Annotated in this window: 57 protein-coding genes, 4 tRNA genes and 3 pseudogenes (1 of these 64 only partly in view); 33 read left to right on the top strand and 31 right to left on the bottom strand. The window is 69.5% G+C overall.

Features of this window, described 5'->3' with window-relative positions:
• Window positions 1–1,458, top strand: partial view of an elongation factor G-like protein EF-G2 gene (locus AB0M30_RS41990; RefSeq protein WP_364596516.1) — the 3' portion only. The gene continues 651 nt to the left of window position 1, outside the view; 1,458 of the gene's 2,109 nt are visible here — the last part of the coding sequence; its start codon lies off the left edge, out of view; it ends in the stop codon at window positions 1,456–1,458.
• A gap of 150 nt (window positions 1,459–1,608) precedes the next feature.
• On the opposite strand, the gene AB0M30_RS41985 is transcribed toward AB0M30_RS41990, so the two are convergent.
• From AB0M30_RS41985 to AB0M30_RS41920, 14 genes are all read right to left on the bottom strand, one after another.
• Complete coding sequence (locus AB0M30_RS41985) at window positions 1,609–2,118, bottom strand: XdhC family protein (RefSeq protein WP_364596513.1); 510 nt, start codon at window positions 2,116–2,118, stop codon at window positions 1,609–1,611.
• Window positions 2,119–2,131: 13 nt separating this feature from the next.
• A complete protein-coding gene (locus tag AB0M30_RS41980) occupies window positions 2,132–2,401 on the bottom strand; it encodes a hypothetical protein (protein WP_364596510.1) in 270 nt (89 codons plus the stop codon).
• A 32-nt stretch (window positions 2,402–2,433) separates the two neighbouring features.
• Entirely contained in the window at window positions 2,434–2,691 is a 258-nt protein-coding gene (locus AB0M30_RS41975; protein WP_364596507.1) for a hypothetical protein, read from the bottom strand.
• Complete coding sequence (locus tag AB0M30_RS41970; protein WP_364596506.1) at window positions 2,688–2,957, bottom strand: hypothetical protein; 270 nt, start codon at window positions 2,955–2,957, stop codon at window positions 2,688–2,690. Before AB0M30_RS41970 ends, AB0M30_RS41975 begins: the two co-directional genes overlap by 4 nt.
• 1 nt (window position 2,958) lies before the next feature.
• Window positions 2,959–3,441: an NUDIX hydrolase gene (locus AB0M30_RS41965; protein ID WP_364596504.1), complete on the bottom strand. Its 483-nt coding sequence runs from the start codon at window positions 3,439–3,441 to the stop codon at window positions 2,959–2,961.
• Window positions 3,438–4,583, bottom strand: a complete 1,146-nt coding sequence (locus tag AB0M30_RS41960) for a glycosyltransferase family 4 protein (protein ID WP_364596552.1) — start codon at window positions 4,581–4,583, stop codon at window positions 3,438–3,440. Before AB0M30_RS41960 ends, AB0M30_RS41965 begins: the two co-directional genes overlap by 4 nt.
• Before the next feature lie 18 nt (window positions 4,584–4,601).
• A complete protein-coding gene (locus AB0M30_RS41955) occupies window positions 4,602–5,519 on the bottom strand; it encodes a phosphatidylinositol mannoside acyltransferase (RefSeq protein ID WP_364596501.1) in 918 nt (305 codons plus the stop codon).
• Window positions 5,516–6,142 (bottom strand): phosphatidylinositol phosphate synthase, encoded by a 627-nt coding sequence (gene pgsA, locus AB0M30_RS41950; protein ID WP_364596499.1) that lies wholly within the window; start codon window positions 6,140–6,142, stop codon window positions 5,516–5,518. The genes AB0M30_RS41955 and pgsA overlap by 4 nt, the downstream gene beginning before the upstream one ends.
• 88 nt (window positions 6,143–6,230) lie before the next feature.
• Window positions 6,231–6,752 carry a MarR family transcriptional regulator gene (locus tag AB0M30_RS41945; RefSeq protein WP_364596496.1) on the bottom strand — a complete coding sequence of 174 codons (522 nt, stop codon included), beginning with the start codon at window positions 6,750–6,752 and terminating at the stop codon, window positions 6,231–6,233.
• Window positions 6,753–6,838: 86 nt separating this feature from the next.
• Complete coding sequence (locus AB0M30_RS41940) at window positions 6,839–7,381, bottom strand: HIT domain-containing protein (protein ID WP_364596494.1); 543 nt, start codon at window positions 7,379–7,381, stop codon at window positions 6,839–6,841.
• The gene (gene thrS / locus AB0M30_RS41935; RefSeq protein WP_364596491.1) at window positions 7,378–9,405 is read right to left on the bottom strand and encodes a threonine--tRNA ligase; all 2,028 of its coding nucleotides are present in this window, start codon (window positions 9,403–9,405) and stop codon (window positions 7,378–7,380) included. The genes AB0M30_RS41940 and thrS overlap by 4 nt, the downstream gene beginning before the upstream one ends.
• A gap of 133 nt (window positions 9,406–9,538) precedes the next feature.
• Window positions 9,539–10,153 (bottom strand): malonic semialdehyde reductase, encoded by a 615-nt coding sequence (locus tag AB0M30_RS41930; RefSeq protein ID WP_103341482.1) that lies wholly within the window; start codon window positions 10,151–10,153, stop codon window positions 9,539–9,541.
• Between the two features lie 417 nt (window positions 10,154–10,570).
• Window positions 10,571–12,094 carry a sugar transferase gene (locus AB0M30_RS41925; RefSeq protein ID WP_364596487.1) on the bottom strand — a complete coding sequence of 508 codons (1,524 nt, stop codon included), beginning with the start codon at window positions 12,092–12,094 and terminating at the stop codon, window positions 10,571–10,573.
• A gap of 769 nt (window positions 12,095–12,863) precedes the next feature.
• Window positions 12,864–12,935 (bottom strand) — tRNA-Val (locus AB0M30_RS41920).
• A gap of 390 nt (window positions 12,936–13,325) precedes the next feature.
• Between AB0M30_RS41920 and AB0M30_RS41915 the strand changes: the two genes are divergently transcribed.
• The 4 genes from AB0M30_RS41915 (at window position 13,326) to AB0M30_RS41900 (ending at window position 14,106) form a co-directional block, all read left to right on the top strand.
• Window positions 13,326–13,751, top strand: coding sequence for an SsgA family sporulation/cell division regulator (locus tag AB0M30_RS41915; protein WP_013227152.1), 426 nt, complete (start codon window positions 13,326–13,328; stop codon window positions 13,749–13,751).
• 112 nt (window positions 13,752–13,863) lie between these two features.
• A tRNA-Gly gene (locus AB0M30_RS41910) sits at window positions 13,864–13,936 on the top strand.
• A 23-nt stretch (window positions 13,937–13,959) separates the two neighbouring features.
• Window positions 13,960–14,030: transfer RNA gene (locus tag AB0M30_RS41905), tRNA-Cys, on the top strand.
• A 1-nt stretch (window position 14,031) separates the two neighbouring features.
• Window positions 14,032–14,106 (top strand) — tRNA-Val (locus AB0M30_RS41900).
• 57 nt (window positions 14,107–14,163) lie between these two features.
• Here the strand turns inward: AB0M30_RS41900 and AB0M30_RS41895 are convergent.
• Window positions 14,164–15,317: pseudogene (locus tag AB0M30_RS41895) on the bottom strand (integrase).
• Window positions 15,318–15,469: 152 nt separating this feature from the next.
• Complete coding sequence (locus AB0M30_RS41890; protein WP_364596484.1) at window positions 15,470–15,712, bottom strand: helix-turn-helix domain-containing protein; 243 nt, start codon at window positions 15,710–15,712, stop codon at window positions 15,470–15,472.
• Here AB0M30_RS41890 and AB0M30_RS41885 point away from each other — a divergent pair.
• From AB0M30_RS41885 to AB0M30_RS41865, 5 genes are all read left to right on the top strand, one after another.
• Window positions 15,687–15,980: a hypothetical protein gene (locus AB0M30_RS41885; RefSeq protein WP_364596555.1), complete on the top strand. Its 294-nt coding sequence runs from the start codon at window positions 15,687–15,689 to the stop codon at window positions 15,978–15,980. The genes AB0M30_RS41890 and AB0M30_RS41885 overlap by 26 nt on opposite strands.
• 74 nt (window positions 15,981–16,054) lie before the next feature.
• The gene (locus AB0M30_RS41880) at window positions 16,055–16,567 is read left to right on the top strand and encodes a hypothetical protein (protein ID WP_364596481.1); all 513 of its coding nucleotides are present in this window, start codon (window positions 16,055–16,057) and stop codon (window positions 16,565–16,567) included.
• 931 nt (window positions 16,568–17,498) lie between these two features.
• Window positions 17,499–17,918: a hypothetical protein gene (locus AB0M30_RS41875; RefSeq protein ID WP_364596478.1), complete on the top strand. Its 420-nt coding sequence runs from the start codon at window positions 17,499–17,501 to the stop codon at window positions 17,916–17,918.
• A 1-nt stretch (window position 17,919) separates the two neighbouring features.
• Entirely contained in the window at window positions 17,920–18,180 is a 261-nt protein-coding gene (locus AB0M30_RS41870) for a hypothetical protein (protein WP_364596475.1), read from the top strand.
• Between the two features lie 39 nt (window positions 18,181–18,219).
• Window positions 18,220–18,567 (top strand): hypothetical protein, encoded by a 348-nt coding sequence (locus tag AB0M30_RS41865; RefSeq protein ID WP_364596472.1) that lies wholly within the window; start codon window positions 18,220–18,222, stop codon window positions 18,565–18,567.
• Between the two features lie 836 nt (window positions 18,568–19,403).
• Here AB0M30_RS41865 and AB0M30_RS41860 read toward each other — a convergent pair.
• A complete protein-coding gene (locus AB0M30_RS41860) occupies window positions 19,404–19,622 on the bottom strand; it encodes a hypothetical protein (RefSeq protein WP_364596469.1) in 219 nt (72 codons plus the stop codon).
• Between the two features lie 284 nt (window positions 19,623–19,906).
• Here AB0M30_RS41860 and AB0M30_RS41855 point away from each other — a divergent pair, with 284 nt between their 5' ends.
• From AB0M30_RS41855 to AB0M30_RS41825, 7 genes and pseudogenes are all read left to right on the top strand, one after another.
• Window positions 19,907–20,947 carry a hypothetical protein gene (locus tag AB0M30_RS41855; RefSeq protein ID WP_364596467.1) on the top strand — a complete coding sequence of 347 codons (1,041 nt, stop codon included), beginning with the start codon at window positions 19,907–19,909 and terminating at the stop codon, window positions 20,945–20,947.
• Window positions 20,948–21,004: 57 nt separating this feature from the next.
• Window positions 21,005–21,314 (top strand): annotated as a pseudogene (locus AB0M30_RS41850) (TetR/AcrR family transcriptional regulator); the annotation flags it as partial.
• Between the two features lie 136 nt (window positions 21,315–21,450).
• On the top strand, window positions 21,451–22,965 hold the full coding sequence (locus AB0M30_RS41845) for a carboxylesterase family protein (RefSeq protein ID WP_364596464.1): 1,515 nt from the start codon (window positions 21,451–21,453) through the stop codon (window positions 22,963–22,965).
• A gap of 21 nt (window positions 22,966–22,986) precedes the next feature.
• Window positions 22,987–23,730: pseudogene (locus AB0M30_RS41840) on the top strand (alcohol dehydrogenase catalytic domain-containing protein); the annotation flags it as partial.
• Between the two features lie 52 nt (window positions 23,731–23,782).
• The gene (locus AB0M30_RS41835) at window positions 23,783–23,998 is read left to right on the top strand and encodes a zinc-binding dehydrogenase (RefSeq protein ID WP_364596461.1); all 216 of its coding nucleotides are present in this window, start codon (window positions 23,783–23,785) and stop codon (window positions 23,996–23,998) included.
• 18 nt (window positions 23,999–24,016) lie between these two features.
• Window positions 24,017–24,349, top strand: coding sequence for a hypothetical protein (locus AB0M30_RS41830; protein WP_364596550.1), 333 nt, complete (start codon window positions 24,017–24,019; stop codon window positions 24,347–24,349).
• Between the two features lie 561 nt (window positions 24,350–24,910).
• Entirely contained in the window at window positions 24,911–26,080 is a 1,170-nt protein-coding gene (locus AB0M30_RS41825) for a hypothetical protein (RefSeq protein ID WP_364596458.1), read from the top strand.
• Here the strand turns inward: AB0M30_RS41825 and AB0M30_RS41820 are convergent.
• Window positions 25,968–26,351: a hypothetical protein gene (locus tag AB0M30_RS41820; RefSeq protein ID WP_364596455.1), complete on the bottom strand. Its 384-nt coding sequence runs from the start codon at window positions 26,349–26,351 to the stop codon at window positions 25,968–25,970. The genes AB0M30_RS41825 and AB0M30_RS41820 overlap by 113 nt on opposite strands.
• Window positions 26,302–26,670: a hypothetical protein gene (locus AB0M30_RS41815; RefSeq protein ID WP_364596452.1), complete on the bottom strand. Its 369-nt coding sequence runs from the start codon at window positions 26,668–26,670 to the stop codon at window positions 26,302–26,304. Before AB0M30_RS41815 ends, AB0M30_RS41820 begins: the two co-directional genes overlap by 50 nt.
• A 113-nt stretch (window positions 26,671–26,783) precedes the next feature.
• Between AB0M30_RS41815 and AB0M30_RS41810 the strand changes: the two genes are divergently transcribed.
• A complete protein-coding gene (locus tag AB0M30_RS41810) occupies window positions 26,784–27,080 on the top strand; it encodes a hypothetical protein (protein ID WP_364596449.1) in 297 nt (98 codons plus the stop codon).
• 389 nt (window positions 27,081–27,469) lie between these two features.
• A complete protein-coding gene (locus AB0M30_RS41805; protein WP_364596446.1) occupies window positions 27,470–27,841 on the top strand; it encodes a DUF742 domain-containing protein in 372 nt (123 codons plus the stop codon).
• 129 nt (window positions 27,842–27,970) lie between these two features.
• Here the strand turns inward: AB0M30_RS41805 and AB0M30_RS41800 are convergent, their stop codons facing one another.
• The gene (locus AB0M30_RS41800; RefSeq protein ID WP_364596443.1) at window positions 27,971–29,371 is read right to left on the bottom strand and encodes an MFS transporter; all 1,401 of its coding nucleotides are present in this window, start codon (window positions 29,369–29,371) and stop codon (window positions 27,971–27,973) included.
• A gap of 121 nt (window positions 29,372–29,492) precedes the next feature.
• Between AB0M30_RS41800 and AB0M30_RS41795 the strand changes: the two genes are divergently transcribed.
• On the top strand, window positions 29,493–30,059 hold the full coding sequence (locus AB0M30_RS41795) for a helix-turn-helix domain-containing protein (RefSeq protein ID WP_364596440.1): 567 nt from the start codon (window positions 29,493–29,495) through the stop codon (window positions 30,057–30,059).
• Between the two features lie 388 nt (window positions 30,060–30,447).
• Here the strand turns inward: AB0M30_RS41795 and AB0M30_RS41790 are convergent, their stop codons facing one another.
• From AB0M30_RS41790 to AB0M30_RS41780, 3 genes are all read right to left on the bottom strand, one after another.
• Window positions 30,448–30,597 (bottom strand): hypothetical protein, encoded by a 150-nt coding sequence (locus tag AB0M30_RS41790; protein WP_364596438.1) that lies wholly within the window; start codon window positions 30,595–30,597, stop codon window positions 30,448–30,450.
• Between the two features lie 19 nt (window positions 30,598–30,616).
• Window positions 30,617–32,431, bottom strand: a complete 1,815-nt coding sequence (locus tag AB0M30_RS41785; RefSeq protein ID WP_364596435.1) for an FAD-dependent oxidoreductase — start codon at window positions 32,429–32,431, stop codon at window positions 30,617–30,619.
• 151 nt (window positions 32,432–32,582) lie between these two features.
• Window positions 32,583–33,374, bottom strand: coding sequence for a hypothetical protein (locus AB0M30_RS41780; RefSeq protein WP_364596432.1), 792 nt, complete (start codon window positions 33,372–33,374; stop codon window positions 32,583–32,585).
• Between the two features lie 225 nt (window positions 33,375–33,599).
• Between AB0M30_RS41780 and AB0M30_RS41775 the strand changes: the two genes are divergently transcribed.
• A complete protein-coding gene (locus AB0M30_RS41775; RefSeq protein WP_364596429.1) occupies window positions 33,600–35,555 on the top strand; it encodes an NPCBM/NEW2 domain-containing protein in 1,956 nt (651 codons plus the stop codon).
• 209 nt (window positions 35,556–35,764) lie between these two features.
• Here AB0M30_RS41775 and AB0M30_RS41770 read toward each other — a convergent pair whose 3' ends face one another.
• From AB0M30_RS41770 to AB0M30_RS41755, 4 genes are all read right to left on the bottom strand, one after another.
• Entirely contained in the window at window positions 35,765–35,890 is a 126-nt protein-coding gene (locus tag AB0M30_RS41770; RefSeq protein ID WP_364596426.1) for a hypothetical protein, read from the bottom strand.
• Window positions 35,891–35,951: 61 nt separating this feature from the next.
• On the bottom strand, window positions 35,952–36,782 hold the full coding sequence (locus tag AB0M30_RS41765) for an undecaprenyl-diphosphate phosphatase (RefSeq protein WP_364596547.1): 831 nt from the start codon (window positions 36,780–36,782) through the stop codon (window positions 35,952–35,954).
• A gap of 146 nt (window positions 36,783–36,928) precedes the next feature.
• Complete coding sequence (locus tag AB0M30_RS41760) at window positions 36,929–37,657, bottom strand: hypothetical protein (RefSeq protein ID WP_364596423.1); 729 nt, start codon at window positions 37,655–37,657, stop codon at window positions 36,929–36,931.
• Window positions 37,654–37,965 carry a helix-turn-helix transcriptional regulator gene (locus AB0M30_RS41755; RefSeq protein ID WP_364596420.1) on the bottom strand — a complete coding sequence of 104 codons (312 nt, stop codon included), beginning with the start codon at window positions 37,963–37,965 and terminating at the stop codon, window positions 37,654–37,656. The genes AB0M30_RS41760 and AB0M30_RS41755 overlap by 4 nt, the downstream gene beginning before the upstream one ends.
• A 78-nt stretch (window positions 37,966–38,043) precedes the next feature.
• Here AB0M30_RS41755 and AB0M30_RS41750 point away from each other — a divergent pair, with 78 nt between their 5' ends.
• From AB0M30_RS41750 to AB0M30_RS41715, 8 genes are all read left to right on the top strand, one after another.
• Complete coding sequence (locus tag AB0M30_RS41750) at window positions 38,044–39,273, top strand: alpha/beta hydrolase (protein ID WP_364596417.1); 1,230 nt, start codon at window positions 38,044–38,046, stop codon at window positions 39,271–39,273.
• Between the two features lie 73 nt (window positions 39,274–39,346).
• Window positions 39,347–40,039: a response regulator transcription factor gene (locus AB0M30_RS41745; protein WP_364596415.1), complete on the top strand. Its 693-nt coding sequence runs from the start codon at window positions 39,347–39,349 to the stop codon at window positions 40,037–40,039.
• Window positions 40,036–41,415 carry an ATP-binding protein gene (locus AB0M30_RS41740; protein ID WP_364596412.1) on the top strand — a complete coding sequence of 460 codons (1,380 nt, stop codon included), beginning with the start codon at window positions 40,036–40,038 and terminating at the stop codon, window positions 41,413–41,415. The genes AB0M30_RS41745 and AB0M30_RS41740 overlap by 4 nt, the downstream gene beginning before the upstream one ends.
• 48 nt (window positions 41,416–41,463) lie before the next feature.
• Window positions 41,464–42,846, top strand: a complete 1,383-nt coding sequence (locus AB0M30_RS41735) for a ferredoxin reductase family protein (protein WP_364596410.1) — start codon at window positions 41,464–41,466, stop codon at window positions 42,844–42,846.
• 15 nt (window positions 42,847–42,861) lie between these two features.
• Entirely contained in the window at window positions 42,862–43,299 is a 438-nt protein-coding gene (locus AB0M30_RS41730; protein WP_364596408.1) for an FMN-binding protein, read from the top strand.
• Window positions 43,296–43,829: an FAD:protein FMN transferase gene (locus AB0M30_RS41725; protein ID WP_364596405.1), complete on the top strand. Its 534-nt coding sequence runs from the start codon at window positions 43,296–43,298 to the stop codon at window positions 43,827–43,829. Before AB0M30_RS41730 ends, AB0M30_RS41725 begins: the two co-directional genes overlap by 4 nt.
• Window positions 43,826–43,966: a hypothetical protein gene (locus tag AB0M30_RS41720; RefSeq protein WP_364596403.1), complete on the top strand. Its 141-nt coding sequence runs from the start codon at window positions 43,826–43,828 to the stop codon at window positions 43,964–43,966. Before AB0M30_RS41725 ends, AB0M30_RS41720 begins: the two co-directional genes overlap by 4 nt.
• Window positions 43,967–44,008: 42 nt before the next feature.
• Window positions 44,009–44,533 (top strand): DUF2231 domain-containing protein, encoded by a 525-nt coding sequence (locus AB0M30_RS41715; protein ID WP_364596400.1) that lies wholly within the window; start codon window positions 44,009–44,011, stop codon window positions 44,531–44,533.
• Window positions 44,534–44,747: 214 nt separating this feature from the next.
• Here AB0M30_RS41715 and AB0M30_RS41710 read toward each other — a convergent pair whose 3' ends face one another.
• Complete coding sequence (locus tag AB0M30_RS41710; protein WP_364596397.1) at window positions 44,748–45,617, bottom strand: hypothetical protein; 870 nt, start codon at window positions 45,615–45,617, stop codon at window positions 44,748–44,750.
• A gap of 289 nt (window positions 45,618–45,906) precedes the next feature.
• Here AB0M30_RS41710 and AB0M30_RS41705 point away from each other — a divergent pair, with 289 nt between their 5' ends.
• Complete coding sequence (locus AB0M30_RS41705) at window positions 45,907–47,871, top strand: right-handed parallel beta-helix repeat-containing protein (protein ID WP_364596394.1); 1,965 nt, start codon at window positions 45,907–45,909, stop codon at window positions 47,869–47,871.
• A gap of 134 nt (window positions 47,872–48,005) precedes the next feature.
• Here the strand turns inward: AB0M30_RS41705 and AB0M30_RS41700 are convergent, their stop codons facing one another.
• Together AB0M30_RS41700 and AB0M30_RS41695 are read right to left on the bottom strand one after the other, a co-directional pair.
• Window positions 48,006–49,427 (bottom strand): hypothetical protein, encoded by a 1,422-nt coding sequence (locus AB0M30_RS41700; RefSeq protein ID WP_364596391.1) that lies wholly within the window; start codon window positions 49,425–49,427, stop codon window positions 48,006–48,008.
• A 49-nt stretch (window positions 49,428–49,476) separates the two neighbouring features.
• Window positions 49,477–50,304: a hypothetical protein gene (locus AB0M30_RS41695; protein WP_364596388.1), complete on the bottom strand. Its 828-nt coding sequence runs from the start codon at window positions 50,302–50,304 to the stop codon at window positions 49,477–49,479.
• Between the two features lie 1,236 nt (window positions 50,305–51,540).
• Between AB0M30_RS41695 and AB0M30_RS41690 the strand changes: the two genes are divergently transcribed.
• Both AB0M30_RS41690 and AB0M30_RS41685 read left to right on the top strand, forming a co-directional pair.
• Window positions 51,541–52,536, top strand: a complete 996-nt coding sequence (locus AB0M30_RS41690; RefSeq protein WP_364596385.1) for a hypothetical protein — start codon at window positions 51,541–51,543, stop codon at window positions 52,534–52,536.
• Between the two features lie 465 nt (window positions 52,537–53,001).
• A complete protein-coding gene (locus AB0M30_RS41685; RefSeq protein ID WP_364596382.1) occupies window positions 53,002–53,472 on the top strand; it encodes a YdeI/OmpD-associated family protein in 471 nt (156 codons plus the stop codon).
• A gap of 53 nt (window positions 53,473–53,525) precedes the next feature.
• On the opposite strand, the gene AB0M30_RS41680 is transcribed toward AB0M30_RS41685, so the two are convergent.
• A complete protein-coding gene (locus AB0M30_RS41680; protein WP_364596380.1) occupies window positions 53,526–54,803 on the bottom strand; it encodes an MFS transporter in 1,278 nt (425 codons plus the stop codon).
• A 79-nt stretch (window positions 54,804–54,882) separates the two neighbouring features.
• Between AB0M30_RS41680 and AB0M30_RS41675 the strand changes: the two genes are divergently transcribed.
• Window positions 54,883–55,875 (top strand): DUF5937 family protein, encoded by a 993-nt coding sequence (locus AB0M30_RS41675; protein WP_364596378.1) that lies wholly within the window; start codon window positions 54,883–54,885, stop codon window positions 55,873–55,875.
• Window positions 55,876–56,082: the final 207 nt, after the last annotated feature.

Genomic DNA, 56,082 nt, shown 5'->3' with positions numbered 1-56,082 from the left:
AACGAACTGATCGAAGGGATCATCGCCGAGAGCGAGGACGAGTCCCTCATGGACCGCTACCTCGCCGGCGAGGAGATCGCGGAGGCCATCCTCATCGCCGACCTGGAGACCGCGGTCGCCCGCGGGTCCTTCCACCCCGTCATCCCGGTGTGCGCGACCAGCGGCGTCGGCCTGGCCGAGGTGCTCGACGGCATCGTCCGCGCGTTCCCCTCCCCGCTGGAGCACCGGCCCCCCGACGTCACCACGCCGGACGGCGGCGAGCACGCCGCGATCACCGCCGACCCCGCGGGCCCCCTCGCCGCGGAGGTCGTCCGGACGGCCGTGGACTCCTACGTCGGCCGGGTTTCCCTCGTCCGGGTGTTTTCCGGGACGCTCCGCCCCGAACGCCCGGTGCACGTGTCCGGGCACGGCCTCGCCGAACGCGGCCACGAAGACCACGACGCGGACGAGCGCGTCGCCCACCTGTATTCGCCGCTCGGCTCTTCCCTGCGGGAAGTGCCCTACTGCGTCGCGGGCGACCTCTGCGCGCTGACGAAGGTCGGCTCGGCCGAGACCGGTGACACCGTCTCCTCCCCCGAAGACCCGCTGCTGATGGAGCCGTGGGCGATGCCGGAACCGCTGCTGCCGGTGGCGGTCGTCGCGAAGACCCGCAGCGACGAGGACACCCTGGCCCGCAACCTTTCCCGGCTCGTCGCCGGCGACCCGACGCTGCGGCTGGACCGCAACGCCGAGACCGCCCAGCTGGTGCTGTGGTGCATGGGCGAGGCCCACGCCGACGTCGTGCTCTCGCGGCTGCGCGCGGGCGGCGCGGACGTCGACACCGAGCCGGTGAAGATCAGCCTGCGTTCGACGTTCGCCAAGCCGGCCAAGGGCCACGGGCGGCACGTGAAGCAGTCCGGCGGGCACGGCCAGTTCGCCGTCTGCGACATCGAGGTCGAGCCGCTGCCGCGCGGCGGCGGCTTCCAGTTCGTGGACAAGGTCGTCGGCGGCTCGGTGCCGCACCAGTTCATCCCGAGCGTGGAGAAGGGCGTGCGCGCCCAGCTGCAGCGCGGGCTGGCGGACGGCCACCCGGTGGTCGACGTCAAGGTCACCCTGGTCGACGGCAAGGCGCACAGCGTGGATTCCTCGGACGCGGCGTTCCAGACGGCGGGCGCGCTGGCCCTGCGCGAGGCCGCGGCGAACGGGCACATCACGATGCTCGAGCCCCTGGAGGAGGTGGCGATCCGGCTGCCGGACGAGCACCTCGGCACGGTGCTCGGCGACCTGTCGTCCCGGCGTGGCCGGGTGCTCGGCACCGAAGCGGGTGAAGGCGGCCGGACGGTGATCCGCGCGGAGGTCCCGGCGACGGAACTCCTCCGCTACCTGATCGACCTGCGCTCGATGACCTCGGGCACGGCGACGTTCACCCGCCGCCACGCCAGGTTCGAGCCCATGCCGGAGGGAATGGCGGTCCACTGACCCGTCCCGGAAGGGTCGGTCCGCGTACCCGGAGAGCCGGTTCGCGTACCTGGAGGGTCGGCCCGCGTACCTGGAGGGTCGGTTGGCGAACCGACCGTCCGAGTACGCAAACCGACCGTCCGGGTACGCGAACCGACCGTCCGGGTACGGCTACGAGGTGAAGTCGAAGCCGCCGGGGCGGTTGTTGCGGTCGGCCAGGAGGCCGGCCAGCGTGGCCAGCGCGATTTCCGGCGGGGTGCGGGAGCCGATGTTCAGCCCGACCGGGCGGTGTACCCGGGCGATGTCCGCTTCGGCGACGCCCAGCCCCTGCAAGGCGGCCACGTGCGGGCCCGGGTGACGCGGGTTGCCGAGCACGCCCACCCACCGCGGCTCCCCGGCGAGCGCCGCCTTCAGCACCGCCCCCAGCTCGGGCCGGTGGTGGTCGGTGACGACCACGTCCGCGGACGCGTCGAGCGGCGGCAGGGTCGTCTCCGCCTCGAACCCCTCGGGCACGTCCGTGCCGCGCGCGGCGTCGGGCTCGAACAGCGCCACGCGGTACCCGAGGTCCTTCGCGAACTTCAGCAGGTACCGGGACACCGGCGACGCGAACACCGCCACCAGGGTCCGCAAACCCGGATCGGCCGGAGCCGTGCCGTGGGCGACGTCGCAGGTCTCGCTCATGCCGCCCAGTGTGTCAGCCGCCGGCCTGCTCGCCCACCGTCACGCGGAACTGCCACAGGTCGGTCTTGCCCTTCACGAGCACCAGGTACCCGTCGCTCACGCGCAGCACCAGCCGGTTCTGCGGCGACGACGGCCGCGGCGGCCGGTGCTGCTTGGCGAGCAGGGCGGCGTCGCCCTCGGCGCTTTCGCGGTCGGGGTACGGCGTCGCCTCCGCGACACCCCAGCCCCGGCCGTCGCCCGCGCCGCCCTGCTCTTCGATGACCACCCACCACGTGGAACCCATGCCGGTCCGACGCGCCGGGGGCCGCCGTGGTTTCAGAGCTCTTCGAGCACGCTCAGCCGGAAGTGGAACGTCGACGTCCGGCCGTCGACGATCACCAGGTACCCGCCCGGCCCGCGCAGCACCTTCCGCGACTTCGGTGACCACGGGTAGGCGGGCTGGTACTCCCGCGCGAGCCGCAGCGCCTCGGCCTCGGCGGTCTGCTGGTCGGGGTGCGGGAACGTCTCCGACAGCGACCAGTTCCGGTTCTCGCCCATGCCGCGCTGCTCCTCGACGACCACCCACCAGCTCATGCCGGCTCCGCCACGGTCTCGCCGAGCGTCACGCGGAAGTGGAACGTCGCCGTGCGGCCGGTCGCGATCACCAGGTAGCCGTCGCCGACGCGCAGCACCTTCCGTTCCTTCACCGACGACGGGTGCACGGGCTGGTGCTCGAACGCGAGCCGCCGCGCCACCGCGTCGGCGTGCTCGCGGTCCGCACCCGCCGGCTTCGTCTTCGTGACGTTCCAAGCACGCGCGTCACCGCCGCCGCGCTGCTCCTCGACGACCACCCACCACATCTCAGACCTCCGGCTCCGCGAATTCGAAGTACTCCGGCAGCGGCGCGGTCCCGGCGAGGCGGAAATACCGCACCTTCCGCCGCCGCCGCAGGCGCAGCGTGTCGCGGACGGCGTCGTTGTGGACGCGGCGGGCGATCACCACCCGGTGCTCGGCGTCGGTGAGTTCCTCGGCCAGCTCGGCCGGCAGGCCCGTCCGGTCGACGCGGCCCAGCTGCAGCGTCAGCTCGTTCTCCGCGGCTTCGCGCTCGGGCCGGGGCGCGGCTTCGGCGCGTTCGGCCGACGTCCGCAGGCCCGTGTCGCCCAGCACCAGAGCGACCGCCCGCGCCACCACCGCCCGGCGCGCCAGCGCCGAGTCCAGCGCGGCCCAGCCGGCGTCCGTGCGGACGTGCAGGCGGTCGAGCCGGTTCGCCGTCGCCACCAGGAAGAGCCCACCGAGCACGACGATCGCCGCCAGCACCGGGAGCAGCCAGCCGAGCACGCTCACCGGGCGAGCTCCCGCTCCGGCGCCGCGACCCGCCGGGGGTCGGCGGCGACGGCCGTCTCGTAGACCCGCAGCACCTGCGTGGCCACCACCGACCAGTCGTACATCGTGACGCGCTCCCCCGCCGCCGCGGCCAGCGACGCCCGGCGCGCCGGGTCGCCGAGCAGCTCGCGCAGCCCGTCCGCGAGCGCGGCCGGGTCACCGGTCTCGACGAGTTGGCCGGCGCGGCCGTCGTCGAGCACCCGCCGGAACGAGTCGAGCCCGCTGGCCAGCACCGGGGTCCCGGCCGCCATCGCCTCGGTGAGGATCATCCCGAAGCTCTCGCCGCCGGTGTTGGGCGCGCAGTAGACGTCGACGCTGCGCAGCGCCTGGGCCTTCACGTGGTCGTCGGCCTGGCCCAGCAGCTCCAGGTGCGGGGCCAGCTCCGGCCCGGCGTCGCGGCGCAGCTGGTCTTCGTCGCCGCGGCCGACCACGACCAGCCGCAGGTCCTCGAACTCCGGAAGGAGCCGCCGCAGCGCCTCCAGCAGCACGCCCATGCCCTTGCGCGGCTCGCCGAACCGGCCGACGAACCCGACCGTGCCGCCGGCCCGCGGGTAGCCCGGCAGCGGCAGCGCCGAGGAGAAGAACTCGACGTCGACGCCGTTGGGGATCTCCACGGCGTCACCGCCAGCGTGCTCGACCTGGACCCGGCGGGCCAGCGCGGACACCGCGATCCGGGCGGTGATCTTCTCCAGCAGCGGCCGCAGCACGGGCTGGAACGCCGACAACGTGCGCGAGCGGGTCGTCGCGGTGTGGAACGTCGCCACGATCGGCCCGTCCGCGATGAGCAACGCCAGCAGGGACAGACTCGGCGCGGCGGGCTCGTGCAGGTGCAGGACGTCGAAGTCGCCGTCACGGATCCAGCGCCGGACCCGCGCGTAGGACACCGGGCCGAACTGCAGCCGCGCGACCGAGCCGTTGTACCGGATGCCCAGCGCCTTGCCCGCCGGGTGCACGAACTCCGGGAGTTCGGCGTCTTCGTCGGCCGGTGCCAGCACCGAGACCTGGTGCCCGCGGGCGAGCAGTGCCTTCGTCAGGTCGATCACGTGCCCCTGGACCCCGCCGGGCACGTCGAACGAGTAGGGGCACACGATCCCGACCCGCATCGGCCGCGTGGCCACCGCTCAGCTCGCTTCTTCGAGGCTGACCCGCTCGGCGGCCTCGAGGTCGGCGGGCCAGAACTTCTGCACCATGTGCCAGTCGGCCGGGTGCGCGGCGATGTCGCCGGCGAAGATGTCGGCCAGTGCCTGGGTGGCCGCCGGCACCTCGGCCCGCGCGGTGACGCGGATGCGCGGGTGCAGCCGGATCTGCCAGCCGTCCTCGGTGAACCAGCAGCCGGCCGGGATCAGCGCCGCGCCGGTCGTCGCGGCCAGCCGGGCCGGGCCGCCGGGCAGCCGGGCGGGCTCGCCGAAGAACTTCACCGGGATGCCGCTGGTGGTGAGGTCGCGGTCGCCGACCAGGCAGACGGCCTTGTTCTCGCGCAGGCGTTTCAGCAGCACGCGCATCGCCGAGCTGTCGCCGGTGAGCGGCACGATCTCGAAGCCGAGCGACTCCCGGTACTCGACGAACCGGCGGTAGAGCGACTCGGGCTTGAGGCGTTCGGCGACGGTCGTGAAGCCACCGAGGTAGTCGGCCAGCCACACGCCGGCGACGTCCCAGTTGCCGCTATGCGGCAGGGCCATCACCGCGCCGTTGCCCTCGGCCAGCGCCGCGTCGAGGTTCTCCACGCCGGTGATCGAGGCCGCGACCTTGGCGCTGACCTCCTTGTGGTCCATCGACGGCAGCCGGAACGTCTCGTGCCAGTACCGCGCGTACGAGCGCATCGCGCGCCGCGTCAGCTCGTCGAGCTCGGCCGGATCGGCCTGGGGCACCACCCGGGCGAGGTTCGCGCGCAGCTGCCGCACGCCCCCGCCGTCCCGGCGGACGGCCAGGTCGGCGCCGAGCGAGAAGACCGTGCCGCCGAACCCGGGGGGCAGCCAGCCGGCCAGCCGCCAGCCCGCCGCGTAGCCGAACACGCTCAGCCGCTCGGTCACGCCGCTCATGCCCGTGGCTCCCCGGCGGCGGCCTCGCGGGCCGCCTTCGCCACGGCCGCGAAGCGCTGCAGCAGCGTGACGACCGATCCGGCGGCGAGCAGCCAGAGCGTCACGTCCACGGTGTACGGGATGCCGAAGCCGTGCAGGCCGGTGCCGACCAGCGCGATGATCAGCCGCTCGGCGCGCTCGACGAGCCCGCCGTCGACCGGCAGGCCGGAGGCGTCGGCCCGGGCCTTGACGTAGGAGATGACCTGGGCGAGGACCAGGCACAGCAGCGCCGCGGCGGCGGCCGGGTGGTTGTCGTCGACGACGAAGCACCACCAGGCGATGGCGGCGAACAGCGCGCCGTCCACCAGCCTGTCGCAGGTCGCGTCGAGCACCGCGCCGAACGGGGTGCCGTAGCCCCGGGCGCGAGCCATGGCGCCGTCGAGGATGTCGAGCATCGCGAAGCCCCACACCGTGAAGGTGCCCCACAAGAGGTGGTCGTTCGGGAAGAAGACCAGCGCGCAGACCACCGCGCCGGCGGTGCCGAACACGGTCATGGCGTTCGGGGTCAGCCCGGCGCGGACCAGCGCCTGGCCGATCGGATCGGTGACGCGGGAGACGGAGGCACGCGCGAAGATATTGAGCATCGGTTCGTCGAGGCACCTGGCTACGAGGGTCGGGTGGGCGAATGCAGCCTATCCACCCACCTCGGCCGTCCTGACGCGCCGCCCCGGGTCAGCCCGATTTCGTGAGCTCGCCCTCGTGCTCCCGCGCCTCTTCGGCGGCCGCCGCCGCGGCGCACTTCGGCGACAGCTGACGCCGGATGGCCGCGCTGATCTCGCCGAGCGCCGTGACCTGCTCCGTCGTCAGCGGGTCGAACAGGCTCTCCCGGACGGCTTCGACGTGCCCGGGCGCGGCCGCTTCGAGCGCTGCGAAACCGTCGTCGGTCAGCACCGCCCAGGCCCCGCGCTTGTCGGTCGGGCAGGCCTCGCGCCGGACCCACCCGGTCGCCTCCAGCCGCGCGACAGCGTGCGAAAGGCGGCTGCGGGACGCTTGCCGGGCGTCGGCGAGCTCGCTCATCCGCAGCCGGCGGCCGGGCGCTTCGGAGAGGGCGACGAGGACTTCGTAATAGGTGTGCGGCATGCCCGAGTCGTGCTGCAGCTGAGCCTCGAGGTGCGCGCTGAGCATGCGGGTGGCCGCGTTGAACTCACGCCAGACGCGCTGTTCGTCGTCGCTGAGCCATCGGGTTCCGGACATAACCCCATCATACTCTCGGTTGAACACTCAATCAGGAGTTTTCGCCGGTCGGAGCCACGATGGTCCGGACGAGTGCGGGCCGGGTGTCACCAAGCGTCGGCGAGCAGGTCCCTCGTCTCCCCCAGCAGCTGCGGGAGCACCTTCGTCTGGCCGATGATCGGCATGAAGTTGGCGTCCCCGCCCCACCGCGGCACCAGGTGCTGGTGCAGGTGCGCGGCGATGCCCGCCCCCGCGATGACGCCCTGGTTCAGGCCGATGTTGAAGCCGTGCGCACCGGAGGCCGCGCGGATCACCTTCATCGCGTGCTGCGTGAACTCCGCGACCTCGCGCGTCTCCTCGACGGTGAGGTCGGTGTAGTCCGCGACGTGCCGGTACGGCACCACCATCAGGTGCCCCGGGTTGTACGGGTACAGGTTCAGCACCGCGAACACTAGGTCGCCGCGGGCGACGATCAGGCCGGTTTTGTCGTCCAGCGAAGGGATCCGGCAGAACGGGCAGCCGGTGTCCTCGTCGCCGTCCGGCTTGTCCTGGCCCTTGATGTAGGCCATCCGGTGCGGGGTCCAGAGGCGCTGGAAGGCGTCCTGGACCCCGATGCCCTGCTGCTCGACGAACTCGGGACCCTCGCTCACCGAACGATCGTCTCCAGCGCCTCGGCCGACGGCGACGCGTTCTCGCGGCGCTCGACCCACTCCGCGATCGCCTCGACCGCCTTCGCCACCGGCACGCCGTTGATCTGGCCGCCGTCGCGGAAGCGGAACGACACCGCGCCCGCCTCGGCGTCCTTGGCGCCGGCCAGCAGCATGAACGGCACCTTCTGCGTGGTGTGCGTGCGGATCTTCTTCTGCATCCGGTCGTCGCTCGCGTCGACCTCGGCGCGGATCCCCTTGGCGCGCAACGCCTTCTCGACGTCCTGCAGGTACCCGACCTGGTCGGCGGTGATCGGGATGCCGACCACCTGCACCGGCGACAGCCACGCCGGGAAGGCACCCGCGTAGTGCTCGGTGAGCACGCCGAAGAAGCGCTCGATCGAGCCGAACAGCGCGCGGTGGATCATCACCGGGCGCTGGCGCGAGCCGTCGGAGGCGGTGTACTCGAGCTCGAACCGCTTGTTCTGGTTGAAGTCCAGCTGGATGGTCGACATCTGCCAGGTGCGGCCGATGGCGTCCTTGGCCTGCACCGAGATCTTCGGGCCGTAGAAGGCCGCGCCGCCCGGGTCCGGGACCAGCTCGAGGCCGGAGTCGACGGCGGCCTGCCGCAGCGTCTCGGTGGCCTCCTCCCACTCCCAGTCCTCGCCGATGAACTTGTCGGAGTCCCCGCGGGTGGACAGCTCGAGGTAGAAGTCGGAGAGGCCGTAGTCGGCCAGCAGGTCGAGGACGAACTTGAGCAGCGACCGCAGCTCGCCCGGCATCTGCTCCTTGGTGCAGTAGATGTGCGAGTCGTCCATCGTCAGCCCGCGCACGCGGGTGAGGCCGTGCACCACGCCGGACTTCTCGTAGCGGTAGACCGTGCCGAATTCGAACAGCCGCAGCGGCAGCTCGCGGTAGGACCGCCCGCGCGAGCGGAAGATCAGGTTGTGCATCGGGCAGTTCATGGCCTTGAGGTAGTAGTTCTCCTCGTCGAACTGCACCGGCGGGAACATCGTGTCCGCGTAGTAGGGCAGGTGGCCGGAGGTGTGGAACAGCTCGCCCTTGCTGATGTGCGGGGTGTTCACGAACTCGTAGCCGGCCTCCTCGTGGCGGCGGCGCGAGTAGTTCTCCAGCTCACGGCGGATGATGCCGCCCTTGGGGTGGAACACCGGCAGGCCGGAACCGATCTCCTCGGGGAAGGAGAACAGGTCCAGCTCGGCGCCGAGCTTGCGGTGGTCGCGGCGCTCGGCCTCGGCGATGCGCTCGAGGTAGGCGTCCTGCGCCTCCGCCGACTCCCACGCCGTGCCGTAGATCCGCTGCAGCTGCGGGTTCTTTTCGCTACCGCGCCAGTACGCGGCGGCGACGCGGGTGAGCTTGAACGCCGGGATGAACTTCGTGGTCGGCACGTGCGGGCCGCGGCAGAGGTCACTCCAGACACGTTCCTTGGTGCGCGGGTCGAGATTGTCGTAGATGGTGAGTTCGCCCTCGCCGACCTCCATCACCTCGGAGGTGTCCACTTCGGACTTGAGGTCGACGAGCTCGAGCTTGAACGGCTCGTCCGCGAGTTCTTTTTTAGCCTCGTCGACGGAGTCGAAAACGCGCCGCGAGAACTGCTGGGCGCCCTTCACGATCTGCTTCATGCGCTTTTCGAGCGCCTGCAGGTCCTCGGGGGTGAACGGCTTGTCGACCGCGAAGTCGTAGTAGAAACCGTCCTTGACCGGCGGGCCGATGCCCAGCTTGGCGTCCGGGAACTGCTGCTGCACGGCTTGGGCGAGCACGTGTGCCGCCGAGTGGCGGATGACGCTGCGGCCGTCCTCGGTGTTCGCGGCGACCGGCTCGACCTCGGCGTCGGCTTCGGGCGCCCAAGCGAGGTCGCGCAGCTTGCCGTCGGCGTCGCGGACCACGACGATCGTGCCCTCGCCCTTGGTCGGCAGACCGGCTTCGCGGACCGCCGCGCCCGCCGTAGTGCCCGCCGGTACCACCACACGGGAGGCGGCCACGGGGGAAACGGGGGGCGACTGGGACACGATCGGCTCCTCGAGCTGGAGTGACAGAGATGACGCCGTCGATGCTAGTCGGCTGCGCTCGCGCGCCTCACGCGCGTGGCGCGAACGCCGGACCGGCCGCCTCCCCCTGCGGAAGCGGCCGGTCCGGTGGTGCTCAGAGGGTCTCGACGACCTGGTCGAAGTCCAGCCGCGGCAGGCGGTCGAACCACGGGTTTTCACCCGGCTTGCCGACGTTGACGACGACCAGCGAGCGCCACTTCTTGTCCGCGAAGAACTCGTCGTCGACGCCCTGGGCGTCGAAGCCGGTCATCGGGCCGGCGGCCAGCCCGGCGGCGCGGACGCCGATGATGAAGTAGCCGACCTGCAGCAGCGAGTTCAGCTTCGAGAACTCGACGCGGCCCTGCTCGTCGGCGAAGTTGTCCTTCACCTGCGGGGCGTGCGGGAACACCTGCGGGATGTTTTCGTGGAAGTCGACGTCCGCGGCGAGCACGACGGTCAGCGGCGCGGCTTCGGTCTTGTCCCGGTTGCCCGGGGCCATGTGCGGGAGCAGGCGGGCCTTCGCCTCGGCCGTCCGGAGCACCAGCGCGCGCAGCGGCTGGGTGTTCATCGACGTCGGGGCCCACTTGACGAGGTCGTAGATCGCGCGGACCTGCTCCTCGGTCACCGGCTCGGAGCTGAAACTGTTGGCCGTGCGGGCCTCGCGGAACAGCAGGTTCTGCACGTCCGCGGGGAGCTGGAGGGCCTCGGTCTGCTCGGCAAAGGTGGTCATGGGGCTGTGCTTCCTTCCGTTGGGTCGGTACCCCGTGCAACCATGTTGAGCGTTGAACTATTTCAGGCTCAACTATTTCGCGGCGGTGAGCTGGACCACAAGCGACGCGGGATCACCGGGCGCGAGAAGAGGTCACCCGACCGGGTTACGGACGTCTCCTCGGGTGCCGGTAACCCGGGCGGACGGCGGCAGCCGGAGTGGCCCGGCCGGAGCGCGCCGGCGCGGCGAACAGCGCACCGGGGTGGCCTGACGGCCCGGCTCGTGCGGATCGACGTCTTCGGCCGGTAGCGCGGTGCAGCCGAACCGGCGGCTCCAGGGGGTGCGCGTCTCCGGGAAGTCCCGGAAACGGACACGGCCGCCGGCTCCCCGCGGTGGGAGCCGGCGGCCGTGGTGCGCGGCGCGCGGTGTGCGGACGGGTCAGTAGGCGCCCTGGCCGCCCATCACCGCGCGGAAGGTCTTCCAGAGGATCACCAGGTCCAGGGCGAGCGACCAGTCCTCGACGTAGCGCAGGTCCAGCCGGATGCTCTCGGCCCACGTGAGGTCGCTGCGCCCGCTGACCTGCCAGAGGCCGGTGAGGCCCGGCTTGACGAGCAGCCGGCGACGGGCGTCCGGCGGGTACTGCTCGGTTTCCTCCGGCAGCGGCGGCCGCGGGCCGACGAGCGACATCCTCCCGGACACGACGTTGAACAGCTGCGGCACCTCGTCGAGCGAATACCGCCGCAGGAAACCACCCACGCGGGTGATACGCGGGTCGCGCTTCATCTTGAAGAGCGGGCCCGCGCCTTCGTTGTCCGCCGCAAGGGTCTGCTTGATCGCGTCGGCGTTGGTGACCATCGTCCGGAACTTGAGCATCGTGAACGTCGCGCCGTCGCGGCCGACGCGGCGCTGGCGGTAGATCACCGGGCCGCGGTCGTTCAGCTTGATGGCGACCGCGATGACGAGCAGCAGCGGGGACAGCAGGGTGAGCAGGAAGGCCGAGCCGCAGCGGTCGACGATCTCCTTGACCACGCGACGGCCGCCGGTGAACATCGGCGCGGTGACCCGCAACAGGGGCATGCCGAGCACGCCGGTGACGTTGAGCCGGGGCCCGGCGACCTCCATCAGCACGGGCGCCACGACCATCTCGGCGCCGGTGCCCTCCATGTCCCACGCCAGCCGCTGCAGCCGTTTCGGCGTCCAGTACTGGTCGGCGGTGATCGCCACCACCCGGTAGCCGCCGCGCCGGACGTGCCGGGACAGCTCTTCCAGCCGCCCGACCACCGGGACGCCGTCGATCTCGCCGCTGTCGCGGTCTTCGCCGTGGCCGCTGAACGTGCAGGCGGCCTCGACGCGCCAGCCGACGTGCACTTCCGAGCGGGTGCGGGCGATCAGGTCGGCGACGGTTTCCGGGCTGCCCGCGGCCATCACGGGCAGCAGGCAGAGTCCCTTGGCGCGCTTGCGGTGCAGGACCTGGCGCAGCAGGTAGCGCTGCGGGAAGGCGACCAGGGCGATGGCCGGAACCACCACGAACACCCAGACCTGGACCTCGAGCGCGCCGAACAGCAGGCCGCCCAGCGCGACCAGGACGGCCGCGGTGATGAAGCCGCGGCCGAGCGTGCGGTACTCCTCCGCGCCTTCGCCGAGCACCCGCGGGCTCCACGCCCGGCTGGCGGGCAGCGAGACGAACACCGCGAGCATGGTGCCGAAGGCGTGCATGTCGTGCGGGGCAACGCGATCGATGACGAACGCGCTGATCGCGATCACCAGCAGCGTGATGAACACATCGCTGCCGATGACCCAGGCTCTGTACCGCGCTTCCCAGGCCGCGGGCCACGCCTTGGCGGACGGGCCCCCGCTGTCGCCGGGGTGGTCGCCTCGCTTGGCGGGACGCGGGATGGCCTGGAGGTCGATGTGCGGCGGTGGCTGGCTCACCGTGTACGAAGGCCGCACCGACTCTTCCATCTGACCTCCCGGGAACTGGATCGAGTTGAGCCGCGGGCACGCAGCGTCACCGGAGATAACTTCGGAGAGTCACTGCCTATTCGTGGTCGCGCAGAGCCCGCGGAGGCTTCACACGGCAAGTTATCGGCGACTCTCTCGGCAGTGTTACAAGGGATTTCCAGCCACATGCTGCGTGACATCCCCGCCAGAAAATGGCCGGAAGATAACGAGATGAAGACGATGCGCGAGAGGGCGTATCCCCTTGAAAACTACGTTCTGTAGCGAACAGGGTGATGCCCGCACCCGGGTGGACCAAGCTGGGCCGAACGGCCCAGCGGGCGTTTTCGGAATCTACAGTGGACACTGCGGGCGCCGGGTGGTCCACAGTGGACCAGCCGGGATCGGCGGTGGCCGGCGCGCGGGTCCGGCGGCCACCGACGGTGACATTCATCGCCACGCCGTCACGCGCGCCGGTTCTGTCACACGTCGTCCTCGCGCGGCCTCAGGACGGCGCGACGTGCCGAGGATCACATCCGGCCTCCCACGGGTGGCGTTCGACAAAAAACCGCCGCGGCGGCAGGCTTCGAAGGCAGTTCCGGCGAGCCCCGGCGGCGGGGGCGCGAACCGCTCTCGTGAGCTGATACGGATGATCCGAACGGATCGTTCACTCCGCTTCGGCGGACGACGGACTCGGCCGCGGAAATGCGGGCCGACCTCGGGGCCCGATCGCCGGAGGCAGCAAAAGAGCCCCGCCGCCTCTTCGGCGAACAGGGCTCTCTCGACTCTCGCGTGGGCGATACTGGGATCGAACCAGTGACCTCTTCGGTGTGAACGAAGCGCTCTCCCGCTGAGCTAATCGCCCGCTCGCGGTGTTGCCGTCGACTTTAGCGTACGACTTTCAGGCGCCTGCAAACGGGTGGTCCTCGGCGACCACACTCCGCTTACCGGTGAGTACGGAACGCACAACCCCGAGCTAGCCAGGGTTGTCCGGCCGGGGGGCCGCCTGACGCCACGTTCGACATCCGTGCGACGGTGCTATCGCCCGGCGACTAAACCGCGCAGTATGGAGGCGTGGGCTCCGCGGGGCGCGCCGGTCAGTTGCGCGCCGCGGGTGGTCACGGGTGAGGACGGGAGCCGAAGCGCCCGGACGGGTGATCTGCGGCGCACCCGCGACGGAATCGGCCTCCTCATGCGTCCAAGTGGTGACGCCCTCGGCCGGGCCGGGCCGGGAAGGGAGACGAAGGGTAGGACGATGCGCAACGATCACGTGACGCTCCGCTCGACGGCGGTCTTCGACCTGCTGGCGCCGCGGACTCCCGCGGTTCCGGTGAAGGTGGAGCTGCGCTACGACACACGCGACCCGTACGCGGTGGTAGCCGCCTTCCGCACCGGCCGCGCCGGCTGGGTCGAGTGGGTCTACGCCCGCGACCTCCTCGCGGACGGCCTCCTGGCCGACGCGGGTGACGGCGACGTCCGCATCCGCCCCTCCGTCGAGGACCCCGAAGCCGTCCTGATCGAGCTGAACTCGCCGTCCGGGCACGCCATGTTCGAGGCGTCCGCCCAGGAGCTGGCCGACTTCCTCGACCGGACGTACGACGTGGTGCTGCCGGGCAACGAGCACCTCTGGGTCGACGTCGACGACGCGCTCACCCACCTCATCCCGCACGATCTGGCCTGATGACGGCCCCGCAACGGCGGAGTGACACCCCGGTGTCGAACCCGCTTCCGGGGTCCGATATGGTTTTCCCACACCACGGCGACGGGGGAACAACCTCCCGGAGCTGCGGAATGCGGATGTAGCGCAGCTGGTAGCGCATCACCTTGCCAAGGTGAGGGTCGCGGGTTCGAATCCCGTCATCCGCTCGGTAGGCTCTCGAGCCTGTCACGGTGGAGTGGCCGAGAGGCGAGGCAACGGCCTGCAAAGCCGTGTACACGGGTTCGAATCCCGTCTCCACCTCGCGCGATTAGCTCAGCGGGAGAGCGCTTCCCTGACACGGAAGAGGTCACTGGTTCAATCCCAGTATCGCGCACCACATGTTTTCGCAGGTCAGAAGCCCTGTCCCTCCCCGGAGGGGCGGGGCTTCTCCTCGTCAGATGGCGATGGGCCCCGGGCCGGGTTCCAGGCCCCGCCGGGACCGCAGGTGGGGGAACCAGGACATCAGCTTCGCCCGCTCGCCCGGGTACGGGGACGCCAGGGACCGCAGCCAGCGCTCCTCCAGGACGTCCCGGATCTGGTTCACCATCGCCGGGGTCACGTGGTCGTAGACCCGCGCGATGCCCTTCATCTTCTGCCCCAGCCCGAGCCCGGCGCGCGACCTCCGGGACTCCGTCCTCGGTCAGCCAGGTGCTGTGAGTGTGGCGGCCTTCGTAGAACGTGAACGTCGGCAAAATCGGCGGGCGCCGCTCCCTGCTCCAGGGTCGTCGAGTTCGACGCCGTCCCATGCCGGCCGCCAGAACCGGATGCGGAAGTTCGACCGCCGCCACGGATGCCCCTCCGGAGTACACAGCACGAACGGCTCCCGGTGGCTGTCCATCAACTCCTCGTACAGCACCGCAATCCCCGGGGGGGCAACGCGACGAACCTCGTGCCCGCAGGCGTCTTGGTCCGCCCCTTCTTCGGCCTGGAGTTCCCATCACTCTTCCGGCCTCCTTTGTAGACCTTCCCGCCCACCTCCTTCAGCGGCGTCCGGATCTCGATGCCGCGCTTCTCGGCGTCGTACTCATGCCGCTGCTGCCCGACAAGTTCACCCCAAGGGGCGCCGGTGTAGACATCCATCAGGCACAACACGAACCCCGACCTCCCCAGGCCCATCTCGTAGAGCCGCATCGCGGCCCTCAATACCTGGGCCGGGGTGGCCACCAGCCGCTCGGTGTCGAACTCGCCGTTGGACACGCGGACGCCGTTGCACGGGTCGGCCGGGATCATCCGGGCACGGACAGCAGCGTTGAGGACGGTGGAGAACAACGCGAAATACGACGACATCGACGACTCGGCGTAATCCTCGTGCAACTCCGAGAGCCACCGCTCGATCTCGACATAACCGTTGAAGATCGCGATCAACGGCCACGCCCGCCACTGCGGCAACAGCTGGTTGTCGAGAAACGACCGGTACTTCGCGATCGTGTTCAGCTCCAGCCGCGGCTCGATAGCCCCCAGGCACTCCTCGGCGAAGTCACCGAATCGGGTCTCGCCATCGCGCGGGTCCAGCCACAGGTTCCGCCGGATCAAGGCTTCCTGCTTCAGCCCCCAGTCCTCGGCGGCCTTCTCCGTCGGGAACCCCGACTTGCTCCCCCACGTCCCATCGGGCCGTTTGTAGCGCGCCCGCCACTCACCGGACCCGGTCTCTTCCTGGCCGTAGGCCATCCTTACTCCTCTTCTCTGTTACTCCGCCCGCCTCACGCGGCACGGAAATCCTCGGCAAGCTCCGCCAGCGGCACCCGCCGCCGTAGCGGCTTCACCGGCGCCGCACTCAGCCGCACGATCTCGGCAACATCGCCACAGGTGAACCGGTAGTGCTTCCCGAACCGGTGATGCGGCAGCACCCCAGCGGCGGTCTGGTCCTTCAGCGTCCGCGGCGACAGCTGCAGCAACTCCCCCACCTCTTCCGCGCGGGTGGACGTGCTCCAAGTCGAATACATGCGTCAGGAGAGCACGACCCGCAAGACCAAGCTGGCTGCGCTCGAAACGTTGACCGCCGGCCGGGATCGACAGGTCGCACAGTCCGCTACGTATCGGCCCGGCGGCGTGCTGGGCGCCTCCGACGCAGCTCGACACCTTGCCGGCCTGACCGGCTTCATGCTGATCGACGAGCTGGACGTCGTCGGAGACCCCGTGGCCCGGCGCAAGACGGCCGAGCTGATAAAGGTGCTCAGGGATCAGGGTTTAAGCTGCTTTTGGTCGGTATAGCGGAGACGGCCGCCGACTTAACCGGCGCGCACACGTCAGTCCAGCGATCTCTCCGCGAGACCGAGCTACAGCTGATGACAACGGATAGCCTCCACGACATCATCGCGGACCGCGCCCGGGCGCTGCGGCTAGTTTTCGAGGATGAAGTGGCGGAAGCGATCGTCCGACTCAGCGCCGGCTACCCCCACTTCACGCACCTGCTGGCGTTGAAATCCGCCGAGAACGCCATCAGAACCGGGCGCCGCCGCATTGAGCGGTCGGACTTGCCGTTGGCAATGTCGACGGCGGTGGAGGACGCGGAGGGCTCCTTGCGGACCACATACAACGCGAGCGTCCGCGCGCAGACGGAGGTGTACCGCAAGGTACTGACGACGGCAGCCTCCCTGGACGATCTCGAATTCACGATTTCCCAGCTGCGCCACAAGTTTCCGAAAGATTTCGACCCGACCGGCCCTCTGCGTAAACTGGTCTCGAACGACGGATCGACAATTCTTCGCAGAGCCGCCAAAGGTGCATACAGATTCAGCGACCCACGAATGCGCAGCTACATTCGAATAATTCACCTCATGGTCGACCCGATCACGTAGCCGTCGCGGCATAACGGGCGGTGCACGCCATCGCTAGGTAAACCCCGCCCGGAGCAAGGCCAAGAGGGAGCCCCCGGGCTCCTGCGCAGGCGTTCGAGGACGGCCCGTCCGAGCCTGCGGGTAGGCCGCTGGAGCCTGCCGGCGACGGCAGGCCGAGGTGGATGGCCGCCGCCCCGCGAGCCGCAAGGCGACCGGGAAACAGGATCCGGCTTACATGCCAGCTCGTCGACGTCTCCCTGCACTCGTGAGCGGGCGGTTCCCAATGGTTACCCGGCAGTAGGGTGCGGGCATGGCGGGTGACGAGCGGCGGTCCAAGTCGGCTTTCGATTCCTTGGCGTCACCGATGGCCGGCTTCCCCGTCTGCACTCCTTCGCCGTCAAGATCATCCGCGCATTCCTCCAGGCCCGACGATGACGACCACTCGCATCTCCCGATCACCCGTCCGCCGACCTCACCATCCGGGCCGCCAGAACCAGCCACCCGAATACTCGCACAACCAGCAGATACAGGAACCTCATGACGACAGAACGTGATCATGAGGCACGGTATCGCCAGTCCATCAACCGCCGCCCACACTCCGCGAACCGGCTGGCCAGCACCCATGACAGCGTTTCCGGTACTCACAGGTGAGCACGGGATTTCGCGGTGTCCTGTTTTTGTCCACTAAGCCAGATTCGTCCACTCGATGGGCGCTTTCATCGAGAGTGAAGCCTGGTCGATCGACAGGCCCAGTTGACGTCGCGCCCAACCTCGTCGGCTGCACCGTTACGGGCAGCAGGAGATCCTTTCGAATCCGACGCGAGCTTGTGACCTTATGACGAAGTTCCTCTAAAACCGAAATTCGCAGGAGGGAAGTTGCAACACGGGGTCGCGAGATGGCGATATAGGACCACGCAAGCAGACGGGAGTCAACACAGCTGAGGAGCTTGAGATGGAGGAAATGCCGGCGTGGAAGGTGAAGCTGGTCCGCGTCGTGGTCTGGGTGCTCTTCGGAGTCATCTTCGGCCTCCTGCCGGTGATCATCGCAGCGTTCAGGGACTCGGTATCACCCGAGGGGCTCAACCTCGACAAGATGCTGGGAAGTGGTGAACTTCTGATCGTCGGAGCGGTCATCGCCGCAGGCGCGACGGGCGAACTCTTTGCCTCCAGCCGACGGAGGTCCACCGACGGGATAGTAGCCAACCTAATGTGGATATTCGCCGGGTTTGCCGTCATTGCCGCCTTCGCAGCTGACACGATTTTGTACCTCATAGCTGTCGGACCATCACACTCAGCTATGACCAGCTTGTCTTTGATCTTCTTTTCGGCGACAGTAGTGGGGACCACCATCGCGGTAGGAACGGCGGCATGAGATGAACGCATTGGTGTGGGCCGTCGTGGCCATGTCAGTCAGCGCCCTGACCGCTCTGGGGTCTCTAGCCATGGCGGTCGTGGCTAGGTTGCGTCCTCGTAAGCAGCCAACGCGTGTCCAAATTCGGACACCGAGCACTCAGGTCGCAGTCGAGCTCGACCCAGGCGCGTCTGACCAACAGGCGAAGGAGGTATTCGTCCAGGCGCTCGGACAGACACGTCAAAGCACCACAGCGTCTTCGCCGAGGGCTTCCAGCTGCTGAACTCGTGAACAGTGCGCATCTCAGTTCAACCTCACCCACATGAGTGAGTTTCGCCTGACGAGAGAGGTGGTGGCCGTCCCCTCGCTCCTACTGATGCTCGCGGCGAACGGGCTCGAACCTTCGCGCGCGCACCCACAGCTGAGTTCTCACCGACCGCGCCGTCACCTCATCCGTCGCCGCGCGTTGCAGCGGGATCAGGCGGACGACGTTGTCGTGCGCCTCAAGCTGCAAGCCACATTGCTGCCGCCACCCGCCTACGAGGCTTCGCTGGCTACTACCGCGGACCAGCAAAACCGGGACCAGCACTGGGCCGTGACCGACTGGGATGGCAAAAGCATGGCCCACGCCGCCCACCACAACGACAGCACGACCAAGGGCTTCTCCTAGAGTCGTGCCGACGCAGAGACCATCTTGGCGGCGACAGCCGAGTTACTCGGGAGGCGAGCGCACACGGGCACCCAACGAGACAGGGTCATCATGCCACTGTCCTGTCCCGTAAGTAGGTGATCAGATCGGCTACTGGCGGTTGATGGCTCCAACACGCGCCTACCAACAGTTGGCCGGGGCCATGATCGTCGCCAGCGCAATGCTCGTGCGGCGCTCACACCGGCCCAGCACCGGTTCGGCCAGGCGTGTCCGCCACGTACGCACTGACCGCCCAAGAACAGCTGGCTCGTTCAGTAGTCATTAGGGCCCCGTCCGCGCCGTCTTCGTCGCTGGCCTTCGGAGGCCCGGGGAGCAGCTGTCGGAGGCAGGCCGCGCCGCGCGCATCACCGGCGTGGTGTGTCGTCGGCCGCGAAGACGACAGTTCCACGGCATAATCGCGGACAAGGCGAGCAGCCGCGTCCTGACCGACGAGCGGTGCACCGCTGCGGGCCCGCACTGACCACCTGGGAGATCATCCCGGACGCGCTGATGTACGGGATCGGGCTGACTTCGGCATCCAGCATGCTGGACGAAATCGTGTCGGCCAAGGTGCCGGAGCGGGACACGGCCCGACACCGGGGGCGATCAACACCGTCCTGCAGATCGGCGTCGCGGCTGATTTCGCGATCTCCGGAACCCTGCTGATCCCGTTAGTCGCGGCCGACGAGCCTTCACCTCGGCGACCACCACGACCCTAGCGGCGGAGGCGGCCATCTTCGTCGCCGCGGCGGTCGCGCCCCTGGTGATTCCGCCGGGGAATGCGCGTCGAGCAGTGAGCCAATCCCAGCCGGTCGCGATCACGCGCCGCCATCGCCGTGTCGACGGCGAAACGCACTCAGCAGCACCGTTCCCCCGCCGACACCGCCGACAAGCGTCGAACCTAGCAACCCGATCGCCGCCAAGCCGATCGAAGCGACGACGACCAAGAGCAGAAGCATCCGCACGAACGACTCGCGGTCGCCGGCGAAGGCCAGCTCGACAAGCCGAGCCAGCTGCCTCCAGCCGGCCGAGTCCACCGCTCGACCGCTCTGCGACCGGTGCACACGTGGTCTGTCCATTTCCGCTCCCAACACGAACCAACGAGGGCTTCCGCTACCGATGGAATCCACTATCTCAGCAGGTCAACGGCGGTTTTACCGTCGATGACATCTCGTTACGCTCATCTGAGGCGGCTCAGAAACGGTGTGATCCCAGGCCGAAACCAGGTGTGCGAGCCCATCGGTCCCAGCTCGCGCGAATTGATCATCAGTAACTCGGTTTATGATGAGTTACGTTGCGTGATGCCGTGAGAGGAGACGCCATGGGGCGCGCTTGGCACCAGCCGGACCTGCCTCCCGGCCCGGTCCGAGCGCTGAAGACCGCGTTGCACCGGCTGCATGCGAAAGCCGGGTATCCCAGCGTCATGCAGGTCGCCGGCTGGATCGCCCGGAATTGGACAGAGGAAGACAGCAGCCGCCCGTTCTCGACAACCACGTGCCACAAGGCGCTGATCACCGGCGAACTGCCGAACCGGAACGTGATGCTCTGGGTCGTCGATGCGTTCATCGGGCTGGGGCGCATTCGCGACGAAGAAGCAATCCTCGATTCGTTTGAGCGGCTGTGGCAGGACGCTCACGACGACCGGGTTCACCCGCGGTCGGCTACCGAAGGCCCTGGCGCCTCGACAACAGCGCGGTCCGATACCGGAACACAACCTGATCCGAACGGGGATCTCTCGCTACCCAGTGGCCAGCAATTCCACCACCACCTCGGCAAATTCGTCGACCACCTAACTCAGTTCGCAGTCCTCCGCGAAGCCGACGGGCGACGTCTCACCATCCAGGTCCTCAACGACGATCCGGATTGCAGCGTCGCCGTCGCCGAGCATTCGACAGCGCGGCCGCATCTCTTCGCCCTCGTCCTGGCCTGTCACAAGCAGCCGGGCGCTCTCATCCGGCTGTTGGACGTGATCGACATGGTGACGGGGTCGGACGGCCCGACGACCGATCAAGCCAGGGCTATGCTCAAGGTGCCGGCCTCGCCGGGTCCGATATCGCAAGCCGACGACCTCGGCGAAGTCGTCGACGCACTGGAAAGAGTGCCCGAGCTCCGCGAACTCGCCGGGCGCAACCTCGCCATCGAGATGCTCACGGAATCTCTGGGGATCGACCTCGGCGTCGAAGAGATACCGATAACCCGACCGCACATCGCCGCCATTGCGAAAGCGTGCATCGTACACCACCCCGGCACGTTGGTGAAGTTCGCCGAAGCCGTATCCGTCATATCGCCGAACTCCAAATCGACCGTTTTCGCGCTCGAGAAGGTGAAGAACTACACGCGCATGCGGGCCGGCACCGGTTAGCACACCCGAGACTCGGGAAATCTCGGCCAGGAACCGCAAAGGTCAGCGGCACAAGCTTCGTTCCGGGTCTGGACCACCGACCATCTCGCGCACTACCTGATGACCAAGCGCGGCCTGGCCGACGCCCTGCGCGTCGAGACGTCCGCCCACGGGGAACTTGCCCGCGAGCGCGTACCACGCGATGGTCGGCGCGGTCTCGACTCTCCTGACGGCGAACGTCGACGCCGGGACCGTCCGCGACGGCCTGACCCCGGAGACGGTCCTGCGGGGGTTGGCCGGGCTGCGCTACCTCGGCCCCGGCGAGGACTGGCGCGCGCAGACCGCCGCGCTGATCGATTTGCTCTGGTGCGGCATGGGCAGGACCTGAAGGGCTTCGCGGGCCCTGTTCGCCGGAGAACAGGGCAGGTCGTCCACAGAGATCGACAACTCGAACAGGTGAACCCGCCGAACTCGGGGTACGGGACGACGAGGGGCAGGGAAAAGTGTCACCTGGTGACCACCAGATGACCGCTGCCGGCAGGGCCATTTGCCGAATCCCGGGAAATGATCGAGAACAAGCAACCGCGCCGGAAGGACTCATCATGACCGCCACCACACCCACGGCCCCGACCGCACCAGGGGTGCGGTCCTGGTGGGGAATCCCGTACGCCACCGCCGAGCGGTACCGCCGCCCCGTGCTCGCGGACTTCGACCCGGACCGCCCCTATGACCGCAAGGGCGTCGCCCCCGTCCAGCCCGACACCGGCGACTGGCTCGAAGCCGACAGCGGGACCGGCGAAGACTGCCTGAACCTGAACGTCTGGGCTCCCGCGAAGCCGGCCGGGAAAGCGCTCCCGGTGGCCGTGTACGTCCACGGCGGCGGTTTCGAGTTCGGCGCGAACACGCAGACCACCTCGAACGCCGCCGGTCTTGCGGCCTCGGGGCGGGTGGTGAGCGTGTCGGTCAACTACCGGCTCGGCGCACTCGGCGCGGTCTCACTCTCGCAGTACGGCGGCCGGCTCGCCGAGGCCAGCAACCTCTGCCTGCAGGACATCATCGCCGCGCTCACCTGGATCAAGCAGAACATCGCCTCCTTCGGCGGCGACCCCGGCCAGGTCACCGTCTACGGCCACAGCGCCGGCGCCTACTCCACCTTCGGGCTGCTCGGCGCGTCCTCCGCGGACGGGCTGTACCGGCGGCTCGCCGGGTTCTCCGCCGGACCCTCCCGTCTCCAGCCCGCCTGGTGGGCCGAGGAACTCGCGCACCGGTTCGTCACCGAACTCGGTGTCGCGGACAACCCCGAGAAGCTGATCGACCTCGACACCGCCTCCCTGGTGACCGCCCTGCACAAGGTCACCCCGACCGACCTCGGAGCCCGCGGCGGGATGGACTGCCAGAGCCTCGGCGTCGTCCTGGACACCGGCCGGCCCGGCGCCGTGCTGCACGCCCACCCCATGGACGTCCTGGCCTCGGGCTCGCACCGGGACATCGACGTACTCCTGAGCTTCGCCAGCGACGACATGGGCTGGTGGGTGGCCAACGACCTCGACCGGTTCGACCCGCACACCGTCGACCGCATCACCGACGAAGTCGCGGGCTGGCGCATCCCCCGCTCCCGCGCGAAGAAGATCGTCGATGCCTACGACCAGGGCGGCCGCACCCCGGCCGAGGTCCGTGCCGCGCTTCTGACCGACTACATCTTCGGGCTCCCCGCCGCCCGCGCCGCCCTGACTCACGCCGCTGCGGGCGGCAACGCCCACCTCCTCGCGATCGGGCCCGCCGAGGGCGCGCCCGCCGTGCACGGCACCGAGATGTACGCCCTGGTCGGCCAGGAACAGCCGGGCCGCAGCCCCGACCAAGCCGAGCGTGACACGCGTATCCGCGACATCGTGCTCGACTTCGCCACCGGCGAGCAGACTCGTCTGTGGCCCGCCGTCACCGACCGGCCCACCGCGGAAAGCGTCGGCCACCCGCCCTTCGAGGCCGACGCCCACTACCAGGCGGCCCTCGATTCGTGGGCGAACATCGACCGCCCCTGAACACGCGACAAGGAGTTCGGCATGAACCCACCGACAGCAGCCGGCGACGCCGCACCGGTGACGATGCGAGCCGTCGTCGTCACCCGGCCCGGCGGCCTCGACGCACTGGAGATCAAGGATGTGCCGGTACCCGCACGCAAGCCCGGCTGGGTGCGGATCAAGGTAAAAGCGTTCGGCGTCAACGAATCCGAGGTCAGCACCCGCAAGGGCGAGTCGGATGCGGAGGTCACCTACCCGCGCGTCCCCGGCATCGAGTGCGCCGGCGTGGTCGATGAGGCCGACGAGAGCAGCGGACTGCGGCCGGGACAGCAGGTGGCCACGATGATGGGCGGCATGGGCCGCTCCTACGACGGCGCGTACGCCCAGTACGTGACTGTGCCCGCGGAGCAGGTCATCCCGTTCGAGACCGGCTTGCCGTGGGACGTCGTCGGCGCGCTGCCGGAGATGTTCCAGACCGCGTACGGCTCCCTCGCCACCGGCCTCGGCCTGCAAGCGGGGCAGACGCTGCTGATCCGCGGCGGCACCTCCACGGTCGGGCTGAGCGCGGCCACGATCGCGAAGGACCTCGGAGCCACCGTGCTGTCCACCACCCGCAGCCCGCAGAGGGCCGGGGAACTGCGGGCCGCGGGCGTCGACCACCCTCTCGTCGACAACGGCGCGATCGCCGACCAGGTGAGGGCGCTGATACCGGAGGGTGTCGACGCCGCACTGGAGCTGGTGGGCTGCTCGGTCCTCGCCGACACCCTCCGTACGGTCCGCCGGGACGGCACCGTCTGCTTCACCGGAGCCCTGGCGGGCCAGTGGACGATCCCCGTTCATGATCCCCACCGGGGTGCGGCTGACGTCCTACGGCGGTCAGGCCGCCGACCTCCCGGCCGACGTCTTCGCCCACCAGCTCCAGGCCATCGCCGCAGGGCGCCTCACCGTCCCGATCGCGAAGGCCTACCACGGCCTGGAACAGGTCCGAGATGCCCAGGCCGACGTCGAGTCCGGCACCACGCCGGGCAAGCACGTCGTCGTCCTGGACGACTGAAACCTGGGCCGCCGCGTGATGTTCGCCGTCGTCTACCTCGCCACCGCCCCGAAATCCATCGCCGTCTACCGCGGCTTCGACGCGGCCCACCGCGCCGCCCGGCGCACCGGCTCGCTCATGCCGCCCGCCCACATCCTCAACGCCCCGACCCGGCTGATGAAAGACCTCGGCTACGGCAAGAACTCCCAATACGACCCCGACACCGCCGACGGCTTCTCCGGCGCCGACTACTTCCCCGCCGACATGGACCGCGAAACCTACTACCAGCCCGCCCACAACGGCTACGAGATCGAGATCGCCGAGCGCCTGCGCGAGTGGGCCGCCTCGCGTGCTCGCCGACAACGCGGATGACCGGGCCGGATGCCACCGAAGCGGGGCGCTGCTTGGGCCGTCGGTAGCAGGCATCGACCCGAACCGGACCGATCACGCCCTCCGGTCAATCCCGTCCAACCACAAATCGGGGCCACCAATCCGCTGACCGCGCAGCTGCAGCACAACTTGCCCCGCCAACCACTACACCGGTTACGAGACATGCCTTAGTTTCACCAGCGCGTCCCCTTCACACCGTCATTGATCACGAATCGACCCATAAGTGCGGTAAGAATCCACGAACGTCCGCAGCGAACTAGAAGTCCTGCCGGCGGCCCCGTCAGGGTGAACGAGACTGCCCGTTGGGGCAGACGATGAGCGGGACGGTTGCCATGACCTTGGAGCAGTGCTGAAGTGGAGAGCAGACCTGCCTACGGGGGATCTATGCCGGCGCATCAGCACGACACGTACGTCACGCCTCTGAGCCCCAAGGTTGACGTGACGCGGCGTGGTAAATCACCCGAAACCGCTGCCAGAGTCGCTAGAGCACATGTGAACCCCATTGCAATCGGTAGACTGCAGACGTCTGCCGGGAACCGAGCCGTGAGCCATCTCATTGCGGTGCAACGAGCGCCGCTCAGCTCCGGACCGTCACTCGATGAGCGCTATCGCTCCGCCCTGCGGACAGCGAAGGAGACCGGAGACTTCAAGACCGCGGCTGAACTGCTGAACGGTTTCAACAGGCCGGACATCCTGAGCAGACTCGCCGAACTGACCGACGAGCAGGTCAACTACATGCACGTCGGGGCGAGGAGCAATTCGGCGGTCGGCCCTGGCTCGCAGATCGCCGAGCTAACGAGGCCCGGCGCTCCACGCGCGTCCACGGTGGGCTCGGCCAGCAGCCAAGCACCGAGGCTCCAGGCGCCGGCTAGGCAACCGCCGGAATTGTCCGACGAACAGATCGCCGCGATGACGCCAACCGAACGGCTGGTGGCAGCTTTCCACGCCGCTGACATCAACGCGGCGGTTCGCGAAAAGATTCTCAGCGTGCTGACACCGGAGGCGTTGGTCGCCGCGGTCATCTCGTTCGCAGCGGTGTTCATCGCCTCGCAGTTGACCCCGGTCGGCTGGGCGGCCGACATCGCCCTTGGACTGACCGCCGTCTTCATCGGAGCGGCACTATTCCGCGCTGCCAACCATTTGATCAATTTCGCAGACGCGCGCAACGCCACCACACAAGGACAGATCAACGCGGCAGGCCACGAATTCGCCCGCGCCGTGGCCGAACTCGAGGTCGATGCCCTCCTATTCCTGATCATGCGAACTGCCGGTGGTGGTCCGCGTGGCGGCACGCCGCTGAGCGGCCCGCCATCTCCCGGCTCGGGCGTGCTGCTCGCGACGTCGCAAGGTCAGCTGGTAATCGTCGCGGCCGACACAGTCCCGGCCGTAGTCGCCGGCGAACTCGGAATCACCGCGGGCACGTCCGCGATGGCCATGTCCGGTGGCCCACGGGACAAGGACTACTACGAGGAGAAGTACGGCGACGCCGAGGAGAACGACATGCCCCGGCGGCAGCGAATCAGTGACGGGAACAAACAGGAACTCGAAAAATCCGGGTGGCTGAGGCAGCGGATGCCCGACGAGGAACGTCGTCGCGAGTTCATGGAATGGCTACAGAAAGGCCATGAGCAAGGCGAAGCCCATACACATCTGCGACCGGGATCGCGAGAAGCCGAGGCCGCGGTTCGCGAGTTCGAAGCGGAAAACCCTTGACCGAGTTGTTCGAATGTAGAAGATCTCGGACGCGGTCGAGAACCGAGGCTTGCACCCTTAACCGACATTGGCCTCCGAGAAGCCGCTGTCGCTTGATCCGCTGAGAGTTGAGCCCTGCCGCAGGGCGGGCCGGCCAGGGTGGGCGAAGCTCGCGAGAGCGGCGCGGCCGCCGACCGTTGTAGTGCTGCACGTACTCGGCGAGCACGGTCCGCAGATGCTGCTCACCCAGGATCAACACACGGTCGGTGAGCTCCGTTCCAGCCGTGAGCACGAACCGCTCGGCGTAGCCGTTCGCCCGTGGGGCAACGCGGAGGAATCCGCACCGTCTCGATGCCCACGTCGGCCAGGACGGCATCGAAGGAGGCCGCGAACTGGCCGGCCCGGTCGCGGATAGGAAATCTGTACCCGTCCGCTCGATCACCGAGCTCCATGACCAGGTTGCGGATCTGCTGGGTGGTCCATCCACCGTCCGGGTTCGTGGTCGTGCCCAGGACATGGACGTAACGGCTGCCGACCTCCAGCACGAAGAACACGTAGATCCGCTTGAGTGTGAGCGCACAGTCGACGGGGAAGAAGCCGCGCGCCAGCATCGTCGAAGCCTGCGTGCGCAGGAACTGCGCGAGGACGTGTCGGTGTGCCGGTCCGGCGCGGGAGGTATGCGCGCCCGCTTCAGGATCCGCCGGATCGTCGAGGAACCGATCCGGTGTCCAAGCTTGAGCAACTCACCCTGGATCCTCTTGTACCGCCCGTGGTGGTTCTCGATGGCCATTTGTTCGATCAACTCGGTGAGTGCCTCGTCGACGGGCGGACGGCCGGCTCGGTGTGGGTAGGTCCACTTCGCGGTGACCAGGCGCCGGTGCCGGCACAGGATCATGGCTGGGGTGACCAACCGGTGCAGCCGCAGCCCCGCGGGCAGCAGACCCACCAACCGGAGGAAGATCAGGTAGAGCAGATGCCTGCGCTCAAAGCCGGCTATGAGCGCCAGCCGTACGCCCGGTGACCAGAATCGCCGCCCGCCCTACCACCTAGCATGACTCTGCGCCTGGCTCCACGCGATCTTGGAATTCCGCCTGTCCGGGCGACGGCGACGGCGCCTACAGCACAAAAGCCAGCGGTTCCGACCCTCGTGGCCCCGCGTGCCGGCTGAGCACCTCGCCGATCTGGCGGGATCGCGAAGCCGTCGCCCCGTTCCCGGTATCGGAAGCGACACCGCGACCGGTCAAGCTGAGGCGACTGTGCCGCCGTCCGTCGATCAGATGGCGCAGCTTTCTGGATGTCGCGCAGCGAAGCCACCGACTGTTACCAGTTATTTACCCGTTCGGACGATTGCTGAAGATTGGTTGACCGACAAACATTTCCGACAGTCGATAATTGCGGTGAGGAGCCGATGTGGAGCCGGCGTTAGGGCTCGAGCTGGACACGGCCGATCTTGTCCGTCCGTACTTCCGCACCCATGGACGTACGCGGCCCACGCGCACGCTGCCCGTCGAAACGCTCATTGCGGCAACCGAGCGAGGCCGTGCTCCGGAGCACGGCTGCTCTCGCGAAGAGGCCGCGATCTGCCTCCTGTGCCGCTCATCGCAATCGGTCGCGGAAATCGCCGCGTATCGACGAATTCCCCTGGGCGTCGCACGCGTCCTGGTGTCCGACCTCGCCGACCGTGGCCTGGTAGCTGTCCAAGACACGCAGCTGGCCCCCGGCGATCGTCCCAGTGTCGACTTCATGGAGCGGGTTCTTCGTGGTCTTCACGCAATGAGGTAACTACTCTCGCCGCAGCCTCGCAGCCGAACCAAGTGTGCGGCCTGGCATGGCCCAGCGGAGTATCGCGGCGGTGTCGGGGCGGAGGCGGTTGCTGGCGTGTGTTTCTCGGAGCCCGCTGACCAACACCACTCAGCTGGATGGCGACGCGTCTCGGGGACGAGAAGCTACTGCGACGAGGAGCAGGGACAGCCCGCAGGCCGCCACGAGCCATCCGGGGTAGATCGCTCGCGTGAACGCTTCGGATCGCGCGCCGGCGACCAGTCCGCCGGCGATGGCAATGCCGACGGCCGAGCCGACCTGGCGTGCCGTGGAGGTGATGCCGCCGGCAACGCCGGCACGTTCTGGTGGCAGTCCGCTGACGGCCGTGTTGGTGATCGGTGCGTTGGCGAAACCGACCCCGATGCCCAGGAGCAGGTAAGCCGCCAGGAGCACCGCGGTGATCGTGCTCAGTGTCAGGGCCGCCCACAGCACGCCACCCCCGGCGGCGATGAACACTCCGGCAAGGACAAGGGGGACACGTGGCCCCAACCGGCCGGTCAAGATGCCCGACAGCGGGGCGCACACGGTCGCACCGACCGCCAGCGGAAGAACCGCCGTACCCGCGGCCAGCGGTGTCCAGCCGCGACCTTCCTGAAGGGAGAACGTCGTGAACAGCACGGTCACCGACAAGGCGACGAACACGGCGACCGCGCCCAGCACCGCCGCGGCGAAGGGCGGGCGCCTGAACAACCTCAGCTCGATCAGGGGCGCCGGCCTGCGCAGCTCGACCCACGCGAAGGCGAGCGAAATCGCCGCGATACCCGCGTATCCGCCGAGAATGATCGGGGAGGTCCCACCCAGCGCAGGGGCCTCGATGAGCAAACCCACGACCAGTGCGAGGAGCCCCGCCAGCAGCACCTGGCCGGCCGGGTCGAGGCGCCGTGCGTGGCCGCCGCGCGACTCCGGGACGAATTTCGCCACGAGCACCACGGCGGCCGTCACCAGCGGGACGTTGATCCAGAACACCGATCGCCAATCAAACCCGGCCAGCAGGGCTCCTCCCGCCACCGGGCCGGCGGCCATGCTCAGGCCGAACACCGAGGCCCACACGCCGATCGCACGGGCCCGCTCGCGGGGGTCAGGCGTCGCGTTCACGACGATGGCCAGCGCCACCGGGCTGAGCATCGACGCCGCCACGCCCTGGGCGGCCCTCGCGGCGATCAGGGCACCCACCGAAGGGGCCGCCGCGCACGCCACCGACGCGAGCCCGAAGCCCACCAGACCGAGCTGGAAGATCCGACGGCGACCGAACCGATCGGCCAGGGCCCCGGAGGTGATCAGCAAGCTCGCGAACACGATGGTGTAAGCGTCGACGACCCACTCCAGGGCCCGGGTTCCCACCGCGAGACCGTGACCGATCCGAGGCAGGGCGACGTTGACGATGGTGGTGTCAAGCCCGACCAGAAACAGGCTGGAGGCACAGATCACCAAGATCGCCCAACGCCGGGCAGCGGTCAGCACCGGAGACGTGGGCGCAGAGGTCGTGGTCAAGAGATAGCTCCCCGGGGTCGGCGGCAAGGTCAAGGACAGCCTGCACACGACCCGGCACGGTTCCCCAGCATCTTTGCGGAAACCGCAAAAGACGGTGCCGGCATGGTGCAGACTCCGCGGCATGGACGCCGAAACCGAAGAGATCCTCAACGGGATCGCGCCTCGCCTGCGCGCGATCCGCCAGTCTCGACGCCTGTCCCTCGAGACGGTCGCGGCGGAGACCGGGATTTCGGTCAGCACCCTCTCGCGGCTGGAGTCAGGCAAGCGCCGGCCCACGCTCGATCTGCTGATACCCCTCGCCCGCGTCCACCACGTCGCGCTCGACCAGCTCGTCGCCCCGCCGGCGACCGGGGATCCACGCGTCCATCTCAAGCCACACCGTCACGGCCAGGGCAGCATCGTCGTCCCACTCACTCAGTACCCCGGCCGCATCCAGGTCTTCAAGCAAGTCCTGGCACGCCGGGAACCAGAACTCGTCACCCACGAGGGCTACGAATGGCTCTACGTCCTCGCCGGCACGGTCCGCGTCATCATCGGGGAACGCGAGTTCACCTTGACCCCCGGCGAAGTCGCCGAGTTCGACACGGTGGAACCCCACTGGTTCGGGCCCGCCGCCACCGACTCCGTCGAGCTACTCCACCTCTTCGGCCCGCGCGGTGATCAAGCCGCGGTTCTTACACATCCGTGAACAACGTCCTGACCCACGAACAACCAGCGCCCGGCCAGACTCCGATGGCACCGGGACATCCTTCACCGGGAACGGGCAACCGGCTCACCTTCAGCGGCAACATCATCGTCGAGACCGGCACCGGCCCCACTCCATACCCGGGGCGCCCAGGAGACGCCGGCCGAGGCGTCGCCGATTGCGGGGCCGGCGAACTGCTGCTGCGAGTTCCGGACCGCGGGGTGGCCGTGGCCTGATGCTGGTCGATGCGGTGTGCGCAAGCTCGTGTGGGGCCGTCTCGGAGACCCCGCGGTGAACAGGTAGAACCTGTTCCAGATGAAGTGCGGCGATCGGCCGCCGCAGGGCTCGTGAGCGGCCGGCCACGGCGAAAGGCACCCGTGCCACGGCCGCGTCACCGGCAGTGGCGATCAGGATCGATGACCCGTGCGGCACAGAACCTGATCGCCGACATGTCGCAGATCAGCGCCGGCGGGTGTCGGCGCAGTCCATCGGCGAGCTGCGCGGTGACGGCAAGATCGAGTTCGCCTGCCGCGGTGACCACGCTCGCCTCGCCTGCCCTACTAGGTGTTCCGTGACGTGTCCTGCTTCCGAGTCGTGGAATTCGAGCTGATCAGGCCCGCGTAGCGGTGTGCGAGTCCGCCGGGAAGCAGGTACTCGGCCAACAGGTTGCCGGCGCGGCGAGACGGTAGACCCATGTCGTGCATGAGTTCGTCCGCGCAGTGGATGTCGTAGGGGCCGAAGTCGTAGCCGCCGGAGCCCGGAAGCACCCGCTCCTGCCAGGTCAGGCGAGCGTCGACGCCCTGCTGCATCTCCTGCTCACTCGGGGCCGTGCGCAGTGTCGACCGGAAGTAACGGGCCAGCCAGTGCGCGGTGAGTTCCACGCCCATGATGTTGTTGAAGACCTGCCGGAATCCGACGAATCCCAGCCGGTCGGCGCCGGGTGGCACGATGCCCCGGTAGAGGCGTATCCGCCCGGCGGGATCGTGCACCTGCACGTCCGGATCCAAGAACGGGAAGATTTTGTGGTGGCCGGTGGCGAACACGATGACATCCGCCGCCACTTCCTCGCCGGTCGCCAGGCGAAGCCCCTTGTCGGTATACGCCTCGACAGCGCTGACCTTGGCGGCGATCAGGCCGCGACGGACGGCCCGTGCGTAGCCGCGTGGCATCACTCCGGCGTGTGCCAGGTGGAAGGGAAGCGGGTGAGCGGGCCACAGCTCCTTCGGCAGCCGGTGCAGCCCCGTGGAAATCAGCATGTCGCGGGTGATGAGCCACCACAGGGCTCGCTTGACCCGGTCGTTGACGCGGTCGATGGGGCGGACGCAGGCCGGGTCGTGGTAACGAGGCAGCAGCGCCTCACCGAACCGGGTGAACAGGATCCACTTGTAGCCGACCAGACCGAGCAGGAGCCGTTCGGGGACCATCCAGTTCACCTTGCGCTGCACGATCGTGGCCGAGGCTGCCTCGCGCCCGGCGCGGGTGACCAGGTCCAGTGCGGACTTGCCTCCGCCCACGACGACCACCCGCCGGCCGGCGAACGTCCCGGCCCGCACCTCGTTGGAGTGCAGCACGGTTCCGCCGAACAACTCACGTCCGGGCAGGTCGGGCAGCCGGACGTGATGATGGGCCCCGCTGGCGACCACGACGTAGTCGAACGTTTCGCGACGAACCTGCGCCGCCTCCTCCCCGGCGGCCCGGGAGTCGACCGACCAGCCGGAGGCGCCCACCCGCCCGGGCCCGTCCACCGGCCGGATGGAGATCACCTCGGTGCCCGGTCGGAGGCGATCCATCACACCGAAGGTCCCGGCGTAGTCCTCCAAATAGCGCTGGGTATCCACGGCGCCGGCGAAGTGCAGGCGGTTGGGCAGATCCGCGAACTCGAAGATGCGGAGTGCGGACTGGTTGGCCAGCCCGTCGTAGCAGCCACCCGGCGACCAGATCCCGCCGACCCGCTGGTGTTTGTCAAAGACCGTGACGTCGAAACCGTGCTCCAACAACACCTTGGCGGTGACGATTCCCCCAGGTCCCGCCCCGACAACACACACTCGCACAGGCTGCCACTCCCCCGGGATGGTCGGCGCATCCAGCCCGTCCATCATCCCGGCAGCTGCCACCCATGCCAACCCGCCGTGCAATGAGGATATGCCGTCGGCCGACGACCCAGGTCCGGCCGTCGAGCGGCGAGTTGTGGCTATCTCCTGCGGGTCACCAGGTACAGGCACTTCATCGCAGGCGGATTCACCGACTAACGCAACATCGGTCTCGAGCCTGTCCCCAGAGCTGGCCACGCCCGCGTTGTTGCTGCCCGGCGGGATCGAGCCGGTGACCCGGCCGCGCATCGGTGCCGCCGACGTCGATGCGATCGAGGCGATCACCGACGGGGCCTACGACATCGAGGAGCACGACGCCGCCCACAGACCTACGCCGTCGACATCGCCCGCCGTGCCAACGGCCACCCACGCGCCGAAATCAGCCGCCGTGCGCGACTGGCTCCGCACCCACCACCTGATCCCGACCCGTCCCGGTCTACGCCGGGTTCTCCGCGACGGCGAGGTAGTCCGTGTAGATCTGCGGCGAGCCCGAGAACGAAGCCAGCTGCTTCCACTCCTCGTACATCTGCTTGGTGTCGCGGTGGGCCGCCGCGAACTTCGCGGCCTCGCCGGTGGCGATGTCGGGCTCGGGGTAAAAGACGTCCAGCGCCTCCAGGCTCGCGATCTCCATCATCATCACGTACTGGTCGAGGCGGTTGCCCCGCTCGCCCTTGAGCACGTGGAACCGCCAGTCCGGGTAGTCCTCGATCCGGTGGTGGTTCTCGGCGATGAAGCGGTCGAACACCTCCTCGGTCACACCGGCGCGCAACGCCAGGTTGTGGATCCCGACGACCCGGGCGACGGGCTCCTCCCCCGGGCGGTCGCGGTAGCGCGGGCCGGGCGTGACCGTGCTCCGCGGATTGTCGGCCAGCAGCCGGTAGTCGGTGAACAACGTCGGCAGCTCACCGAACGTCCCCAGCCGCCGCCATCGCGCCAGCACCGCCTCCGCCTCCGGGTGCTGCGCCCAAAACAGCCGGGCCAGCTCGGTCTGCTCACCCCGGGCCGTGACGTAGCGGTCGCGCTGCTCGGCGCTGTCGATCTCGTACAACATCAGGTACTGCCCGGTCCGCTCCCCGCGCAACCCGCGCAGCAGAGTCCACCGCCACCCCGGGTACAAGGGCAGGTGAACGCCCTCACCACGCACGAACGTCTCGAACTCCTCCGGCGTGACACCAGCCTCCGTGTCGATGGCGATGTACTGGAAAGTGAACACCGACGAGCGTCCCATTGCGTCCAATCCTCGGGCCGGGAAAGGGAACGCGCGTCCGACAAGCACGACCCCCTGCTCCACATCCTGCCAGCTCCGGAGCCGGCGGGACTTATGCAGCGTGGGGCCACGCAATGGATTACCTACTAACGGACGTAGACGCCTGTCGCTCCGTCGTGTTGATTGTTGAGTGAGTCTGCGCAAAGTTGCGCGCTCCTGGAGGTACTCGTGCGTCGTCTTGTTGGAATGGCCGTCGCGATAGCCGCCTGCACCTCGGTGGTCACGGTCGCCGAAGCCGTCCCCGCCACAGCCGCGGAGCCGGGTTACTTCGCTGCCCAGCGCGTCGGCGAACGGCCGCCGATGGGCTGGAACAGCTGGAACAGGTTCGGCTGCGCCATCAACGAGGACCTCGTCCGCGGTGCCGCCGACGCACTGGTGTCGTCCGGCATGAAGGACGCGGGCTACCAGTACATCAACATCGACGACTGCTGGGCGGAACAGAATCGCACGGCCGAGGGCAAGCTCGAACCCAGCCACGAACGCTTCCCACACGGCATCAAGACCCTCGCCGACTACGTACACGGCCTCGGCCTGAAGCTCGGCATCTACACCAGCGCCGGCACACAGACGTGCCAGAAGACCATGCCCGGCGCGCTCGACCACGAGGAGGCGGACGCGCAGTCCTTCGCCGATTGGGGCGTCGACTACCTCAAGTACGACAATTGCAACAACCAGGGCCGGCCTGCGGTCGAGCGCTACACGAAGATGGGCGACGCGATCAAGAAGACCGGCCGCCCGATGATCTACGCCCTCTGCGAATGGGGCGAGAACAAGCCGTGGACCTGGGGGCGCGACGCCGGTGCGCAGCTGTGGCGCACCACCGGCGACATCAGCGACAACTGGGGCAGCATGACCGGCATCCTCGACCAGCAGGTCGGCCTGGAAAAGTTCGCGGGCCCCGGCGGCTGGAACGACCCGGACATGCTCGAAGTCGGCAACGGCGGCATGACCGACACCGAGTACCGGTCGCACTTCGCGCTGTGGGCGCTCCTGAACGCGCCGCTGCTGGCCGGGAACGACCTGCCCGCGATGTCGCCCGCCACCAAGGCGATCCTCGAAAACAACGACGTCATCGCGCTGGACCAGGACTGGGCCGGCACGCAGGGCCACAAGCTCCGCGACGACGGCGACACCGAGGTCTGGGCGAAGCCGATGTCCGATGGATCGGCCGCGGTGGTGCTCTTCAACCGTGGGCCGGCGAGCACGACCATCAGCACCACGGCGGCGGAACTCGGTCTCGAGGGCGGCACCTTCCGCGTCCGCGACCTCTGGACCGGCACGGAAACCGAAACCGCGGGCACCCTCCGCGACGCCGTCGCGTCCCACGACTCGTCCGTCTTCCGGATCTGGCCGTCGACGCACCCGTCGGCCGCGCCGATGACGACGCTGGCCCTGCCGGCGCCGGACTACGTGCCCGCCGACCGCCCGCTGACCACCACCCTTCAGGTCACCAACGACGGCAGCACGCCGATCACCCAGCTCCGGGCCACCGTCGCGACGCCCGTCGGCTGGCAGCTCGACGGCCCCGGCACGTTCACGGTTCCGGCCGTACCCCCGGGAACGTCGTGGCAGCAGCAGATCACGTTCAAGCCGGTGGCGCCGGGTGGCGAGCGCGTCAGGCTGGCGGCCAAAGCCGACTACTCCACCACGTGGGGCAGGCGCGCCTTGGGCTCGGAAGGCACGTCACCACTCGTCTCCCGCCCGCCGTCAGGCACGACGGCGTTGTCGAAGGCCCCGTGGATGTCGTCCGACAACGGCTGGGGCCCGGCCGAACGCGGCACGAGCAACGGCGAGAGCCAGCCTGGTGACGGCCACCGGATCACCATCGCCGGGGTCGGCTACGACGACGGCATCGGTGCCCACGCCCCCTCGAGCGTGCGGGTCTACGTCGGCGCATCCTGCACGTCCGTCGGCGCCCTGGTCGGGATGGACGACGAGAACTCCGGTGGCAGCGTGGGGTTCCGCATCCTCGGTGACGGCAAGGAACTCGCCGCGACGGGCATCATGCACCCCGGAGACAAGGCACACGCGCTGTCCGCGCAGCTGGCCGGCGTCCAGGTGCTGGAACTGTCGGTGACCGACGCCGGCGACGGCAACACCAACGATCACGCCGACTGGGCGAACGCCACGATCACCTGCTGAGGCCGGCAGCCGCCAACCCGGTTTCCGATATCCGGCGCCATAAGGTGCTCAGAATGGAATCCGGCTGATCGAACGCCGAGCAATACGAAAACATCGCGTCGCCGGGGGTGGGCAGGCGGTCGGCGGAATGGGGCGCGGGCCGGTGCTGCCTGCGCACCGCGAAGAGCAGGGCGACCCCCGCGACCACGAGGACGTGGGAGCCCACCCGGTCAGGCGCCACCTGCCCGGTGCACGGCAGCCGCGAGTCCGCCGTGCCCCGCGTGGCCGACGTCCGCGCCCGGCAGTTCGGCCGGCCCGAGGCCGCTCTGCACGAGCGCGGCCAGCCCGAGCGCCACGCGCAGGCCCCCAACGCTGCGGCCGGGGCGCCGGCGCGCGCGGCCCGTGCACTCGTCCGGGTCAGGGGTTGAGGACGCCGGTGACCAGCAAGCCCAGCAAAGCGACACCGACCACGACCCGGTAGACCACGAAAGCCGTGAACGTGTGCCCGGCCACGAACTTCAGCAGCCACGCGATCGACGCGTAGGCGACGACGAACGAGACCACCGTTCCGACGAGCAACGGCAGCACGTCCACCCCACCACCGACCGCGTCCTTCAGCTCGTACACACCGGCGCCGGTCAGCGCCGGAATGGACAGGAAGAACGACAACCGCGTCGCCGCGACGCGGTCCAGCCCCCGCAGCAGCCCGGTCGAAATAGTGGCCCCGGACCGGGAGAAACCCGGGAACAGGAGTGCAAGGATCTGCGAGGAACCGACCAGCATCGCGTCCGGCAAGGTCGTTTCGGCCTCGCTGCGTTTTCCCGTGCCGAAGCGGTCGGCGGCCCACATGACGGCGCTGCCGGCGATCAGCGATCCGGCGACCACCCACAAGGAGGCCAGCGGTCCCTTGATCAGCGGCTGGAACAGCAGACCCGCGACGACGATCGGCACCGTGGCGAAGATGACCCACCACGCGAACTTGTAGTCGTGCTCCTGCCGCGCCTCCGGCCGCACCAGCCCGCGGCCCCACGCCGCGGCGAACCGGATGATGTCCCGGAAGAAATAGACCAGCACCGCCGCGATGGCACCCACCTGGATCACCGCGGTGAAGCCCACCACCGCGCGATCGTCCACCGGGATACCGAGAAATCCCTCGGCGATCTTCAGGTGCCCGGTCGAGGAGACCGGCAGGAACTCGGTCAGCCCCTCGACGACTCCCAGGATGACGGACTGGCCGATGTCGATCACACTCAACAGTCTTTTCCTTCGCTACCGGCGGAATCGGGGGCGCGCCGAACAGTAGCGACCGGCCGCACCGGCGAGGCGAACTGCCCCGCCGGTTGGCTGTCCGCTTGCCTTTCGTCACGGGCGCGGCGCCATCCCGGCCGGCACGCTCACATGTCCGCGGGGATCCGGCCCAGGTCCCGGCCCACACCGAGCATTACGGCCGCCGGAACGGCAAGGCCGCAGGCCAGCGCCGGCGACTCGACGCCGGCCTGCGCCGCCAGCAGCGCCAGTCCGCTTCCACCACACAGCAAGACGAGCCGCAACCTGCGCAGACCCGGCGCGGCGACGACAAACCCCAGCCGGTTGACGAGCACGCACAGCTGAAGGCCCACGAAACCGAGTGTCGCCCAGTAGTAAGCAACCAGCAAAACACGGACGGCGCCGGACGCCTGATCGGCGAATCCGCTGTGAGCAAGCACGAAGAGCGCACCGACGGCCAGGGCCGATCGCAGGAGGACAGGCCGGCTCGCACCGAACATCCGGCGCACGGCGTCCCGGCTCAACACCGGTTGCGGCAGCGAAAGCAGCGCACCGGCCGCGATCGGGGCGAGCCAGAGCGCACCGATCGGACCGCTCTCCGGCACCGGCCCGAACGCGCGCACGAGCAGCACCGACGTCGTGAACATCGCGGCCAGCGCGGTGAGCAGCACACGACTGGTCTGCCCCGGCGCCGTCTCCGGCCAGTCGCTGGGGTGCAGCCACAGCTTCACCGCACCCCAAGCCGTGTCGAACCACGTGCGCGGGCCGGCCGAACGCACCTCTCCGGCGATCTCGGCGCCCCAGCGCCGGCGGATCGCCGGCGGGTACAGCCCGGCCAGGACCGCGGGCACGTTCACGTCGGCGCGATCCCGAGCGACCGCAGCCCGGCCTCGGCGACCCGGCTCATCTGTTCCAGCTCCGCCCGCAGGGCGTCCCGGCCCGCGCCGGTGATCCGGACCGTGCGCTGGCGCCCCGGCTCGTCACCCCGGTCACCGGCCGGCTCGATCAGCTTCCGGGCTTCCAGCCGCGCGAGCGCACCGTACAGGCTGCCCGCGCCGAGCCGGGCGCCGGTCAACGACTCGATCGCGGCATTGATCGCATAGCCGTGCATCGGGCCTTCCGCGAGCGCGGTGAGGACCAGCATCTGCGCGTCCTTGCTGTGCATGCCCACCCTCCGTCGACGCTGCCACTGTACACGTCGCGTAGTACGCATTACGTAGTACGCGACGTGTACTATTCGGCCATGCCCGCAGCCTTCCCTCGCCGCCGGATCGCACGAATGCTGCTTACCGCGGCCCTCGTGGTCGTCGCGGGAACCGGCACCTACGTCGGCTACGCCGCGATCCGGGCTGAGCAGCCGGTCACCCTCCCCGCTCCGACCGGTCCGTACCCCGTCGGCCGCACGATCACCGAAGGGACCGACCACGCCCGCGCCGACCCGCTCGCCCCGCAGCCCGGCACGCCGCGCCGGTTGTCGATCTGGCTGTGGTACCCCGCCGCCCCCGCTCGCGGGGCGACGCCCGCGCCGTACACCCCCGGCGCGTGGGCGGGGCTGCACCTGGGCGGCGCGATGGCGTGGACCGAGACGAACTTCGACGAGGTTCGCGTCCACGCCGTAGCCGACGCTCCCCCGGCTGCCGGCCGGTTCCCCGTCGTCGTCCTCGAACCCGGCCTGGGCTTCGCCGCGCCGCAGTACACCACGATCGCGGAAAACCTCGCCTCGAACGGCTACGTCGTCGCCGGGGTGACCCCCACCTACAGCGCGAACCTGACCGTCCTCGGCGGCGCGACCATAGCGGCGAACGACGCGGGAAACCCGTCCGCGGTCGACACCGACGATTTCCACGCGGGAGCGGCTCAAGCCGCCGGCGACCGGCTTGTCGAAGTCTGGGCCGGCGACGCGCGTTTCGCCGCCACGCAGGTCGCGGCCCAGCCGAAGCTCGCCGGCCACGCCGACCTCGACCGAGTCGTCTACATCGGACACTCGTTCGGCGGCGCCGCCGCCCTGGAAGCGTGCCGGAGCGACCCCCACTGCGCAGGCGCCGCGGACCTCGACGGGACCCAATTCGGCCCGGTCGTCCACTCCGGACTCGGCAAGCCCATGCTGCTCATCGGCAACCAGGACTCCTGCGTCACCGGAACCTGCCGGCCGGCGACGCCGGGCGACCAGGCTGACCAGCGCACGGCCCTGTCCCTGCTGACGGCCGGCACCGGACCGGCCTGGTGCGACCGGATCACCGGAACCAGGCACTTCAACTTCACCGACTACGGCACCTACTACCTCGCTGCACCAGCCGAAGCGGTGCTCGCCCTCGGTCCGGCCGACGGCGCCGAGGCGCTCTCCCGAATCAACGCACACCTTCGGGCATTCGCCGACTACACCACCGGCAACGGTCCCGCGCCGGCGGCTCAAGCGTGCAACACCCTGGTTCCCGACAGCCACACCCCCGCGAGACCGGCACCGACCCGTTAGCACCCATTCCTGGTCGGCGGCGGCCCGCCGGTATCCCGAACCCGGCAGGACGCGAAGCCCGCGCGCGGGCATCATGGCGGCCATGCCGCACCGCGTCCTGCTCGCCGACGACGACCGCGCCATCCGCGAGTCCCTCGTCCGCGCCCTCGACCTCGAGGGCTACCACGTCACCGAGGTGCCGGACGGCGTCAGTGCCCTCGCCACCGCGCGCCGCGACCCCTTCGACGTGCTGATCCTCGACGTGATGATGCCCGGCGTCGACGGTCTCGGCGTGTGCCGCGTCCTGCGCGCCGAAGGCGACCCCACCCCGATCCTCATGCTCACCGCCCGCGTCGAAACCCCCGACCGGGTGGCCGGGCTGGACGCCGGCGCCGACGACTACCTGCCCAAGCCCTTCGAACTCGACGAACTCCTCGCGCGGCTGCGGGCCCTGCTGCGCCGCACGTCACCCGAGCCCGAAGCGCGGCGCACGCTGCGCCTGGGTGAGCTCGCGGTCGACCCGGCCGCCCGGCGGGTGTGGTGGCAGGGCACCGAGATCCCCCTGTCGAAAACCGAGTTCGACCTGCTGGAACTGCTCGTCCGCAACGCCGGGATCGTGCTCGACCGCACCACGATCTACCAGCGGATCTGGGGCTACGAATTCGGCGCGGACTCCAAGAACCTCGCCGTCTACATCGGCTACCTGCGCCGCAAGCTGGAGCAGGCCGGGGCCACCGAACTGATCCACACCGTGCGCGGCGTGGGCTACTCCGTGCGGCCGGCATGAACCTCCGCAGCAAGCTCGCGATCGCCTTCGCCGGCGTCGGCGCGGCGGCGGCGATCCTGGTCGGCGTCTTCAGCTACCAGGCCGCGTCCCAGCGGATCGACGCCGAGCTCGACCGGTCGTTGCTCACCACCTCGGCGGAAGTCGCGGCCGGGGCGACGCAGGTGCTCGCGCCGAGCCCGGTCACCCGCGGCCCGGATGACGACGACCACGACGAGGCCCAGCCCATGGTCGCGCAGGCGATCGCCCCGGACGGCACCACCCGGCCGCTCGGCGGGCGGCCGGTGCGCCTCCCCGTCGCCGGCGCCGACCGGGCACTCGCCGCCACCGGCGCCCTCGGCGACCACCGCTACACGGACTTCACCGCCGGGCCTGACGACTACCGGGTCATCACGGTGGCCCTCGGGCCCGGCCGCGGCGCCGTCCAGCTCGGCATCGACGTCGACGAGTCCTGGCACGTCCTCAAAGGTCTGGCCGCGCGCATCACCGGCGTCAGCGCGCTCGTGCTGGCCGTCGCGGCCCTGGCCGGCTGGCTGCTGGCCCGGCAGATCACCCGGCGGCTGGTCCGGCTCACCGACGTGACCGAGCAGGTCAGCGACGGCCGCCTCGACGACGTCGCCGTACCGAAAGGCGGCCGAGACGAGGTCGGCAGGCTCGCGACCTCGTTCGACCGGATGCTCGGCCGGCTCGCCGACGCCCGCGCCGACCAGGAACGCCTGGTCCAGGACGCCGCCCACGAACTGCGGACGCCCCTGACCAGCCTCCGCACCAACGCCAGCGTCCTGCGCCGGTTCGCCGAGCTCACGCCCGAATCCCGGGCCCGCCTGCTGGACGACGTCGACGGGGAGACCCGCGAGCTGACCCACCTGGTCGACGAGCTCGTCGAACTGGCCACCCGCCGCTACGAGGCCGAGGAACCGGCGCCGGTCGAGCTGGGCGAGCTCGTCGGCCGCGCCGCCGAACGCGTCCGGCGGCGGTCGGGGCGCGCCGTCGACGTCGAGGCCGACGCGTCCGCGCTGACCGGACAGGCGAAGGCGCTGGAGCGGGCGGCGACGAACCTGCTGGAAAACGCCGTGAAGTTCGCCCCCGACGGCCCGATCGAGGTCGTCGTGCGCGACGGCCGCGTGGCGGTGCTCGACCGCGGCCCCGGCATCGGCGACGACGACGCGGCCCGGGTGTTCGACCGCTTCCACCGCGCGGACGGCGCCCGCGGCCTGCCGGGCTCCGGCCTCGGGCTGGCCATCGTGCGGGAGATCGCGCTGGCCCACGGCGGCAGCGTGTTCGCCGAGCCGCGGCCGGGCGGGGGTGCCGTGGTCGGGTTCACCGTCGGAGCGGATCTTCTCTTACCGAACTCTCACCCCGGTCACGTCGACGGCTAACCGGGCCCGGGCAGGGTGGACCGGAGTAGTGATCACCCGAGGAGCCCGATGTCCACCACTCTCGCCGCCCGCCGCGTGGCGCGGCCCGCGGTGCGCGCGTGGTGGCGGGACGCCGCGGGCCTGACGGCCTGGCTGAGTGTCCTGTTCGTGGTCGCGCTCTGGGTGTCCGGCCGCGGCCTGCAGGACCTCGGCACGGACTTCTTCACCTCCACCGGGCGGCTGACCGGGCTGCTGTCGGCGGACCTCCTGCTGCTGCAGGTGCTGCTGATGGCGCGGATCCCGTGGGTGGAGCGCAGTTACGGCCAGGACGAGCTGGCCCGCCGGCACCGGCTCGTCGGGTTCACCTCGATCACCCTGCTGGCCGCCCACCTCGTGCTCATCACGCTCGGCTACGCGGCGACCGACCGTGCCGGCGTCCTCGGTGAGGCGTGGGACCTGGTCACGACGTACCCGGGCATGCTGCTGGCGACGGCCGGGACCGCCGCGCTCGCCATGGTCGCCGCGACGTCGGTGCGTGCGGCCCGCCGGCGGCTGCGCTACGAGTCCTGGCACCTGCTGCACCTCTACGCCTACCTCGGCGCCGGCCTGGCCCTGCCGCACCAGCTGTGGACCGGCGCCGACTTCACCGCCTCCCCGGTCGCCACCGCCTTCTGGTGGACCGCCTACGCGTCGGCGGCGGGCGCCGTACTCGTGTTCCGCGTCGGGCGGCCGGTGTGGCTCAACGTCCGGCACCGGCTGGTCGTCGAGGAGGTCGTGACAGAGGCACCCGGGGTGGTCTCGATCTCCCTGCGCGGCCGTGACCTCGACCGGCTCCCCACCGCCGCGGGCCAGTTCTGCGTCTGGCGGTTCCCGTCCGGACCCGGCTGGACGCGCGGCAAGCCGTTCTCCCTCTCCGCCGCTCCGGACGGGCGCCGGCTGCGGATCACCGCGAAGGACCTCGGCCCGGGCAGCCGTCGCCTCGCCACCCTGCGGCCGGGCACACGGGCGTACTTCGAAGGCCCCTACGGCCGGCTGACCGCGACTGTCCGAAAAGGATGGAAGATCGCGCTGTTCGCGTCCGGGATCGGGATCACGCCGTTGCGCGCGCTGCTGGAAGAACTCCCCTACCGGCCCGGGGAAGCCGTGCTGTTCCACCGCGCTACCCGCCCGGCGGACCTGCTGTTCCGGCACGAGCTCGAAGACCTCGCGGCCCGCCGCGGCATCCGGATCCACTACCTGCTCGGCCCACGCCCCCACCACCGGGCATCCTGGCTGCCCGCCGGGTACGCCCCGGTGCCCGACGAGCAAGTGCTGCGCCACCTGGTGCCCGACATCGCCGGCCACGATGTCTACGTCTGCGGCCCGGACGCCTGGACCGACGCCGTGCTCGACAGCGCCCGCCGCGCCGGCGTCCCCGCCGACCGCGTCCACTTCGAACGGTTCGCCTGGTAGGAAAGGAGACTCCCGATGCGCAGGATCGCCATCGCCGCCGCGGCGACCGTGTCGGTGGTCGTGCTGCTGTTCAGCTACCGCACCAGCACGGACTCCTCCCCGGTCGCCACCGGCCGGACCCAGCCGTCCCGTACCGCGAGCCCGCCCACCACCGCGGCAGGTGCGGCGACCACCGGCGACGGGACGTTCACCGGCGACGCCGCCGACACCCGCTACGGCCCGGTCCAGGTCCGCATCACCATCGCGGGCGGCCGGATCACCGCCGCGGACGCGATCGAATACCCGCAGGAAAGCGGCCGCGACGTCCGGATCAACTCCGAGGCCGTGCCGGAGCTGAACCAGGAGACGCTGCAGGCCCAGACCGCACGGATCGACACCGTCAGCGGTGCCACCTACACCTCCGAGGGCTACCAGCAGTCCCTGCAGTCGGCGATCGACCAGGCCCACCGGTGACGACCGCGCACCGGCGGTCCTGGACGCAGCCGGTGATGGGCACCCAGGCCAGCCTCCACCTGCGTGGCCGGCGCCTCGACTCCGACCCCGCGATCGGGCCGGTCGTGGCGACGGTGTTCGGGCACCTGCGGACCGCCGACGAGCTGTTCAGCACCTATCGGCCCGGCAGCCAGGTCAGTGCGATCCGTCGTGGTGAGCTACCGCGCGAGCAATGGCATCCCTGGCTCACCGAAGTCGTGGCGCTGTGCGAAGCAGCGAAGGATCGTACCGACGGCTACTTCGACGCCTGGCTCCCTGGTGGCTTCGACCCGTCCGGTCTGGTCAAGGGCTGGGCAGCCGAGACCGCCGCCGCCCACCTCGCCCGCCTGCCCGGGTTCGACCACTACCTCAACGTCGGCGGCGACATCACCGGCCGGGCCGGCGTCACCAGTTCTCCGCCGTGGCGAGTCGCCGTCGAAGACCCGGCCGACAAGGCCGCCTTCCTCGCGATCCTCGACCTGCGCACCGGCCGAGCGAGTTGCTCGCCGTGACGGTCATCGGCCCGACCCTGCTGTGGGCCGACGTCTTCGCCACGGCCGCCTTCGCCCGCGGCGGCGAAGACATCGCGGAGTGGGTCTCGGCACGGGCACCGGGTTACCGCGTCGCCGCCCTCGCGCGCGCTCCTTGAGCACCCGGCGCCCCGGCCCATCCATCATCCACAAAGGACACCATGACCACCCTCAACGGCCTTCCCGCCCACGTGCTGCTCGTGCACGCGATCGTCGTCCTCCTCCCCCTCGCCGCACTGCTCCTCGTGCTCAGCGCGGTGTGGCCCGCCGCACGACGCAAGCTCGCCGGGCCGAACGCGATCCTGTCCGTCCTCGTCGTGGTCTTGGTCCCGATCACGACAGACGCCGGCGAATGGCTCGAGCGCCGCGTCGCCTCGACCCCGCTGGTGCGCACCCACACCGAACTCGGCGACACCGCGCTCTGGGTCGCGCTCCCGGTGGCCGTGCTCGCGATTCTCGTCTGGTGGCGCCAGCGGGAAAGTTCGCGGATCCAAGGTGACGAGACGGGCCGCAGGACGTTCCTGGCCCCGGCCTCGACGGCGGTCACCGTCGTGCTGTCGGCGCTCGCGATCGTGGCCGCGGGCGCGGCCGGCTACGACATCTACCGCATCGGCGACTCCGGCGCACAGGCCAGCTGGCAAGGCCAGTTCAGCGCCACTCCGGCATCGCGCGGCGCCGGACACTAGCCCACCTGGCGCGTGAACCGATTTCCGGAACCCCACAGCCTTCAGCTTCGGTCCGCTGGTACCGGCCGCGTAGATCCGGTTGGCCTTGATCAGGTCGTCGTTGACCGTGCTCGCGGTCTTGCCGGCGCCGTGCACAGCTCGCGCGCGTGACGGAGAAGCCGACACCAGTGATCGGGCAGTCCCCACGGAGGAGCTCTCGGGAATCGGTCCGCTGTCAGCGGTCGGTCACGGCCTTGGCCGGGACCAGGTACGGCCGCTTCCCCTTGACCCCAGCCGGAAACAGCACCGCCAGATTCTCCCCCGTCCCCGCTACCCAAACCTCCCGGCGCGGCCGGTCAGCCAGCTCGGCGACGCCATACGCATGCGCGCCGCGGGCGTTGATGGTGGTTCCGTCGTGGTAGCTGATCCGCAGGTCCGGCGGGCCGTGGTCGGCGGCGGTCAGGCGCCGGTGCGGGGCGATCGTGACCTCCGCCGGGTACCAGCCCGTGCGGCGGGCGGCGGCCAGGCGCCGGGCCCAGCGGATCCGGCGGAACACCGCGACCGGGAACAGCACGACCCCGGCGATGAGCATCCAGATGCCGACGCTGCCCGTGGCCCGGTCCTCGTTGGGTTCGTCGGCGGTGCGGACCCGGGCCGGACGGGCGGGGTCGGTCGCGACCAGGACGTGGTCGCCGACCGCGTACTGCCGATGGGACGTCTTGTCGATCCAGACCCGCTTCCGGGCGCCGGCGAACACGTAACCGACCTCGATGAACGTCCCGGCCCTCGACTTGTGCCAGACAGTGAGAACGGTGCCGTCACTGTGCACGCCCGTGCGCAGCAACAGATCTGCGGTCCGGTCCAGCTCGTTCCGCACCGCGAAGCACCCGCCGACCAGGGCCGCGGCGGCCAACAGCGCGAACGACCAGCGCCGCCCGCCGGCCCGCAGCCGCCGCAGGCCCGGCGCGGCGGCCTCCGGCTCCGGACGGCCGGCGGGCAATCCGCTGTCGCGCTCGACGGCAGCGGGCCCGGCCGACGGCGAGGGCGGAGGAGGCGGCGGAGGACGCCGAGCCGGTCTGCCGAACGCATGCTCCCCAGTCGCCATCGCGCCATGGTAGACCGGCTTCCGGCCGCGGACCGCCGCCTGTGATGCGACCGGAAACGCCGACCGGCGGCTTCCGCGTCGACGCGGCCTGCCGACAGGACGGGACCGATGGTCGCGCAGATGCGGGCGCACAGCAAGAAGCAGAGGTCCGATGACCGGAACATCAGAGGGTACTAATGCCCGCTTCATACCATTTCTACCAATGAGTCATCCGATCAATTGTTGACAGTTCCTCATCACGCCGGTCAAACTCTGAACGCCCAGAGCCTCCGACGAAGGACGGTCATCGGTGCGTACACGAGTCAAGGCGGCACTTTTCGCGAGCGGCCTCGCGCTGACGGCGACCGGGGCACTGGTCACCCCGGCGACGTCCGCGCCGCAGCAGGTCGTCCACGTCGCGCCGAACGGCGACGACACCCACGACGGCACGAGCGACGCGCAGTCCGTCCGGACACTGCAACGCGCCCAGCAGCTCGTGCGCGGGCTGATCCCGGGCATGACGGGCGACGTCTCCGTCAGCCTCGCCGGCGGCACCTACGCGATGAGCGCGCCGCTGCAGCTGACCGCCGCCGACTCCGGCGCCAACGGCCACCGCGTGCTCTGGACCGCCGCGCCCGGCGCCCGGCCGGTCATCAGCGGCGGCGTCCCGATCACCGGCTGGAAAGTGGCCGACAGCACCAAGAACATCTGGTCCGCGCCCGCCCCCGCGACGCTGCGGACGCGCCAGCTCTACGTCAACGGTGCCCGCGTCCCGCGTGCGACCGGCACCCTTCCGGTGACATTGACCAGGATCACCGGCGGCTACACGACGTCGTCGGCCGCGATGGACAACTGGCGCAACCCCAAGGACATCGACTTCGTCTACACCGGCGGCCTCGGCGCGTGGACGCAGCCGCGGTGCCCGGTGAACACGATCTCGCCGACGACGATCAAGATGGCGCAGCCGTGCTGGGACAACTCGACGAAGCGCGTGATGCGCACCGACGACTCCGGGCGCACGGTCGAACTGGTCGGCCGCCAGGCCATCACCGAGCTGCCCACCGCGGTGGAGAACGCCTACGAGCTGCTTTCCGCCGGTGAGTGGTACCTCGACAACACCGCGCACACCGTCTTCTACGTGCCGAAGCCCGGTGAGGACGTCACCAAGGAGACGGTGACCGCGCCCGCGCTGGAAACCCTGGTGTCCGGCGTCGGCACGGCGTCGGCGCCAGTGCACGACATCACGTTCAGCGGTCTTCAATTCTCCTACGCCACCTGGAACTTCCCGAGCACGCCCGAAGGATTCTCCGAGATCCAGGCGAACTACACGCTGACCGGCGCACACGGCTTCGACCAGCAGGGGCTCTGCCAATTCATCGACGGCGGCAAATGCCCGTACGGCAACTGGACCAAGGAACCGGGCAACGTCTCCTTCGCCTACGACAAGAACATCAGCTTCACGCGGGACGCGTTCGTCCACCTGGGCGCCGCGGGACTCGACCTCGGCACCGGCTCGCAGAACGCCCTGGTGCAGGGCAGCGTGTTCACCGACATCTCCGGCAACGGGCTGGAACTCGGCGGCGTCGACATCGCCCTGCCCACCGCGGCCGCGCAGCACACCAGCGGCAACCGGCTGCTCGACAACCACGTGTTCGCCACGTCGGTGGAATACGCGGGCGGCATCGGGATGGACATCGGCTACACCGAACACACCACGGTCTCGCACAACCAAATCGACCACACCCCCTACAGCGGGATCTCCATCGGCTGGGGCGGCTGGCCGGACAAGGTAAAGATCAAGGCGGAACCCAACTACAGCAACAACAACACCCTTTCGGGCAACCTGATCTTCGACCACATGCAGCTGCTCGCCGACGGCGCCGGGATCTACACCAACGGCAACACCGGACCGAACATGGCCGGCGGCGAGAAGATCACCGGCAACGTCATCCACGACCAGAAGGGCGCGGGCAAAGCCGTCTACACCGACAACGGCGCGGGGAACATCACGATCACCGGCAACGGCCTGTACAACGCCGATCTCGCCTGGGGCTCGAAGCACACCGACTACACGTTGAACAAGGGCACCTACGACCCGCTCGACATCGAGAACAACTACTGGGAGAACGGCAGCGCCGACTACAACCAGAAAGCCGTGGTGATCAAGAACAACCACGCGATCACCGACGCCGGCGGCATCCCGGCGAGCATCCGCACCAACGCGGGCCTGGAAGCGGCCTACGCCGACATCCTCGGCTGGACCCCGGCCGGCTGACTCGTGGACGAGCGGGGTCGGCCCACGCCCGGAATCGACTACTACGTCTTCGAAGCGTGGATGAGGAAGTCCTGGTCGAGCACGGCACCTTCTCCCTCATCACCCATCCGACCCGATTCACTCCGCGCCGATATTCAGCCGGGCCGCCGCAAATCGCCCGAAGGGCCCTCATCGCCGTACCGGGCGTAAATCCACGCATGGGTGATCGTTTCCTTGACGTGGATCACGACTCGCACATATCGACTGGGCCTGCTGTGCGCACTATGGCGAACAACCTCGTCGTAGAACCATGCCGACGTTATCAAGGCCAGGCAGCCCGGCGACTGCGTGAGTTCTTGTTTGATCGCCGGTGAGTCGAGCAACCGGAAGGCGTGGACGATAGCCTGTCCTGTCGCTCCGTGTGCGTCGTAGCTGACTTCGCCGGCGTGCAGCACCACCCGGAGCCGAATCCGCTCGGCCGGCAAACGCTCCTTGTTGTAGCAGACCAATGCCTCGGCGAGAGCGGGAACGACCTGCTCACTGAAGACCGCCTTCGGGTAGGCGGACGGAGCCAGCACGAGGACGCCGTCGCCGAGATCGGAATGATCGCATTCCTCCCAGACCACACCGGAGATCAGCAGTGCACGGTGGACGGCCTCGTACAGCCCGGAGCGGATGGTGAGACGATCGGCGTTGGTCCGCCACGGGGAGGAGAACTCCTCGATGTCGACAGCGACGATAGTCCGATGTACGGCGTCCGCGGTGGGTATCTGCCGCTCCGGCGCGGCCGGCGACGCACCGCGTGCCTGCCCCGTGACATGAGCACCTGGGACAACCGTGGCCGGCGAAACGATGAGGCCACGCTTGCGCCAGCGCTGCCAGAAGGTCTCGCGCACTGGCAGCCCGGCGTCCGCCGTGAGGGTGACGCCGGAGTTGTCGCCGACGCTGTGTCCATTGAGGACCGTGACGGTGTTGCGATCGCCGGCGGCCGGCAAGTGTGCAGCGGCGTCGACGCCCCGGCGGCCGGGCAGCTGACCATCGGGGGCGACGGCCAGGAGTTCGCCGACCATCTCCACCAGCGCCGCGCGGACGCCGGTGATGATCGCGGCAACAGCGGATCGGCTGACCTGCCAGTACAGGCTGATGATCCGGCCGTTGCCGGCAGTGTGGTTCCACAGGCGTACGAGTTCTTGCGCGCCGGCAGGGGAAAGCTTGATGGTGAAGTCGCTGGTACGAGCGAAGTCTTCGAGCTCGGCCAGGGGGTTGGTCAGGATCGGGTGTTCGGTCATGAATCCCGCGGCGAAGTCCGGAAGCGCTGCCGGCGAGATCTGCTGCCCGGTGACGTGCCCGGCGAGGGTCACAGCGTCTATGCAGATGATGCCGTGGACCTCGCGGTAGTCCGGGATCGTTTCGGCGGTGGTGTAGCCCTTGAGCTCCTGACGAGCCCGGACCCGCAGGGCTTCGGCGCCGACCTGTCCGCCGAGCAGGATGCAGGTTTGCAGCAGCGCGGTGACGCTGCTCGTCTCGTCGCGCAGCCCGGCTTCCAGCTGGGCGAGGGCGCTGCGGTTGTCGACCATGGCGGGGAGGTCCTTCGTTGAGCAGATGCGTGACAAGCAGGGTGGGGTTTCAGGTGAGCAGTTCGCGCAGGATCCGTTGGGCGTGGGCGAGTCCGGGCGCGTCGGGTGTATCGAGACTTCGGGCCGTGCGTTCGGCCTGAGCGAGGGCGTTGATCGCCCGGTCGAGCAGGGCTCCCTCGACTGCCGCGGTGAGGACCGGTGCTCCGGGCGGAACGTGCACGATTCGCCGCCAGATCTGCATGGCTTCGGTGACGTGGCGGGCGACGACGTCAGGCTTCCCGGACTCGAGTTGGTTGTAGATGGCGGTGAGCAGTGTCTTCATGACGCGTTCGTTGGTGGGGATCTTGTTGTTGCGCAGGGTGTCGGACAGGGTGCTGCGCCGGCTCGCGGCTTCCTCGTCGATCTCGCTTGTCAGTTCTTCAACGCCGCGCAGGGTGAGCCCGGCTTGACGAATCACGTCCTTGAGGTAGTGGGAGTAGTCGGCGCGAGTCTGGATCTGCTGCAGGGCCGAGGGGGCGGTAGGGCGGGGGAAGTCCGGCAGCCGCAGCTTCGGGATCGTGGGCTGGTCCGCGAGCGGCACGGGGCGGCCCGGCCTACCGGCGAGCGGGGGCGACAGTGTCGGGTGCGGCACGGCTGTGGCCGGCAGTGCCGCCACGCTGTGCCGGTCTTCGGATGCCGCCAAGTCCTGTTCTGCCTTCGCTTTGATGTAGAGGGCCAGTGCCCGGGCGCTGTGCTCACCGACGCCGCAGGCGCCGGTGATGCCGCGGTAGATCGGCCAGGCCAGCAGTACCGGCGAGGTGGGGTCGCAGGCGGCGTCCAGCACCTGCACCGGGACGTCAGGCAACGCGCTGGTCACCTGGAACAGCTGCTGGCGCACGCCCAGACCGGCCATGTGCTGGTGCAGGGCCCGGAGTGCGGGGCCTGGGCCGTGAGCACGGGTCACCGGACCCCCCTGGGCACCGCGCCCCGCCGCACGGCGCCGCGGTCCGTGTCGGCGAGAGGCGTCAGGGACAGCGCGACGGCAATACCGGCGTCCTGGGTACGGCTGTCGAGGGTGACCAGCTGGTGCTGTTCCGCGGTGCGGCGACGGCAACGGCAACGGCACCAGGGCGGTCGCGGAGACGGGTACGGCAAGACCGGCAAGGCCTTCATGGGTGTTCGGATCCAATCTCGGGCTCGGCAACCTGTGATGAACGCGGGTGAGGACTTGCCGGGCGCGAATTTTGAGGCCACCGTGGGGCAAGCACGGTTCCGACCTCGGACGCGGTCCGGCGGAGTCCCAGTTATCTGGCTGTGATCGAACACGAGAGCGGCGTTCCGCACAAGTCGGCACACACCTATTTGCATTGTCCGGTTTTGTCCGGCGCGATCGGCAGGAAACGGGTGAAAACCTGCCCAGTGGCCGGTGTTGCGCGGATCACATGCCTCCACACCTGCCACGCGGCACCAGAGGACGAACACGCTGGGAGGCGGCGGTGTGCACGTGCATCGTCACGGGAGCGCTGTCCAAGTTTTGTCCGGAAGCTCCGGACAAAGTATGGCCATACGGTTGCACAGCGTCTACATTTTCAGGCGCATCCCCTTCCAGTCGATCATGTATCGGGAATAGGGACGCACAGCTCGACACACCTGACGCGGGTGAGGATCGAGGGCCGGGCGCTGGTGGCTTCTGGCAAGAGGAGCCCCGGCTGCCCGGCATCAACCGTTAACGCATGTCAGCCCGGCGTGACCCATGGTCCGCCGGGCTTTCTGCGGTCCGCGTTCGCCTACCGAGCAGTAACTAACGGTGATCTACGCTTATTTAGGGGCTACGCGCAGTCACCGACCTCGTAGGGTATGTTGTCTCCCTCACTGGGATAGGTCACCCCGACAGAGTGACAAATCCTCGGATCACAGCATCGGGTAGCGGATCTTCACACGTCCGGGTCCGAGGCGACACATATGAGCGCACGCCCTTGGATTAATCGGCAAAGATCGATAATCAGGATGCGCACAACGGAACACGGCAGTACGAAGATCGAAAATTGAATTCTCCCTCATCGCGGTCGGGGCGAGGGGCCGCCGTCAGGGGATGAGCGGCCGGGGAGCAAGGGCCAGAGTGCGAGGAAGTGCCATGACAACCGGCGAGGTTGCCTATTTTCCCCTGCCGAAAGCAGGGAAGAAGCTGCGCAAGCGCGGGCGAACGGTGATGAGCTGTCTCGGCTCGACCAGCGCGTTCACCCACGACACGCTCGCCATTCCTGAGCGCATGCTCATTCTGTTTCTGCTCGTCGTCCTGGTCGACGAGCACGGGTCGCTGGCCACCTTTCACGAACGTCTGGCCGCGGCCGCGGACAAGGAGCCCGGGCACTGGGCTCGAGGTCGCTCCAAGGAGAGGCTGCCGAACTCGACGAACAAGTGGTTGGGCAAATATGCCTTGCGTCCGCCGCCGTGGGAGCGGCTCGAGGAATTCCTGCGGTTGCGGGTCCGGCACGACCACCTGCCGCTGATTCGTGCCATCGCCGCGGGCCTGCACTGTCAGGTCACCGGCCAAGCGCGCCCGGAGGGCTATGAAGGCCCGCTCTACGTGCCCGGCTGGGCCCGCGGCGACAGCGCCACCCCTGAGGCGATCCGGGAGAATCTGCAGACTCTGCTGGCGCCGCCGGAGGGGACATCGCCGGCCGGCCCCAGCTCCGCCGCGGTGGCCGACAGCGCCGAGCTCGACATGCTCAGCCTCATCAAAGAACGCGACGACTTGAAGACCCTGCTCGGCGTCGTGGTGCGCGACTTCCGTGCGATGCAGGAGTACGCCGAGCGGCAGCGCACGGAGGCCGAGCAGGCACGCCGGGCGTTGGAAACGCAGCAGGAGCAGTTCGTCGAGCACCACCAGCTGATCGTGGAGAACAAGCAGGTTCGGCGGCAGATGAACGAGCTGCGCGAACTCTACGCGCGGCTCCAGATACGGCTCAACAGCGGCCTCAGCCGCACGACAGTGGAACAAATGATCACTGATCAGTTGCACGCCGCGATGCCCAGCCACCCGCGCCCGCAGTGGGAATGGATCACGAAAACGCCGCACGAGCCGCCACCGCCCGATCCAGCCGCGCGCGAAGGCAGCACGGCCTCGTGACCAGCGGGTCCGTGCGGCAAGTATTCGGCGATCACCTGCCCACGGAACACACGGCGACCAGTCTGCCGCATCGCGCGGGCTCGATCCGCTGCCGTGACCTGCCCGGCCGCTTCGGTCTGCTGCCACGGGGACTTGCGCCACCGGCAAGCGCGGTCTCCCGTCCGCCCGCGGACCGGCGTTGACACGCAGACGCACCCGGCCCGGCTCACGGACCGGGCCCGACGCCGTTGACGAAGACAGCCCGTAGTCGACTTCGCCGCTGATCAATGAGGTCGTCGGACCGTTGGCGTACTTCCCGATGGGGTATCGCCAGAGCGAGGAGGTCTCTGCCTGGGCCGCGCAACTCGCTGCCGAGCTGGGGCTGATCTGCTACGACCCGCAGCTCACCGAACGATCCCGGCCGGGATCGGCTGTCAGGCGAACACGGGGATGCCCTTCCACGACAACCGTGCCACGATTGCGGTCGTGAGCTCGCAGCGGTTCCGCGCCGCCGTCACCGCCGGTCCACGCGACCACGCTGTCATCGCCGTACCCTTCGACCCGGACAAGACGTGGGGCGCCAAGGCCAACCATCCCGTCGGCGGCACCATCGACGGCAGGCAGGTTCGCGGCAGACTGTCGCCGGCCGACGGCGGATGGCTGCTGACCGTCACACCGATGTGGCTGCGCGACACCGGCGTCACGATCGGCACCGAGGTGACCGTCGAGCTGGCCCCGGAAGGCCCGCAACGCCAAGACCTCGCCGAAGACGTCGCCGCGGCTCTGGCCGACAACCCGGCCGCGGCCGCATTCTTCGACACGCTGGCGCAGTTCTACCGCAAGGCCTACCTTCGCTGGATCGAGGCCACCACCCGCCGCCCGGATCTCCGCGCGGCTCGCATCGCCGAAGTGGTCGACCTGCTCGCGGCCCGGGTCAAGCAGCGGCCTCGGCCCTGACGGCAACCGTCAGGACGAGACCCCGGCCGGCCGGATACGGGACACCCTCAGCGTCATCGGCGTCTCCGCGTTCGGGGCCGGCCACAGCGGCGCCCTCGCGCCGGTCCGGGACCTTCGTCCTCGCCGCCCTCTGCGCCAGGACGCGGCAACGACCGCACCAGGAGAAGCAGGACCAAGAACGTCCCGGCGCCGGCGAGGACGAAGGTGGCACGGGCACCGGCCACGCCGACGAGGAAACTGCCCAGCGCGTAGGCGAACGCGGCTCCCAGCTGCGCGGCGGTGCCGATGGTGCCGAACACCCGGCCGAGGAACGGGCGGGGCACGAGATCCGGCACGACGGTGTCGTACCCGATGTTCTCCGCGGCGTTGCCGGCGCCCGCCACCAGCTGTGCCGCGACGACCACCGCGAGCACCGGGGCCACTCCGCTGACGACCGTGCCGCCGCCGGTGGCCACCACGGCGACGATGAGCAGGGCGATCGGCCTGCGCCCGCGGGCCAGCCGGGTACAGGCAAGCGAGGCCAGGACCATCCCGGCGCCGAACGCGCTTGCTGCCACGCCGTACCCGGCCGGGCCGGCGTGGAGCACGTCGCCGGTGAGGAAGACCAGGGCCACGTTGTCCACCGCGGCGAACGCGACGAGCAGGAAGAGACTCAGAACCAGCACCGAGAGCTGCCGATTCGCCGCGACATACCGCAACCCCTCCCCCGCTTCGGCCCACACCCCCGTGCCCGCACCGGGGTCCCGGGCCGGCGCGATGGCCGGAAGTCCCCTCAGCAGCAAGGCGGACGCGAGAAAGGTGGCCGCGTCGACGGCCAGCGCGGTGTGGGCACCTCCGGGAGCTGCTCCCAGCACGCCTCCCAAGCCCGGACCGACGGCCAGCGTCAGGGTTCGGCCCAGCCCGAAGAGGGCGTTGGCCGGTGCGCGGTCGGCCGCGTCGACCAGGACCGGAACCAGGCTGCGACCGGCCGGGTTCCGGATGGTCGCCAGGATCCCGGCGACCGCCACGAATCCGGTCAGCACCGGCAAGGGCGGCAGCGTGATCGCGGTCAGCCCGATCACCAGCGCCGAGGCCAGTTCGCACCGCATCATCAACCGGCGGGTCCGGACCCGGTCGGCGAGGACTCCGGCCAGCGGTCCCCCGAGCCGGGGCAGCGCGTTCGCCAGCAACAGCAAACCCACCCCCGTGGGGCCGTCTCGCGGGGCGACGAGCAGGACGAGCGCGGTCGTGGTGATCCCGTCACCGACGAACGACACCGCCCGCGACGCGCACAACGACCGGAACGCGGGGTTGCCGGAAAGGAGGCGAGTCTTCGGCGATGGTCCGGCCATGAGCACGAGGGTGCGGGAACCGGGCCGGGCGTCGCCGGGATTCGGTGCCGGCCGAATCCTCGGGTAGCGTTCCGGCGCAATGACGCTGGTGCTGAGGTTCGGACGCGGGGACGCCGCACGGTGCCGGTTCGCCATCTCGCCGCTGCAGGAAACGATGTCGGCCTTTCTGGTGCTCAAGAACCCGGGTCGCCACGGCTGGTACCTGCCGTGGCTGCGCGAGGTCCGGCCCGTCATCGCCCGGCTCGATCTGGGCCTGCTGGACGCCGCCGCCCCGAGCAACGGGCACGGGCCGGACTTCCCGTGGCCGAGCCCGACCAGCCCGCTCACGACAATCGAGGACGACCTCGCTCAGGTCCGGGCCACCGATCCCGCCGTCGTCGCCGCCGAACTCGCCGAGCACGCTCGTCGCATCGATCGCCACGCCCTGCGCGACGATCTCCGCCGGGTCCTCACCGGCGACCCCGTCATCGCCAGGAACACCTTGGTCACCCAGCAACGGCTGGCCTGGCAGGCACTGGTCGAGCCACTGTGGGACCGGATCCGCGGCCTGCTCGACGCCGACATCACCACCCGGGCACGGCAGCTGGCCGACAGCGGCCTGGCGGGGCTGTTCGCCGACCTGCACCGGCGGGCGACCTGGCAGAACGAAGAGCTGCACCTCACGGGTTTCCGGCACGGCACGGTGGATCTGCGCGGCCGCGGCCTCGTTCTCGTGCCCACGGCCTTCGGGTGGCCGAACCTCGGGATCGGGCCCACCGACGACACCTCCGTCACCCCTCCCGCGCTGGTCTACCCGATGCTCGGCGCGGCACGGCTGTGGGAACCGGCCACGCGATCGCCCGCCATCGCGCGGCTCCTCGGCTCCGGCCGCGCATCCGTGCTGGCCGAGACCCTCGTCCCGAGCACCACTGTCAGCGTGGCCCATCGAGTCGGCCTCGCGCCGGCAACGGTCTCCGAGCACCTCACCGTGCTTCGCGACGCCGGCCTGGTCACCGCCACACGACGTGGCCGCGAAGTGCTCTACCGCCAGACACCGCTCGCCGCAGCACTCCTCCACCCCGATCCGTTGTGATCGACCAGCCCAGGACCGACAGCCGTACGACTGCGGCCCGCGCGAACTCGGGCATCCCGCACCCCAGGTACCCACCGAGTCGGCCACCTGCCGACGAGCGCGCGTTGCCGGGCTAGTGTCGCGCGTCCGAAGTTCAGTGACAGCGGCCCGGTCCCCGAGCGCCCCAATGTGGCCTTGGTTGCGTTCAACGCACCCAAGGCGGCCTTC

The sequence above is a fragment of the Amycolatopsis sp. NPDC051716 genome, assembly GCF_040681595.1.
Classification (GTDB): domain Bacteria; phylum Actinomycetota; class Actinomycetes; order Mycobacteriales; family Pseudonocardiaceae; genus Amycolatopsis.
The sequence above is the reverse complement of the archived record's forward strand: the minus strand, read 5'-3'. Positions and strand labels throughout refer to the sequence as shown.

Coding starts and splice junctions, on each gene's coding strand:
- AB0M30_RS41985 (WP_364596513.1), bottom strand. CDS start 2,118: ATGAGCGAGACCTGCGACGTCGCCCACGGCACGGCTCCGGCCGATCCG.
- AB0M30_RS41980 (WP_364596510.1), bottom strand. CDS start 2,401: ATGGGTTCCACGTGGTGGGTGGTCATCGAAGAGCAGGGCGGCGCGGGC.
- AB0M30_RS41975 (WP_364596507.1), bottom strand. CDS start 2,691: ATGAGCTGGTGGGTGGTCGTCGAGGAGCAGCGCGGCATGGGCGAGAAC.
- AB0M30_RS41970 (WP_364596506.1), bottom strand. CDS start 2,957: ATGTGGTGGGTGGTCGTCGAGGAGCAGCGCGGCGGCGGTGACGCGCGT.
- AB0M30_RS41960 (WP_364596552.1), bottom strand. CDS start 4,583: ATGCGGGTCGGGATCGTGTGCCCCTACTCGTTCGACGTGCCCGGCGGG.
- AB0M30_RS41955 (WP_364596501.1), bottom strand. CDS start 5,519: ATGAGCGGCGTGACCGAGCGGCTGAGCGTGTTCGGCTACGCGGCGGGC.
- pgsA (WP_364596499.1), bottom strand. CDS start 6,142: ATGCTCAATATCTTCGCGCGTGCCTCCGTCTCCCGCGTCACCGATCCG.
- AB0M30_RS41945 (WP_364596496.1), bottom strand. CDS start 6,752: ATGTCCGGAACCCGATGGCTCAGCGACGACGAACAGCGCGTCTGGCGT.
- AB0M30_RS41930 (WP_103341482.1), bottom strand. CDS start 10,153: ATGACCACCTTTGCCGAGCAGACCGAGGCCCTCCAGCTCCCCGCGGAC.
- AB0M30_RS41925 (WP_364596487.1), bottom strand. CDS start 12,094: ATGGAAGAGTCGGTGCGGCCTTCGTACACGGTGAGCCAGCCACCGCCG.
- AB0M30_RS41915 (WP_013227152.1), top strand. CDS start 13,326: ATGCGCAACGATCACGTGACGCTCCGCTCGACGGCGGTCTTCGACCTG.
- AB0M30_RS41890 (WP_364596484.1), bottom strand. CDS start 15,712: ATGTATTCGACTTGGAGCACGTCCACCCGCGCGGAAGAGGTGGGGGAG.
- AB0M30_RS41880 (WP_364596481.1), top strand. CDS start 16,055: ATGACAACGGATAGCCTCCACGACATCATCGCGGACCGCGCCCGGGCG.
- AB0M30_RS41875 (WP_364596478.1), top strand. CDS start 17,499: ATGGAGGAAATGCCGGCGTGGAAGGTGAAGCTGGTCCGCGTCGTGGTC.
- AB0M30_RS41870 (WP_364596475.1), top strand. CDS start 17,920: ATGAACGCATTGGTGTGGGCCGTCGTGGCCATGTCAGTCAGCGCCCTG.
- AB0M30_RS41865 (WP_364596472.1), top strand. CDS start 18,220: ATGAGTGAGTTTCGCCTGACGAGAGAGGTGGTGGCCGTCCCCTCGCTC.
- AB0M30_RS41855 (WP_364596467.1), top strand. CDS start 19,907: ATGGGGCGCGCTTGGCACCAGCCGGACCTGCCTCCCGGCCCGGTCCGA.
- AB0M30_RS41845 (WP_364596464.1), top strand. CDS start 21,451: ATGACCGCTGCCGGCAGGGCCATTTGCCGAATCCCGGGAAATGATCGA.
- AB0M30_RS41835 (WP_364596461.1), top strand. CDS start 23,783: ATGATCCCCACCGGGGTGCGGCTGACGTCCTACGGCGGTCAGGCCGCC.
- AB0M30_RS41830 (WP_364596550.1), top strand. CDS start 24,017: ATGTTCGCCGTCGTCTACCTCGCCACCGCCCCGAAATCCATCGCCGTC.
- AB0M30_RS41815 (WP_364596452.1), bottom strand. CDS start 26,670: ATGCTGGCGCGCGGCTTCTTCCCCGTCGACTGTGCGCTCACACTCAAG.
- AB0M30_RS41795 (WP_364596440.1), top strand. CDS start 29,493: ATGGACGCCGAAACCGAAGAGATCCTCAACGGGATCGCGCCTCGCCTG.
- AB0M30_RS41780 (WP_364596432.1), bottom strand. CDS start 33,374: ATGGGACGCTCGTCGGTGTTCACTTTCCAGTACATCGCCATCGACACG.
- AB0M30_RS41775 (WP_364596429.1), top strand. CDS start 33,600: ATGGCCGTCGCGATAGCCGCCTGCACCTCGGTGGTCACGGTCGCCGAA.
- AB0M30_RS41755 (WP_364596420.1), bottom strand. CDS start 37,965: ATGCACAGCAAGGACGCGCAGATGCTGGTCCTCACCGCGCTCGCGGAA.
- AB0M30_RS41750 (WP_364596417.1), top strand. CDS start 38,044: ATGCCCGCAGCCTTCCCTCGCCGCCGGATCGCACGAATGCTGCTTACC.
- AB0M30_RS41745 (WP_364596415.1), top strand. CDS start 39,347: ATGGCGGCCATGCCGCACCGCGTCCTGCTCGCCGACGACGACCGCGCC.
- AB0M30_RS41740 (WP_364596412.1), top strand. CDS start 40,036: ATGAACCTCCGCAGCAAGCTCGCGATCGCCTTCGCCGGCGTCGGCGCG.
- AB0M30_RS41735 (WP_364596410.1), top strand. CDS start 41,464: ATGTCCACCACTCTCGCCGCCCGCCGCGTGGCGCGGCCCGCGGTGCGC.
- AB0M30_RS41730 (WP_364596408.1), top strand. CDS start 42,862: ATGCGCAGGATCGCCATCGCCGCCGCGGCGACCGTGTCGGTGGTCGTG.
- AB0M30_RS41715 (WP_364596400.1), top strand. CDS start 44,009: ATGACCACCCTCAACGGCCTTCCCGCCCACGTGCTGCTCGTGCACGCG.
- AB0M30_RS41710 (WP_364596397.1), bottom strand. CDS start 45,617: ATGGCGACTGGGGAGCATGCGTTCGGCAGACCGGCTCGGCGTCCTCCG.
- AB0M30_RS41700 (WP_364596391.1), bottom strand. CDS start 49,427: ATGGTCGACAACCGCAGCGCCCTCGCCCAGCTGGAAGCCGGGCTGCGC.
- AB0M30_RS41690 (WP_364596385.1), top strand. CDS start 51,541: ATGACAACCGGCGAGGTTGCCTATTTTCCCCTGCCGAAAGCAGGGAAG.
- AB0M30_RS41680 (WP_364596380.1), bottom strand. CDS start 54,803: ATGGCCGGACCATCGCCGAAGACTCGCCTCCTTTCCGGCAACCCCGCG.
- AB0M30_RS41675 (WP_364596378.1), top strand. CDS start 54,883: ATGACGCTGGTGCTGAGGTTCGGACGCGGGGACGCCGCACGGTGCCGG.